43 protein-coding genes and 1 pseudogene are annotated in these 57,671 nt (G+C 63.7%); 26 read left to right on the top strand and 18 right to left on the bottom strand.

The features are described 5' to 3' along the window. Positions 1-26 precede the first annotated feature (26 nt). Together ACFOKF_RS21055 and ACFOKF_RS21050 are read right to left on the bottom strand one after the other, a co-directional pair. Positions 27-1,442 (bottom strand): amino acid permease, encoded by a 1,416-nt coding sequence (locus tag ACFOKF_RS21055; protein WP_380798488.1) that lies wholly within the window; start codon positions 1,440-1,442, stop codon positions 27-29. A gap of 21 nt (positions 1,443-1,463) precedes the next feature. Beyond that, complete coding sequence (locus ACFOKF_RS21050) at positions 1,464-2,120, bottom strand: GntR family transcriptional regulator (RefSeq protein ID WP_380798486.1); 657 nt, start codon at positions 2,118-2,120, stop codon at positions 1,464-1,466. 268 nt (positions 2,121-2,388) lie between these two features. On the opposite strand from ACFOKF_RS21050, the gene ACFOKF_RS21045 reads away from it, so the two are divergent. Together ACFOKF_RS21045 and ACFOKF_RS21040 are read left to right on the top strand one after the other, a co-directional pair. Continuing rightward, complete coding sequence (locus ACFOKF_RS21045; protein WP_380798485.1) at positions 2,389-3,609, top strand: NAD(P)/FAD-dependent oxidoreductase; 1,221 nt, start codon at positions 2,389-2,391, stop codon at positions 3,607-3,609. Positions 3,610-3,619: 10 nt separating this feature from the next. Continuing rightward, on the top strand, positions 3,620-4,810 hold the full coding sequence (locus tag ACFOKF_RS21040; protein WP_380798484.1) for a M24 family metallopeptidase: 1,191 nt from the start codon (positions 3,620-3,622) through the stop codon (positions 4,808-4,810). A gap of 103 nt (positions 4,811-4,913) precedes the next feature. On the opposite strand, the gene ACFOKF_RS21035 is transcribed toward ACFOKF_RS21040, so the two are convergent. From ACFOKF_RS21035 to ACFOKF_RS21020, 4 genes are all read right to left on the bottom strand, one after another. Further along, complete coding sequence (locus tag ACFOKF_RS21035) at positions 4,914-6,407, bottom strand: peptide MFS transporter (RefSeq protein WP_380798483.1); 1,494 nt, start codon at positions 6,405-6,407, stop codon at positions 4,914-4,916. A 4-nt stretch (positions 6,408-6,411) separates the two neighbouring features. After that, on the bottom strand, positions 6,412-8,247 hold the full coding sequence (locus ACFOKF_RS21030) for an Svx/AvrXca family virulence/avirulence protein (protein WP_380798482.1): 1,836 nt from the start codon (positions 8,245-8,247) through the stop codon (positions 6,412-6,414). A gap of 128 nt (positions 8,248-8,375) precedes the next feature. Further along, positions 8,376-11,120, bottom strand: a complete 2,745-nt coding sequence (locus tag ACFOKF_RS21025; RefSeq protein WP_380798481.1) for a DUF5695 domain-containing protein — start codon at positions 11,118-11,120, stop codon at positions 8,376-8,378. 8 nt (positions 11,121-11,128) lie between these two features. After that, a complete protein-coding gene (locus ACFOKF_RS21020; RefSeq protein WP_380798480.1) occupies positions 11,129-13,480 on the bottom strand; it encodes a S9 family peptidase in 2,352 nt (783 codons plus the stop codon). A gap of 153 nt (positions 13,481-13,633) precedes the next feature. Between ACFOKF_RS21020 and ACFOKF_RS21015 the strand changes: the two genes are divergently transcribed. From ACFOKF_RS21015 to ACFOKF_RS20940, 16 genes are all read left to right on the top strand, one after another. Further along, entirely contained in the window at positions 13,634-14,374 is a 741-nt protein-coding gene (locus tag ACFOKF_RS21015) for a FadR/GntR family transcriptional regulator (RefSeq protein ID WP_380798478.1), read from the top strand. Between the two features lie 105 nt (positions 14,375-14,479). Beyond that, the gene (locus tag ACFOKF_RS21010; protein ID WP_380798477.1) at positions 14,480-16,849 is read left to right on the top strand and encodes a beta-L-arabinofuranosidase domain-containing protein; all 2,370 of its coding nucleotides are present in this window, start codon (positions 14,480-14,482) and stop codon (positions 16,847-16,849) included. Further along, entirely contained in the window at positions 16,846-17,871 is a 1,026-nt protein-coding gene (locus tag ACFOKF_RS21005) for an Ldh family oxidoreductase (RefSeq protein ID WP_380798475.1), read from the top strand. Before ACFOKF_RS21010 ends, ACFOKF_RS21005 begins: the two co-directional genes overlap by 4 nt. Next, positions 17,868-19,628, top strand: a complete 1,761-nt coding sequence (locus tag ACFOKF_RS21000) for a DUF885 domain-containing protein (RefSeq protein WP_380798474.1) — start codon at positions 17,868-17,870, stop codon at positions 19,626-19,628. Before ACFOKF_RS21005 ends, ACFOKF_RS21000 begins: the two co-directional genes overlap by 4 nt. Beyond that, positions 19,618-21,180 carry a family 43 glycosylhydrolase gene (locus tag ACFOKF_RS20995; protein WP_380798472.1) on the top strand — a complete coding sequence of 521 codons (1,563 nt, stop codon included), beginning with the start codon at positions 19,618-19,620 and terminating at the stop codon, positions 21,178-21,180. The genes ACFOKF_RS21000 and ACFOKF_RS20995 overlap by 11 nt, the downstream gene beginning before the upstream one ends. Positions 21,181-21,388: 208 nt before the next feature. Next, complete coding sequence (locus tag ACFOKF_RS20990; RefSeq protein ID WP_380798471.1) at positions 21,389-24,124, top strand: TonB-dependent receptor; 2,736 nt, start codon at positions 21,389-21,391, stop codon at positions 24,122-24,124. A gap of 81 nt (positions 24,125-24,205) precedes the next feature. Continuing rightward, a complete protein-coding gene (locus ACFOKF_RS20985; protein ID WP_380798470.1) occupies positions 24,206-24,775 on the top strand; it encodes a hypothetical protein in 570 nt (189 codons plus the stop codon). After that, the gene (locus ACFOKF_RS20980) at positions 24,772-25,311 is read left to right on the top strand and encodes a hypothetical protein (RefSeq protein ID WP_380798469.1); all 540 of its coding nucleotides are present in this window, start codon (positions 24,772-24,774) and stop codon (positions 25,309-25,311) included. Before ACFOKF_RS20985 ends, ACFOKF_RS20980 begins: the two co-directional genes overlap by 4 nt. 28 nt (positions 25,312-25,339) lie before the next feature. Further along, positions 25,340-25,738 carry a hypothetical protein gene (locus ACFOKF_RS20975; protein WP_380798468.1) on the top strand — a complete coding sequence of 133 codons (399 nt, stop codon included), beginning with the start codon at positions 25,340-25,342 and terminating at the stop codon, positions 25,736-25,738. Positions 25,739-25,826: 88 nt separating this feature from the next. Continuing rightward, positions 25,827-26,741 carry a dihydrodipicolinate synthase family protein gene (locus ACFOKF_RS20970; protein WP_380798466.1) on the top strand — a complete coding sequence of 305 codons (915 nt, stop codon included), beginning with the start codon at positions 25,827-25,829 and terminating at the stop codon, positions 26,739-26,741. Between the two features lie 12 nt (positions 26,742-26,753). Beyond that, positions 26,754-27,752 (top strand): 4-hydroxyproline epimerase, encoded by a 999-nt coding sequence (locus ACFOKF_RS20965; RefSeq protein ID WP_380798465.1) that lies wholly within the window; start codon positions 26,754-26,756, stop codon positions 27,750-27,752. A 148-nt stretch (positions 27,753-27,900) separates the two neighbouring features. Then, positions 27,901-28,704, top strand: a complete 804-nt coding sequence (locus ACFOKF_RS20960; protein WP_380798464.1) for a class II aldolase/adducin family protein — start codon at positions 27,901-27,903, stop codon at positions 28,702-28,704. Between the two features lie 31 nt (positions 28,705-28,735). Then, positions 28,736-30,085, top strand: a complete 1,350-nt coding sequence (locus ACFOKF_RS20955) for an LLM class flavin-dependent oxidoreductase (protein ID WP_380798463.1) — start codon at positions 28,736-28,738, stop codon at positions 30,083-30,085. A 93-nt stretch (positions 30,086-30,178) separates the two neighbouring features. Next, positions 30,179-30,841, top strand: coding sequence for a peroxiredoxin-like family protein (locus ACFOKF_RS20950; RefSeq protein ID WP_380799319.1), 663 nt, complete (start codon positions 30,179-30,181; stop codon positions 30,839-30,841). Positions 30,842-31,001: 160 nt separating this feature from the next. Further along, positions 31,002-31,277, top strand: coding sequence for a hypothetical protein (locus tag ACFOKF_RS20945; protein ID WP_380798461.1), 276 nt, complete (start codon positions 31,002-31,004; stop codon positions 31,275-31,277). Between the two features lie 143 nt (positions 31,278-31,420). Further along, positions 31,421-32,559, top strand: a protein-coding gene (locus ACFOKF_RS20940) for an IS3 family transposase (RefSeq protein WP_380798459.1) whose coding sequence is annotated in 2 segments (ribosomal slippage) — positions 31,421-31,687 and positions 31,690-32,559 — 1,137 coding nt in all. Because the reading frame shifts where the segments join, the coding sequence is not laid out codon by codon here. 234 nt (positions 32,560-32,793) lie between these two features. On the opposite strand, the gene ACFOKF_RS20935 is transcribed toward ACFOKF_RS20940, so the two are convergent. The 3 genes from ACFOKF_RS20935 to ACFOKF_RS20925 form a co-directional block, all read right to left on the bottom strand. After that, positions 32,794-34,401 (bottom strand): alpha-amylase family glycosyl hydrolase, encoded by a 1,608-nt coding sequence (locus ACFOKF_RS20935; protein WP_380798458.1) that lies wholly within the window; start codon positions 34,399-34,401, stop codon positions 32,794-32,796. 16 nt (positions 34,402-34,417) lie between these two features. After that, positions 34,418-36,247, bottom strand: coding sequence for an alpha-amylase family glycosyl hydrolase (locus ACFOKF_RS20930; RefSeq protein WP_380798457.1), 1,830 nt, complete (start codon positions 36,245-36,247; stop codon positions 34,418-34,420). Positions 36,248-36,314: 67 nt separating this feature from the next. Further along, positions 36,315-38,975, bottom strand: coding sequence for a TonB-dependent receptor (locus ACFOKF_RS20925; protein ID WP_449325403.1), 2,661 nt, complete (start codon positions 38,973-38,975; stop codon positions 36,315-36,317). Positions 38,976-39,280: 305 nt separating this feature from the next. Between ACFOKF_RS20925 and ACFOKF_RS20920 the strand changes: the two genes are divergently transcribed. Further along, positions 39,281-40,315, top strand: a complete 1,035-nt coding sequence (locus tag ACFOKF_RS20920; RefSeq protein WP_380798454.1) for a LacI family DNA-binding transcriptional regulator — start codon at positions 39,281-39,283, stop codon at positions 40,313-40,315. Positions 40,316-40,326: 11 nt separating this feature from the next. Here ACFOKF_RS20920 and ACFOKF_RS20915 read toward each other — a convergent pair whose 3' ends face one another. Beyond that, positions 40,327-40,773 carry a MarR family winged helix-turn-helix transcriptional regulator gene (locus ACFOKF_RS20915; RefSeq protein WP_380798452.1) on the bottom strand — a complete coding sequence of 149 codons (447 nt, stop codon included), beginning with the start codon at positions 40,771-40,773 and terminating at the stop codon, positions 40,327-40,329. 119 nt (positions 40,774-40,892) lie between these two features. Here ACFOKF_RS20915 and ACFOKF_RS20910 point away from each other — a divergent pair, with 119 nt between their 5' ends. Continuing rightward, positions 40,893-42,356 (top strand): carotenoid oxygenase family protein, encoded by a 1,464-nt coding sequence (locus ACFOKF_RS20910; RefSeq protein WP_380798451.1) that lies wholly within the window; start codon positions 40,893-40,895, stop codon positions 42,354-42,356. A gap of 99 nt (positions 42,357-42,455) precedes the next feature. On the opposite strand, the gene ACFOKF_RS20905 is transcribed toward ACFOKF_RS20910, so the two are convergent. The 5 genes from ACFOKF_RS20905 to ACFOKF_RS20885 are packed head-to-tail and all read right to left on the bottom strand — an operon-like array spanning position 42,456 to position 48,764. Next, the gene (locus ACFOKF_RS20905; protein ID WP_380798450.1) at positions 42,456-44,060 is read right to left on the bottom strand and encodes an MFS transporter; all 1,605 of its coding nucleotides are present in this window, start codon (positions 44,058-44,060) and stop codon (positions 42,456-42,458) included. Next, positions 44,057-45,112 carry an amidohydrolase family protein gene (locus ACFOKF_RS20900; RefSeq protein WP_380798448.1) on the bottom strand — a complete coding sequence of 352 codons (1,056 nt, stop codon included), beginning with the start codon at positions 45,110-45,112 and terminating at the stop codon, positions 44,057-44,059. The genes ACFOKF_RS20905 and ACFOKF_RS20900 overlap by 4 nt, the downstream gene beginning before the upstream one ends. A 3-nt stretch (positions 45,113-45,115) precedes the next feature. Continuing rightward, complete coding sequence (locus ACFOKF_RS20895) at positions 45,116-46,543, bottom strand: NAD-dependent succinate-semialdehyde dehydrogenase (RefSeq protein WP_380798447.1); 1,428 nt, start codon at positions 46,541-46,543, stop codon at positions 45,116-45,118. 4 nt (positions 46,544-46,547) lie between these two features. Beyond that, positions 46,548-47,306, bottom strand: a complete 759-nt coding sequence (locus ACFOKF_RS20890; RefSeq protein ID WP_380798446.1) for a nuclear transport factor 2 family protein — start codon at positions 47,304-47,306, stop codon at positions 46,548-46,550. A 33-nt stretch (positions 47,307-47,339) separates the two neighbouring features. Then, positions 47,340-48,764, bottom strand: a complete 1,425-nt coding sequence (locus ACFOKF_RS20885; protein WP_380798444.1) for an MFS transporter — start codon at positions 48,762-48,764, stop codon at positions 47,340-47,342. A 144-nt stretch (positions 48,765-48,908) separates the two neighbouring features. Between ACFOKF_RS20885 and ACFOKF_RS20880 the strand changes: the two genes are divergently transcribed. The 6 genes and pseudogenes from ACFOKF_RS20880 (at position 48,909) to ACFOKF_RS20855 (ending at position 54,863) form a co-directional block, all read left to right on the top strand. Beyond that, positions 48,909-49,811, top strand: a complete 903-nt coding sequence (locus tag ACFOKF_RS20880; RefSeq protein WP_380798443.1) for an SDR family NAD(P)-dependent oxidoreductase — start codon at positions 48,909-48,911, stop codon at positions 49,809-49,811. Positions 49,812-49,939: 128 nt separating this feature from the next. Further along, a complete protein-coding gene (locus ACFOKF_RS20875; RefSeq protein WP_380798442.1) occupies positions 49,940-52,411 on the top strand; it encodes a PepSY domain-containing protein in 2,472 nt (823 codons plus the stop codon). Between the two features lie 144 nt (positions 52,412-52,555). Next, the gene (locus tag ACFOKF_RS20870; protein ID WP_380798440.1) at positions 52,556-53,422 is read left to right on the top strand and encodes a LysR family transcriptional regulator; all 867 of its coding nucleotides are present in this window, start codon (positions 52,556-52,558) and stop codon (positions 53,420-53,422) included. A 79-nt stretch (positions 53,423-53,501) separates the two neighbouring features. Next, a pseudogene (locus tag ACFOKF_RS20865) lies at positions 53,502-54,209 on the top strand (amidohydrolase family protein); the annotation flags it as partial. Between the two features lie 20 nt (positions 54,210-54,229). After that, on the top strand, positions 54,230-54,337 hold the full coding sequence (locus ACFOKF_RS20860) for a glycosyl hydrolase (protein ID WP_380798439.1): 108 nt from the start codon (positions 54,230-54,232) through the stop codon (positions 54,335-54,337). Positions 54,338-54,380: 43 nt separating this feature from the next. Further along, positions 54,381-54,863, top strand: a complete 483-nt coding sequence (locus ACFOKF_RS20855; RefSeq protein ID WP_380798438.1) for a glycosylhydrolase-like jelly roll fold domain-containing protein — start codon at positions 54,381-54,383, stop codon at positions 54,861-54,863. 46 nt (positions 54,864-54,909) lie between these two features. Here the strand turns inward: ACFOKF_RS20855 and ACFOKF_RS20850 are convergent, their stop codons facing one another. From ACFOKF_RS20850 to alr, 3 genes are read right to left on the bottom strand one after another with little or no spacing between them, the layout of a single operon-like run. Beyond that, positions 54,910-55,260, bottom strand: a complete 351-nt coding sequence (locus ACFOKF_RS20850; RefSeq protein ID WP_380798437.1) for a RidA family protein — start codon at positions 55,258-55,260, stop codon at positions 54,910-54,912. Between the two features lie 16 nt (positions 55,261-55,276). Continuing rightward, the gene (locus ACFOKF_RS20845) at positions 55,277-56,530 is read right to left on the bottom strand and encodes a D-amino acid dehydrogenase (RefSeq protein WP_380798436.1); all 1,254 of its coding nucleotides are present in this window, start codon (positions 56,528-56,530) and stop codon (positions 55,277-55,279) included. Next, positions 56,527-57,657 (bottom strand): alanine racemase, encoded by a 1,131-nt coding sequence (gene alr, locus ACFOKF_RS20840; protein ID WP_380798435.1) that lies wholly within the window; start codon positions 57,655-57,657, stop codon positions 56,527-56,529. Before alr ends, ACFOKF_RS20845 begins: the two co-directional genes overlap by 4 nt. Positions 57,658-57,671 lie beyond the last annotated feature (14 nt).

Genomic DNA, 57,671 nt, shown 5'->3' with positions numbered 1-57,671 from the left:
CGGGAAAGGGGCCGGATGCGCCGCCGTCAGGCGGTGGCGGCATCCTGACGGGCGTCGCTGCGGCTGCGGCTGTAGAGACAGTAGAAGAGCAGGCCGATGACGTTCCAGGCGCCGAAGCGAACCAGGGTCGTGTCCGGCAGGCTGAAGAGCAGATAGGCGCAACCCAGGATCGTCAGCGTGCCCACGACATAGGGTTGGGGGCAGCGGAACAGGCGGGGCAGTTCGGGCGATCGACGGCGCAGGATCATGAGGCAGGCGCCCACCGCCATGAAGGCGATCAGCGTGCCGGCATTGGCCAGTTCGGCGATTTCGTCCAGCCGGAAGATGCCGGCGACCAGCGCGATCGACAGGCCGGTCATCAGCGTGATGCGCGTCGGCGCGCCGGTGCGCGGGCTGATCTTGGCCAGGCTGCGCGGCAGCAATCCGTCGCGCGCCATGACGAAGAAGACGCGGCTCTGGCCGTACATCATGACCAGAATGACCGAGGGCAAGGCGATGACGGCGGCCAGCGCGATCAGATGCGCGGCGGTCGGCTGGCCCAGCTGACGCAGGACGAGGGCGAGCGGCTCGGGCGAATTGGCGAGTTGCTGGAAGGGCAGGGCGCCGATCGCGGCGATGGCGACCGCCATGTAGATGAGCGTGCAGACCAGCATCGATCCGATGATGCCGATGGTGAGGTCGCGACCCGGATTTTTGGCTTCCTCCGCCGATGTGGCGACGGCGTCGAAACCATAGAAGGCGAAGAAGACGATGGCCGCAGCCGCCATCACGCCACGCTTCTGCCCCTCAATTTCCGTGCTGGCGAATCCATAGGGCATGAAGGGTTCCAGATGGCCCGACTGAAAAGCGGGCAGCGCCATGGCGACGAAGATCGACAGCGCGACGAGCTTGATGATGACGAGGATGATATTGAGCGTCGCGCTTTCGCGCGTGCCGGCGATCAGCATGCCCATCACGCCCAGCGCGACCAGCACGGCGGGCAGGTTGATGATGCCGCCGCCATGCGGCCCGACCAGCAGCATCGCGGGCAAATGGATGCCCGCCGATTGCAGCCAGCCCACCAGATAGCCCGACCAGCCGACCGCCACGGTCGAACAGGCGAGCGAATATTCTAGGATCAGGCTCCATCCCACGATCCAGGCGATGGTTTCGCCCATTGCGGCATAGCTGAACGTATAGGCGCTGCCCGCCGCCGGGATCAAAGTCGCCATTTCGGCATAGGCGAGCGCGGCGCAGGCGCAGACCGCGCCGGCGATGGCGAAGGCCAGGATCACGGCGGGGCCGGCCCGTTCGGCCCCCACGCCGGTCAGCGTATAGATGCCGGTGCCCACGATCGCGCCGACGCCCAGCGCGATCAGGTGCGGCCAGCTGAGGGTTTTGGCGAGGCTATGCCCGGACTCGCGCTGGGCGAGTTTTTCGATGGATTTGCGTGGTCCGAGCATGAAGTCCCCTTTTTTAGCGGATCACTGAGTATGGCTGGCGGCAAAATGCGCGCGCAGATCGTCTAGCGTGCTGGCGATATGCTGGGTCAGCAGCGCCTGAACGGCGTCCGACTGCCCCGCGAGCCATGCGTCGAGCAGCGCCTGATGCTCCAGATGGGCGCGATCGCCGCGTCCCGCCGGAGCCAGATGGGCCAGCACATAGCGTTCGGCCAACACTTCGAGGCGCTCGACCAACTGGGTGGTGAGCAGCCGGCCGCCCGGCCGCACCAGCGCAACATGGAATTCGCGGTTGCGCACGGCGACGGCGTTCAGATCATCATTGGCGGCGGCGTCGAGCAGTTTGAAAGCGTCGAGCGCGGCGACCTTGTCCGCGTCCGTGATGTGCTGGCAGGCGAAGGCGACGGCCGCCGGTTCGATCGCGAGGCGCAGCAGATAGATTTCCTCGGCCTGATCGGCCGACATGGGGCGCACGAACCAGCCGCGATTGGCCTGGCTGGTGAGCAGCCCTTCATGCTCCAGTCGGGCCAGCGCCTCGCGCAGCGGAATCTTGCTGACGCCCAGTTCCGCCGCCAGCGCATCCTGCCGCACCGGCTCACGCTCGGGCAGCTTGCCCTCGACGATCCGTTCCCGGATCACTTCGAAAATGCGTTCGGCAAGGGTGCGGACGACGATTGTCACCTGATTGTCTCCATATAGGGCGCTGCGGCGCGGGAAAGATGCGCTGCATGACGAACGTATATGGTAGATAATTGCCTATTGCACTGCAAAACAGCGTTTGTTGTATGTCTGTCCAACTTTGTCATAACGCCCACGCGCTGCGACCGGCATGCCGGTCGCTTTGGCGGGAAAGGGCGAAATTGAACCATCGTCGGGCAAAGCCTTGTCTGCTGATTGCTCTGTTGATATAACGTATACGATATTGAACGGGCGATGCAATGGAGTTTTTGTGGGGCGTATAGCGATCATCGGCGGCGGCGTGGTGGGCCTGTCCACGGGCATAGCCTTGCTGGACGCGGGACAGGCGGTCGTGCTGGTCGATGACGATGATGCGGGGCACGCCGCATCCTGGGGCAATGCCGGCCATATTGCGGTGGAGCAGGTTGCGCCGCTGGCGTCTCTTTCGTTGTTGCGCAGCGTGCCCCGCCGGCTGTTCGTGCGGGGCGGCGCGCTGGATTTTCCACTGTCGGCGATTGGCGCGTGGCTGCCCTTTGGTCTGCGATTGATGGCGGCGGCGCGGCCGGCGCGCTTCCGGCAGGGCAGCGATGCGTTGCGCGGACTATTGGCGCAGGCGATGCCCGCATGGGAGGCGCTGGTCGACCGGATCGGCGCACCCGACCTGCTGCGGCAGGATGGCCATTATGTGCAATGGGGGAATGCCGACGCAGCGGCAGGAGGGCGCGCCGCATGGGAAGCGGCCGATATCGGCACGGCGCAGGTGGAAAGCGCGAGCGCCGCCGATTTGTCCCGGCTGTCTGGCCTGACCAGTGAGCCGGTGGCGGGCGCGATCCGTTTTGCCGGCAGCGGTCAGATAACCGATCTTGGCGCGCTGCGTCATGCATTGCGGGCGGCTTTTGTCGCGCGGGGCGGTGAGATTGTCGCGCGCCGCGCCACGGCCATCCGTGACGGTGCGCGGGTCGCAGTGCCGGGCATCGATGCCGACCGGGTCATCATCTGCGCCGGCGTCCGGTCCGGTCCGCTGATGGAGGGGTTGGGCCATAAGGCGCCGATGATTGCCGAGCGCGGCTATCATGTTCGCGCCAGCGCCGCCGACTGGCCCGCCGATCTGCCGCCGGTCGTTTATGAGGATCGATCGATGATCGTCACCCGCTATGCCGATTGCGTGCAGGCGGCGAGCTTTGTGGAGCTGGGGCGGGTCGATGCGCCCGCCGATCCGCGCAAATGGGAGCGGCTGGAGCGGCATGTGGCGGAACTGGGCCTGCCGGTCCGGGGACCATTTACGCGCTGGATGGGGTGCCGGCCGACCCTGCCCGACTATCTGCCGGCGATCGGCCGGTCGGACAAGGCGGACAATCTCTTTTACGCCTTTGGCCACCAGCATCTGGGGCTTACATTGGCGCCGATCACGGCGCGACTGATGGCGGCAATCGTGACGGGGACGGAGCCGGCGCTGTCGGTCGCCCCCTTCGACATTGGGCGTTTCGCATAAGGATGACGATATGATTGGTGGATCGAGCGCGCAGGCCGAACTGGACCGGCTGCACCCATGGGCGGATCGCGCCGCGCCGATTGCGGCGGCGGAGCGGCTGGCCCGGATCGCGCGGGCGCAGGAGCTGGCCGACGGGATCGGCGCGCAGGCGCTGCTGGTCAATGCCGGGGCGTCGCTGCGCTATTTTTCGGCGGTGCCATGGGGGCAGAGCGAGCGGCTGGTGGCGATGCTGCTGGTGCCTGGCCGTACCCCGATCATCATCTGCCCGCATTTCGAGATCGGCACGCTGGAGGCGGATCTGGCGATCGATGCGGAGATCCGGTCCTGGCAGGAGGACGAAGATCCGGTGGCGCTGGTGATCGATGCGCTGGGGCAAGCGGGCGCGCGGACGGTGGCGGTGGACCCGGAGCTGCCCTTCCACTTTGCCGAACGGCTGCGGCAGGGGACGAGCGCCAAGCTGGTCGATGCGACGCCGGTCATCAGCGGATGCCGGATGGTGAAGTCCGCCGCCGAACTGGCGCTGATGCAGCAGGCCAAATCCATGACGTTGCAGGTGCATGCGGCCGCCGCGCGGATATTGCGCCCCGGCATAAGGGCGAGCGAAGTGACGCGCTTCATCAATGAGGCGCATCGCCGGCTGGGCGCCAAGGGTTCCAGCTTCTGCATCGTGCAATTTGGCGAGGCGACCGCCTATCCCCATGGCCTGCCGGGCGACCGCACGCTGGAGGAGGGGCAGCTGGTTCTGATCGACACGGGCTGCACGATCGAGGGCTATCATTCCGACATTACCCGCACCTATGCCTTTGGCGCGGTGGACGAACAGGCGCGCTCCATCTGGGCGCTGGAGAAGGAGGCGCAGCAGGCGGCGTTCGACGCGGTCATGCCCGGTGCGCCGTGCGAAAGCGTGGACGCGGCGGCGCGGGCGGTGCTGGAGAAGGCGGGGCTTGGTCCCGACTATCGCCTGCCCGGCCTGCCGCATCGCACCGGGCACGGCATCGGCCTGTCGATCCATGAACCCGCCTATCTGGTGCGGGGGGACAAGACGCCGCTGCAACCGGGCATGTGCTTTTCCAACGAACCGATGATCGTCGTGCCGCAGCGTTTCGGCATCCGGCTGGAGGATCATTTTCATGTGACCGAGACGGGCGCGCAGTGGTTTACGCAGCCGCAGGGGACGATCGACCGGCCTTTTGCCGACTAAATAACCTCCGTTCGGTTCGAGCTTGTCGAGAACGGCTGCGCGCCGACTTCTCGACAGGCGGTTCTCGACTTCGCTCGAACCTGCTCGAAGCGAACGGATAGGGTCAGGCGGTTCGTGACTGCAGCAGGCGTTGCGCTCCGACATTCAGCACCAGCACCAGTGCGCCGATCGCGGCGGCGACCAGGCCGATGCGCAGATAGGCGTCGAGGATGATGGCGCGGTCGCCGCCGTCCGCGCCGCCGCCCATCGCTTCGATCACCGATGCGATGACGCCTGCGCTGAAATTGCCCGCCGCCGTCGCCAGGAACCATGTGCCCATCAGGAAACTGAGCATATGGCGCGGCGCGAAGCGGGACATGGCGGAGAGGCCGACGGGCGACAGGCACATTTCACCGATCGCGTGGCAGAGGAAGAGCAGGAAGATGAAGGCGAGCGGCACCTTCTGATCCGCCGGCACCCACTGCGCCAGTGCCATCAGCACGAAGCCGCCGCCGACCATGATGATGCCGAAGGCGAAGCTGCTGATCGGCGTGGGCATCCGGTCCGCTTTCGCTAGGCGCAGCCAGAGCGCGGCAAAGGGCAAAGCGATCAGGCAGACGAAGAAAGGTGGGAGCGCCTGAAAGACCGAGGCGGGGACCTCATGGCCGAAAATCATGCGGTTGACATGATGGTCGATGAAGAGGCTGAGCGAGGAGCCGCTCTGTTCGTAGAGGCCCCAGAAGACGGGCTGAATGACGATGAGGGCGAGTGCGTAGAGCAGCTTGCGGCGCTCTTCGCCTTCGAGCCGGGCAAGGGCGATCCAGACTAGCAGCAGGCCGACGAGTATCCCGCCGACCGCCAACAGGGTGCCGGTCAATTTCGGTGATATAAGCAATACCCAACTGAGCAAGGTCAGCGGGATCGTGCTGGCGTAGATCAGCCATTCGCGTTTCAGGCCGAAGACGGGCTGCGCCAGCGCTGCCGGATCGGGGGCTTCGCCGCCGCCGAGCAGATGGCGCTTGCCGCGTGCGAAGACGATGACGCCTGCGATCATGCCGATGGCGGCTGCGCCGAAGCCGTAGCCCCAGCCCAAAGTCTCGCCCAGAACGCCGCAAATGACCGGGCCGATCGCGCCGCCCAGATTGATGCCCATATAGAAGAGCGTATAGGCGCTGTCCCGGCGCGGATCATGCGCGGCGTAGAGCTTGCCCACCAGCGCCGAGATATTGGCTTTGAGGAAGCCGGTGCCCACGACGATCAGCGACAGGCCGATCCAGAAGATGGCCTGCGCCGACGTGCCGAGAACATCCTCCAGCCCCAGCGTGATATGGCCGCTGGCGATGACCAGCCCGCCGAATAGCACTGCCTTGCGCTGACCCAGCCATCGGTCGGCGAGGTAACCGCCGATCATGGGGGACAGGAAGACCAGCGCCAGATAGGCGCCGTAGAGCAGGCCCGATTGCTCGCCCGAATAGAGGAAATGCCGCGTGAGATAGAAGATCAGCAGCGCGCGCATCCCGTAGAAGGAGAAACGCTCCCATAATTCGGTGAAGAAGAGGACGTAGAGGCCCTTGGGATGGCCCCAGAGCATTTCGGCTTCCGGCTGGATCATCGTCATATCGTCAGGGAATCCAGCGATAGTCGGGCTTGGCGGTGACTTCGGGCACCGGGGCGGTCAGCTCTGCGCCGCGTTTCGGGTCGGTGGCCGCGGCCTGATCGACGAAGCCGTAGGACACGCCCTTGTCGAACTGGCCGCCGCGATGTTCGACGTCGCCGATCGTCTGCGCTGTGCCGGACAGGATGATCCCCTTTTCATATTCGCCGATGCCGAGCATCGATGTTGCTGCGCGGGCGTGGCCGCGCAGGATCGTGTCGCCGCGCAGGACGGTGAGGCCCGCGATAACGGCATCGTCGCGAAGCTGCGCCCGGTCCGAAACGACGGCATGGTCCTCGACCCGCGCCCGGTCGGCGACCGTGCCGGAAAGGACGCGGGCATAGGGGCCGACATAAGCGGTGGCGGCGACTTGCGCCCGCGGACCGACCCAGCCGCCGCCATTGGCATGGCGATGGCCGCCGGGGATGGGGGCGGGCGCATCGGGCCGGGCGCCGTCCAGCTGCACCATCCAGGGATAGCGGTAGATGGAATAATAGGGCTGGTCCCAGCGGATTTTCTGCATCTGCGAGGGGGTGGCCATCACGACCAGATAAAGGCCCTTGTCGTCGGGGCGGATGGCGATTGCCGTCTGCGCGCGGGCGCCGCGCTGGAGGGGGCTGTAGCGGCTCTGGCCGTCGGCCCCGATCGCGACCACGCCCCAGCGCCAGTCGGAGGCGGGCGGCGGGATGGTTTCGGGTTCGTCGGGGAGGCCCGGCAGTTTTGTGGTGGCGGACGCCGGTTGCACGATGCCGCGGAAGGTGACGGTGACGCGGGTCTGGCCGGCATCGGGGTTCAGCCTGACGATATTATAGCCCCAGCGCTGGGGCGCCCAGAGGTCTGGCACGGCATAGCGGCGCTTGTCGGCATCGATCGGGTCCAGCACGGTCGCGGCCAAGATGTCGGGGCCGGTGGTCTGGTCGTAGCCGCCATAGTTTTTGCGATAGACGGCGCCATTGGCATAGTCCCAATTGGCGTTGCGGAGCGCCCAGTCGCCGAAGGCGTCGTTCAACTGCTCCTGCGTCCAGCCCATGTTGGACCGCAGCACAGAGAAGGGATCGGCGGTCAGGCGGCCGGGATCGTCCTTGCCCGGCGCGGTGCGCCAGAGGGCGTTGACGGCGTCATAGCCATAGCGATCCTTGAGATATTCGAACCATTGCCAGTTGCAGTAGCGCGACCGGGTCGAGCCATAATAGAGGTGGGGATATTGTTTGAGCAGCACCGAACAATGGGTGTTGTCGCGAAACTCGGGCAACTGGGTGGTCATCCAGTTGGCGTGGCTTTCGAACATCCAGCCGGTATAGGGCGAGTCCATCAGCCGGCCGGTCGCGGCCTGCAAGGCGTGGGTCAGTTCATGGGCGAGACCGAACCGGTCCTTCAATGCGCCGGGGCCAATCCACATGCCCATATGGCCTAGCGAATCCGTGCCGCCGGTCAGGCCATAATCGACGCCGATATAGGCGTTGACCTTGTACTTGGTGGCGTCGGCGCAATGGGGCATCGGGAAGCCCAGAGTGTCGATGAAGTAGGACCAGACATATTCCAGATGCGCCGCGGCCGCCTTTGCGTCGGCCGGATTGACAGTGCCGGGCTTCCAGTGGAAGGCGACATGGGCGCTTTCCATCTGGAGCGGCAGGGCGCCGTTGACGGCATCGCCCGGATCGGTCGCGGCGACCGTCCAGGGGGCAACGGCGCAGATAGGATTTCCGGCGCTTAACTTCGCATATTTCCCGCCAGTTTGGACATTTTGTTGCGCCGGGCTGATCCTATCGGAAAGTGCTGTCGCACAATCACTGGGCGCGAACATAACGCCCGGCCCGCCAATAGGACAGCGATCTGCCCCTGTGAAACTCTGCGGCCGGGGCAGGGCGGCCAGCGCCGCGCCCCCCATCGTCAGACCAACAGCCGAAGCGAGGAGGGCGCGGCGCATCGTCATCAGCGTGGCGTCAGCGTGATGCGGGTTGCGGTGCTGGTGAGCGGGATGGCATAGCCGCCCCGGTCGGCCGTACCGCCGCCAAACGCATAAGGCTTGCCATCCTTCGTCGTGGTTTCGAACAGCAGGCGCGCCTTGCTCGTAGCCGCGTCGGCGGGGTCGAGCGTCAGCACGACATTGCCGGATGCGGCGTCATAATCGGCGCTGGCGATGCGGCCGGCCTCCAGCGTGATCCAGAGGCCCGCGGGCGCGATGAACAGGCGGCGGCGGGCGCCATCCTGCGGCACGATATGAATTGTGTCGGCGTCGTCCGTGACTTTGCCGCCGAAACCGAGCCAGCCCAGATCCTTGTCCTTCACCGCATAGGTGGCGGACGCGATCGCATGACCATAAAAGCCCATGCCATAGTCGCCGGTCAGCACGTCCCATTTCATCATGTCGGGCCAGCTATGGAAGGCGGCGGACCCGAAACCCTGCTGGTCGATATTGGTGATGCCGCCCATCATGCCACCATAGGCGACGCGCAGCAGGTGGAGATCGTCCGGGTTCTGGCGATAGGCGTCGAACAGCGGCACGGCGTTGAGCGCCGAGCCATAATGGTGAATCTGCCGTTCGATCCGCGACACCTTGCCCCCATAGAGGAAGTCCCAATAGCGGCGGGCATTGCCATTATAGCCCCAGCTGGGGATGGTCGGATCATAACCAAGGATCACTTCCTTGGTCACATCGGCCTGCGGCTGATAGCCGAAATAGCGCATCCAGGCATAGACTTCGGGCTGGCCGGTGGAGTCCCACGCCATTTCGCTGCCGAAGGGATATTTGAGCGTGCGCCAGTGATCGGCGCGGCCCTTCATCAGCTTTTCCATCTCGGTTGCTTCGGCCGTCAGGCCTTCGCGCTTCAGGTCTTTCAATATGTCGAGGAAGACGTCGCCTTCCATCTGGCCGAATTGCGCATAATAGGGCGCGTCGCGCATCATCGCGACCGAGGTGCGGTACGCCCAGTCGAGATAGAAGCGCCAGTCATGCTGCTTCACGAGCCCCTGATTGTCACGGGCGAGGCGATAGAGCACCCAATGGCCGATCGCGACATGGGGATAATTGTAGGACCGGCCGAGATCGTCCGAATCCTTCTTCGACCAGGCGGTCCAGTTCTTCCAGTTGATCGCCGGATCATAATAGTCCGGAAATTCCTTCGGGTCGTAATAGAAGAGGCTCTTCTTGACCGCACCGGCCTGTGGCCCTTCGGCGACCTGAAGGTGGCCGAGCACGGTTTCATTGACCATGCGTTCGAGCTTCGCGACTTCCTCTGCATTGGGATTGTCGAGCTGCTTGATCGCGGCGGCGACCCAGCTGCCTGCGCCGCCCTCGTCGCTCATGCCCGCGACCCAGACGCGGCCGTCCTGCGTCAGGATCTTATTCGCTTCCCGGTCATAGGAGAGGATGGCGGGCGAGCGGTGGAAGGGATCGCCCTTGCCCTCGAACCACTGGTTCGTCGTGGTGAAATGGCCGATGTCGGCCATCACCTGCTCTAGCGGCTTGGTGATATAGTAGCTGACCGTCTGGGCCTGTCCGTCGGCATAGGTGATGGTGAGGCGCGCCTGACCCCAGCCCGACGCCTTTACGTCATAGCGCGCGGAGCCGGCGCTGCTGTCGACCGGGGTGGCGGTGAGCGCGCCGGCGGGGAAGCTCTCGATCTTTGCGACCGGGCTGGCGGATTTCAGGTAAAGGCTGGCCGACTGGTCGGTGGGCACGACATAGCCGGGGATGCCGACCGCGACGGGGCGCTTGTTGGCGACGAGCGTATCCTCGATCGCGCGGATGGAGGGCGATGTGACGAAGCGCAGGCCGATGGTGCGGCTCTGGCCGGGGGCGAGGGTGATGCTGGTCGCCTCATTCCATTGCGGGCCGGCCTTGGCCCATTCCTTGTCGACAAAGCCCTTGCTGGCGACGGTCCAGTCGTAAAAGCCTTCGGAGACCTGCGTGCGCGGGCTGCGGTCGGTGAAGATGTCGTCCTTGGGCGCGGCGCGGGCTTCGAGGACCGGACGATAGGCTTCGAGCGGGGTGTTTTTCTCCGGCAGGACCAGCAGCGCAGGCCCCTGACCATTGAGGCGCGTTACCTGCAAATAGCCGGCGTCGCGGCCGATATAGGGATCGACGAAGCTGGCCTGCGCATGCGCCTGATCCAGATCGCGGTCGAGGATGATATTGTCGAACACCATCGGCATGCCGAGCGCGCCGATTTCGACGGGTTCGCGACTGGTGTTGACCAGAGTGAAGCGTAGGGCGAGGACGCCATTGTCATTGACCCACTGGCGTTCGACACGCAGCGGGATGCCCGCGCCCATCGACGCGGTGATGTCGGCGGCGGCCAGCACATCGCCGCGCGCGACCAGCTTCACGATGGGCTTGCGGGCATGGGCGGAGGAATAATCCTGCCATGCGCCGGCGCCGCTCTTCAGGCGAAGATGGAGGTCGCCGATATGGACATAGCCGTCACCGGCCCGTTCCGCTTCGCGGGCGGCGGGGACATAGTCGAACGCCGCGTCGCCAGTGGGGGACAGATGCGCCAGTGTCTGGGTGTCGGTGCGCAGGGCGAGGTCGAAGGTCGGGGTCTTATACGCGGTCTTGGCGATTGGCGGGAAGACCTTCTTGGCGGGCGCGGCCTCGGCAAAGGCGGCGGTGGCGGGCATCAGCGCGGGCACGGACGCCAGCAGCAGCGCGATCAGGGGGAGCTTCTTGGTCATCATCTTCCTCGTCATTTCGCGGCGGGGGTGCGTGCGGTGAGCGCGGGCGGGGTTTCGCCCAGCAGGTTGAGCGTGAAATAGTCGCGCAGCTTCTTCCAGAAGAAGGGCTGATAGACACGGTGGGTGGTGTTGGGCAGGACGACCAGATCGACATCGCGCCCGGCGTCCATCAGCGCCTTGGCGAGGCGGAAGCTTTCCGTCACCGGCACATTATCGTCAATGTCGCCATGGATTAGCAGCAGCTTGCCCATCAGGTTGCCGGCGACCGACATGTTGCTGTTCCGCTCCCATGTGGCTTCGTCCGGGTTGCCCATGGAGACTTCGGGCCACCATGTCTTGTCGAGGCGCAGGTCGTGATTGCCGGAGGAGGAGACGCCGACGGTGAAGAAATTGGGGCGCCGCAGCAGGAAGCGGGCGGTGTCGTAACCGCCGGCCGATCCGCCGAACACGCCGACGCGGGTGGCGTCCATATAGGGATATTTGGCGGCCATCTGGCGGATGAGGCTGATATGATCGTCCAGCCCGACTTCGCCCAGATTTTGATAGGCGGGCAGGCGGAAGGCCTGGCCCCGGCGGGAGGTGCCGGTGCCGTCGATCATCACCACGATCGCGCCGATCTGGGCCACGGCATTGCCGGAGACGCGATGGGCGTCGTTCCAGGTGGCGGGAACGTCGGTCGTGGTCGGTCCGGTGTAGACATTGTCGATGATGGGATAGCTGCGCTTCGCATCGAAGTTCGCCGGGCGGAAGATCATGCCATAGATGGGGGTATGGCCGTCCGCCGCGACGCCCTGAAAGGGTTCGGGCGATGTATAGCCGGCGGCGCGCAGGCGGCTGTCGTCGGCGGTGGCAAGGTCCAGGACGATCCGGCCGGTCCGCCCGTCGCGTAGGACGGCATGGGTCGGGCTTGTCGGGCTGGACATCTGGTCCACGATCCATCGTCCGTCGTCGGACAGGGTGGCGTCATGGTCGAGCGGTTCGGGGGTCAGCTCAGTCGTGTCGCCGCCGTTCAGCGACACGCGATAGAGCGCGCGCCAATAGGGATTGCGGGCCTTTTCCCGGCCCACGCCGGTCACGATCAGAGAGGATTTGTCCCCGGCGACATGGTCGACCGACAGCACTTCCCAATCCCCCCGAGTAAGCGGTTTCCCGCCATCGGGCGCATCAGGGGTGACGAGATAGAGCTGCGCCCAGCCGGACCGTTCGGAGATGGAGAGTTCTCCGCCAAGGTCTGGCGCGGGCAGGATCATGCTGGACGTCACGGTGACGAGCGGCTTGACCGCTTCATGCGCGACGATGCGCGCGGCGCCCGTGTCCGGATCGGCCTGATAGACGGCCTGTTGCTTGTAGCCGCGTTCGGTCCAGAGGATGCGCGGTTTGCCGTTGATCCAGCCCATGTCGGGCGGGGAGGGGTAGAGGATGGATTCCGACGGGATCGCCAGCGGCACGATCTTCGCCTTGCCCGCTTTCATCGCCTGTTCGATGTCGATGACGAAGCGGGTCGCTTGCGGCAATTTCTCCGCGCCGGCGAGCGGATAGACATAGGAGAAGCTGCGCGGATAAAATTCGCCCGGCGGGTTCTGCTGGGTGATGGACAGCTTCTTCACGTCGCGCGTGTCGAGCCGCCAGCTCAGCAGATAGCGGCCGTCAGGCGACCATGCGCCCGATACGGGCATGTCGGGTTCTTCGGTGCCGGCGCGCAATATGTCGGCCAGTTGCGGGATGGAGCGGCCATAGGGCTGCTCGCGCGTGCCGTCGGTGGTGAGGGCGACCTCCTTGCCGCTCTTTATGTCCACCGCGATCAGGTTGAAATTGCGCGCGACGATGCGGAAGCGGCCGTCGGGCGAGGGGAGGGAGAGGTCTTCCTTCCGTGGTGCCTCGATGATCTTGTCGGCCTTGCCATTGGCGGCGAGAGTCCAGCGGCCATCGAGCGCGGCGAAGCGCAGGGCCTTGGTCGCCGGGTCATAATCGACTTCGGCGATATGGGCGGCGTCTGCATCGACGGTCTTGCCGGTTGCGGCGCTCAGGGCGGCGAGCAGTTGCGCGGTGGTGGCGATCTGCGTTTTCGCCAGTGTGGCGAGATCGACATAGATATAGTTTTGCGCGAGGCGGTTGCCGGTGCGGTAGAACAGGCCCTTGCCCTCGGCGACGAAGCGCGGGGCGACGTCCGCATTGTCGATCAGGTCGGACAGGCCCTGGCCATTAAACTTGTCGGACAGGGCGTAGCGGGCGCGGATGTCCGGCGCGGCGGCAGCCGTCGGTGCTGTGGTCCGCGCAGGGGCCGGGGCCGCCATGGCGATGGTCGCGCCGGCAAGGGCGAGGAGGCTGATCGACCGGGAAACAGAGGTGAGACGGGCACGCACGGGATCTGGCACCTGTGATTTTGGAAAAGATGGGGCCGTCATGACCGTGAACCATGGACAGGTCAAGAATAATATACGATATATGATCGGCCTTTTTCATGCTGGCGCGATGAAGGCGGCATGGCATAAGGCGCAAAAGGATTGGATGACGGCATGGATGATCAGCGGTTTCAGGCGGAAGGCAGGGGTATCGCGCCGCTGATGACGGGGCGGTTGCACCATGCCGTGGCGCAGCGCATCGCGGTCCAGATCGTCAGCGGCGCCCTGCCCGTGGACCATGTCTTTCCGGCCGAGGTGGACCATGCCGAAACATTGGGCATATCGCGATCGGTGTTGCGGGAGGCCTTCCGCATCCTGACCGCCAAGGGGCTGGTCAGCAGCAAGCCCAAGGCGGGGACCAGGATCAACGAGCGGCGCAAATGGAGCATGCTCGACCCCGATGTGCTGGCCTGGCAAATCCAGTCCGCGCCAACCGAGGAATTTCTGCGCGATCTGTTCGAACTGCGCATGATGGTGGAGCCGCAGGCGGCGGAAATGGCGGCTTTGCGGCGCAATGACGGGCAGTTGGTGGACATGGCCAATGCGCTGGACGCGATGGAACGCTATACGTTGGCGACGGAAAAGGGGCGAGCGGCGGACCAGCGATTCCACGGCTTGCTGATGGAGGCGGCGTGCAACGAGATGCTCTATGCCCTGTCCAGTTCGATCATGTCGGCGATCGCCTGGACCACGGCGACCAAGCAGCGGGTGCAGGAATCGCCGCGCGACCCGATGCCGGAGCATCGCGCGTTGTACAAGGAGATTGCCGCGCAGAATCCGCGCCAGGCGCAGAAGGCGATGCGGACGCTGATCGACCTGGCGCTGGCCGATATGCAGATTGCGCTGCGTCGCTAAGGCGCTGAAATCCTGCATCTTCCAATGAGAGTGGCAATTGGGGATTGACAGGGGAAGGGCACGGCCTATCGTATAGTATACGATATTCGGTAGGAGTGTTTAGGAATGAAAGCCAATCGCCGCGAGTGGCTGGCAGGGGTGGCCGCCCTTGCCGTCTGCGCTGTTCCCTTTTCGGGCATGGCCGCGATCGCGCCCAAAATTCCGTTGCGGGCAAAGCCGTTGCCGCTGACCGATGTGCGCCTGCGCCCGTCCGACTATGCGACCGCCGTAGAGGTGAACATCGCCTATCTCCTGTCGCTCAGCCCCGATCGTTTCCTGCATAATTTCCGCAAATATGCCGGGCTGGAACCCAAGGCGCCGATCTATGGCGGATGGGAATCCGACACGATCGCCGGCCATACGCTGGGCCATTATATCACCGCGTTGGTGCTGGGCTGGCAGCAGACCGGCAATGCCGAATGCCGCCGCCGGGCCGACTATATCGTCGATGAACTGGCGCTATGTCAGGCGCAGCGCAAGGACGGCTATATCGGCGCGCTGGGCCGCAAGACCAAGGACGGCCAGATCGTCGATGGCGAACAGATCTTCCCCGAAGTGATGAAGGGGCAGATCAAGTCGGGCGGCTTCGACCTGAACGGCAGCTGGTCGCCGCTCTACACCGTCCACAAATATTTCGCCGGCCTGCTCGACGTCCATGGCGCATGGGGCAATGCCAAGGCACTGGAGGTCGTGATTGGCCTTGGCGGTTATTTCGAGACGGTGTTCGCCGCGCTCAACGATGCGCAGATGCAGGAACTATTGGGCTGCGAATATGGCGGCCTGAACGAGAGCTATGCTGAACTCTACGCCCGCACCGCCGATCCGCGCTGGCTGGCGGTAGCGGAGCGCATCTATGACCGTCGAGTTCTCGATCCGCTGATGGCGCAGGAGGACAAGCTGTCCAACTTCCACGCCAATACACAGGTGCCCAAGCTGATTGGCCTGGCGCGTATCCATGAACTGACCGGCAACCAGGAGCCGGGCCGGGCCGCGCGCTTCTTCTTCGACCGGGTGACGCAGCATCACAGCTATGTCATTGGCGGCAATGCCGACCGCGAATATTTCTTCGAACCGGACACGGTGGCGCTGCACCTGACCGAGTCCACCTGCGAACATTGCAACAGCTATAATATGCTGAAGCTGACGCGGCATCTTTATGGCTGGCAGCCCGACGGCGCATTGTTCGACTATTATGAGCGGGCGCATCTGAACCATGTCATGTCGGCGCAGAACCCGGCCAATGCCGGCTTCACCTATATGACGCCGATGATGAGCGGCGCGCCGCGCGGCTATTCGCAGCCCGACGAAGACGCCTTCTGGTGCTGTGTCGGATCGGGCATGGAAAGCCACGCCAAGCATGGCGATTCCATCTATTGGGAAGGCGACGATACGCTGTTCGTCAACCTGTATATCCCGTCGGAAGCGCAGTGGAAGGCGAAAGGCGTCGGCCTGACGCTGGATACTGAATATCCGTTCAAGCCGGATATCAGGCTGACGATCGACGCGGTGAAGCAGGGCGCGTTTGCGCTGGCGCTGCGTATTCCCGGCTGGGCCAATGGGCGCTTTGGATTGACGGTGAATGGCGCGCCGGTGTCGGCCAAGCCCGCCAATGGTTATGCGGTCGTCACACGCCGCTGGAAGAAGGGCGATGTGGTGGCGCTGAGCCTGCCGCTCGACCTGCGGCTGGAAGCGGCGCCGGGATCGCCCGATGTGGTCGCGGTGGTGCGCGGGCCGATGGTGATGGCGGCGGACCTTGGCCCGTCGGAAATGGAATGGACCGGGGTGGAGCCGGCGATGGTGGGGGAAGACCCGCTGGCGGCCTTTGCGCCGATCGTGTCGGATCGTCCGCGTTATCGCACGCAGAATATCATCCGTCCGGCGAACCTCGCCTTCGTGCCTTTCTACAGTCAATATGAGCGGCGCAGCGCGGTTTACTTCAAGCGTTTCTCGGAATCTGCGTGGAAGACCGAGGAGGCCGCTTTCTTGGCGGAGCAGGCGCGGCAGAAGGATATTGCCGCCCGGTCGATCGACATCATGCATCTCGGCGAAATGCAGCCCGAGCGCGACCATGCGCTGACGTCGGAGCTGAGCTATCCGGCCTCCTATCGCGGGCGCAATGGCCGCGATGCGCGGTCGGGCGGCTATTTCGAGTTCACAATGAAGGTGAAGCCGGGGCCGTTGCTGTTGCAGGCGACCTATTGGGGCGGGGAGCGCAAGCGCAGCTTCGACATCATGGTCGACAATGTGAAGCTGGCGACGCAGAGCCTGGACAATGACAAGCCGGGCAAGTTCCTGGACATCGACTATCCGATCCCCGAGGCGCTGACCAAGGGGAAGAGCCAAGTCAAGGTGCGTTTCGTGCCGCATGATCGCAGTTCGGCCGGGCCGGTGTTCGGCGTGCGGCTGTTCACGGCAAAGCCGGCGACCTCTGCATGAGCGATAGCGTGGCGATGACCCTGGCGGAGGCCGATGCGCTGGCCCGCAAGGTGCTGGAAGGACGGGGGCTGGCGCCCGATCATGCCGCCGCCGTCGCCCGGACGATGGTGGCGGGGGAGCGGGATGGTTGCGCCTCGCATGGTCTCTATCGTCTGCTGGTCGCCGCCAATTCGATCGAGCGGGGCGTGGTCGTGCCCGACGCCGTGCCGGTGGTGAGCGAGCCGGCGGCGGCGCTGGTGCGGGTCGATGGCAAAGGCGGCTTTGCGCAATTGCCGTTCGAGCGGGGGCTGCCGCTGTTGATCGAGAAGGCACGCACGTTCGGCATCGCGGCGCTGGCGCTCAACAATGTCGTGCATTTCGCTGCGCTGTGGCCGGAGGTCGAGGCGCTGACGGACGCGGGGCTGGTGGGCCTCGCCTTCACGCCCAGCCATGCCTGGGTTGCGCCGGAGGGGGGCACGAAGCCGGTGTTCGGCACCAATCCGATCGCCTTTGGCTGGCCGCGTCCCGGTGGGCATCCCTTTGTGTTCGACTTCGCCACCAGCGCGGTGGCGCGGGGCGAGATCGAACTGCATCGCCGTGCGGGCAAGACGATCCCGCCGGAATGGGGCTATGATAGCGAGGGCCATCCCTCGATCGATCCCAAGGCGGTGCTGGACGGGGCGATGCGCACGTTCGGCGGGCATAAGGGATCGGCGCTGGCGGCGATGGTGGAACTGATCGCCGGGCCGCTGATCGGCGACATGACCAGCGCGGAATCGATGGCAGCCGATGAGGGCCGCATGGGATCGCCGATCGGTGGCGAACTGGTGATCGCGATCGACCCGGCGGGCTTTTTGGGCGCGAGTGTCGAAGATCATCTGGGCCGGGCCGAGGCGATGTTTGAAGCCATTACCGGACAGGGCGCGCGTTTGCCCGGCGCGCGGCGCTATGTCGCGCGGGCGCAGTCCGATGCGCAAGGCGTGCGCATTCCGGCGCAGCTTCACCGGGACATATTGGCATTGTTGGAAGGGGAAATGGCGTGACGATCTTTGGCGGCCGAGGCTGGCTGTTCGCAGGCGCGGCCTTCATCAGTCTGGCGGCGCCGGTGGTGCATGCCCAAAGCGCGGATCAGGCGTTCGAGGCGGTCTATTCTTCCGAATATGACTGGCGGCAGAAGCAGTTCGGGCCGAGCGAGGATGGACCGAAGGATCAGCCGCTGGTGCTGCCCGATGTGAGCGCGAAGGCGCAGGCGGCGCGGCTCGCGCGGTGGGAGCAGGTCGAGAAGCAGCTTGCCGCGATCAGGGTCGATCAACTGTCGCCGGCACAGAAGATCAATTTCGCCGTCTATAAGGGGCAGATCGATGCGCTGGCCGCCGAGCAGCGCTATCATGAATATGAGAAGCCGCTGAACGCCGACACCAGTTTCTGGGGCGATCTGGCCGGATGGGCGCGCGATCCGCTGCGCGATGAGGCCGGCGCGCGGCACTATATCGCGATGCTGCGCGACATTCCGCGCTATTATGGCGAGCAGATCGCGAATATGCGGGTCGGGCTGAAGCGGGGTTTCACCCCGGCGCAGATCACGTTGCAGGGGCGCGACATTGGTGTCGAGCAGGTAGCGAATGCGAAGAGCGTGGAGGAGAACCCCTTCTACGCGCCGTTCAAGGCCTTGCCCGCGACGATCCCCGTCGATGTGCAGGCCGCGTTGAAGAGCGAAGCGCAGGCCGCAATCGCGCAGGCGGTGGTGCCGGCGCACAAGACGCTGCTCACCTTCCTGCGGCAGGACTATATGCCGGGCGCGCGCAAGGATCTGGCGGCGTATAAGCTGCCCGACGGAAAAGCCTATTATCAGTCCAAGATCCGTGAGTTCGTGACGCTGGACAAAAGCCCGGAGCAGATTCACCAGATCGGCCTGACCGAGATGGCGCGCATTCGCAGCCAGATGGCGCAGGTGATGCAGCAGGTGGACTTCAAGGGCGACCTGCCGGCATTCCTGACCTTCCTGCGGACCGATCCGCAATTTTACCCCAAAACGCCGCAGGATTTGCTCAATCGCGCGGCCTGGATCGCCAAGACGTTTGACGGCAAGGCGTCCGAATATTTCGGGCGGATGCCGCGCATGCGCTTTGCGATCAAGCCGGTGCCCGATGACATCGCGCCTTTCTACACCGGCGGGCGGGGCGGTCCGGGCATCTATCTGGTCAACACCTATAATCTGCCCTCGCGGCCCTATTATTCGCAGATCGCGCTGACGCTGCACGAAAGCGCGCCGGGCCATGCGATGCAGATGCCGCTAGCGGCGGAGAATAAGGATCTGCCCGCTTTCCGCCGGGACACCTATCTGTCCGCTTATGGCGAGGGCTGGGCGCTCTATTGCGAGGCTCTGGGCGAGGATATGGGCATGTATGAAACGCCTTATGATCGTTTCGGCATGCTGAGCTATCAGGCGTGGCGCGCGTCGCGACTGGTGGTGGACACCGGCATCCATGCGATGGGCTGGACCCGCAAACAGGCGCAGGATTATCTGCACGACAATACGGCGCTGTCCGATCATGAGATCGAGACGGAGGTGGACCGCTATATCGCCTGGCCGGGGCAGGCCCTGTCCTATTATATGGGCGAGCTGGCTTTTGTGGATGCCCGCAAGAAGGCCGAGAAGGCGCTGGGGCCGAAATTCAATATCCGCGCTTTCCATGACGCGGTGCTGGCGCTGGGCGCGGTGCCGTTGCCGGTCATCGACCAGCGCGTTGACCAGTTGATCGCCGATGGCGGCAAGGGGCCTTATCCCGATGAAGAATGATCTTTTTGCCGGCATCGCGCTGGTTCTGGCCGTCGCGCCCGTCGGGGCGCAGGAGGCGCGCCAGATCAGCGTGCCGGGCAATCCGATTTTGGCGGAGGGCGATTATTATTCGACCGATCCCGCGCCTTTCGTGGCGGACGGGGCGTTGTGGATACTCGCGGGTCGGGATCAGGCGCCGCCGGACGTCAATGATTTCATCATGGGCGAATGGCAGCTGCTGAAGACCGATGATCCCAAATCGGGGAAATGGACGCATTATCCCGCCATCGCCAAGCCGGAGAATGTCTTCGCCTGGGCGGAGGAAGCGCGGGCCTATGCCGGACAGATCATCCAGGGACCGGACAAGCGCTATTATTTCTACGCGCCGGTGCTGGAGAAGGACAGCGATGCGCAGGATCGCTTCGCCATTGGCGTGGCGGTGGCGGACAGCCCGAGCGGGCCGTGGCGTGATGCGCATCCATCAGGGCCGATCATTTCGCAACGGGTGCCGGTGAAGAATGACATTCAGAATATCGACCCCACCATCCTGATCGACGATGACGGACGGGTCTATATTTATTGGGGGACGTTCGGCCAGTTGCGCGGCATGGAGCTGGAGCGCGACATGGTGACGCCCAAGGGGCCGGAACGCAACATTGAGGGGCTGACCGGGTTTTTCGAGGCGCCCTGGATCATGAAGCGCAAGGGCGTCTATTATATGCTCTATGCCGGGAACAGGGCCGGGCCGAAATCCGACTGTACTCCGGCGGTCTATCATGCCTGCATCGCCTATGGCACGGCGTCGTCGCCCATGGGGCCATGGACCTATCGCGGCGTGGCGCTGAAGCCGGTGTCGTCCACCACGTCCCATTCGGGTGCGGTGGAATATAAGGGCCAATGGTATCTGGCCTATCATACGGCCGATGCGAAGGGCGGCGGGCATTTCCGGCGCAGCGTGGCGATCGACAAGATCGAGTGGGATGACAGCGTGACGCCGGCGCGCATCCGGACGGTCGTGCCGACCCTGCGACCGCAGCCGCCCCTGGCCCCGACGCGCAACATAGCGCGGGCGGCGTCGGCCACGGCATCCAACGAGCCGCTGCCGGTGCAATATTGGATCAAGTCGCTGAACGACGGCATCACCAAGACCGCGCCCTTGCCGCCCGACATGTGGGGCAGCTGGTCGCCGAACAATCCGGCGAGCCAATGGATCGAGTATCGCTGGAACAAGCCGGTGACGATTGATGGATCGCGCATCTGGTTCTGGAACGATCAGCCAGCAGGATCGGGCGTGGGCGTCGCGCCGCCGGCGAGCTGGCGGCTGGAATATTGGGACAAGAAAGGCTGGAAGCCGGTGCCGGGGGCGAGCGCCTATGGCGCGGAGCCGGGGGCGTTTCAAAACGTGACCTTCCCGCCGATCCGCACCCGATGCCTGCGCGCGGTGATGACGGCGTCGGGCGATGGGAAGGGGCATGCGGGTCTGGCGGTACAGGAATGGGAAGTGCTGGCGCCCAAGGCCGCGCTGCCGGTGGTGCGGGACGCGGAGGCGAAGCCGGCGGCGAAGTGCGGCTGAGACAGCGAAGTAGACAGTTTAAGCGAAAATCGAGGGGCGTGGCCGGTGGCCATGCCCCTTTCTTGTTATATTTCATCATGTTGTGACATTTTCGATCGTCTGTGGCCGCTTTGTTGCGGGAAAATTGCAATCCCCTTGACTCCGACAAAATAATGTAGTTGGTATACGATATAAATTAAGGGCGTTAAGCTGAACAAGGGGAAGTCGGATGAAGTCACGTGCGGTATTGAACATAACGGCGGCCTGGTCCGTCCTTGCTCTCGCCTCCGCAGCGGGCGTTGCCCATGCGCAGGAAGCGGCCGAAACCCCGGCTGTGGCCGAGGGCGCGAAGCCCGATATTATCGTCACCGGCGTGCGCGGCAGCGTGCAGGCGGCGACTGCCAAGAAGAAGAACAGCAAGCAGATCGTCGATTCGGTCGTCGCCGAGGACGCGGGCAAGTTGCCGGACAATAATGTCCCCGAAGCGCTGTCCCGCGTGACCGGCGTGCAGATCAGTCGCGAACGCGGTCAGGGTCAGGGCATCAATATCCGCGGCCTCAGCCAGGTGCAGACCACCGTCAACGGCAACAACGTCAATCTGGGCACCGATCGTTCGATCAGCCTGGCCGATATTCCGGCTGAATTGCTGAAGTCGGTCGACGTGTACAAGACGCGCACCGCCGATCAGGTGGAAGGCGGCATCGCCGGCACCGTCAACGTCGAACTGCGCCGCCCGCTGGACCTGAAGAAGGGCCTGACCGTGGCGGGCAGCGTGCGTGGCGCCTATGACGAGTTTGCCGAGAAGACCAGCCCCTATGCCAGCCTGTTGCTGGGCGAACGGTTCGAAACCGGCATGGGCGAAATGGGCTTCCTGCTCAACGGCAGCTGGACCAAGACCTATTATCAGGAAAATTATGTCGAGAGCGAGTCGCCCGACACGGTTTGCTGCGAAGGCGATGCGAACAGCCCGCTCAACAATGTGCCGGCCCAATATCGCAATGTCGTGATCCCCTATCGCACCCAATATGGCACCGAAAGCGGCCATGTGACGCGCCCGTCGCTGAGCGGCGTGTTCCAGTGGAAGCCGTCCGACAAGCTGGAGTTCATTCTGGAAGGCAGCTATATCGGATCGAAGGAGCGCCGCTCGATCGACAAGATGTGGACGCTCAATCGCGAATGGAACACCCAGTTCAGCGGCATCGAACTGATGCCCGATGGTCAGACCATCAAGAAGCTGACCATTTCCAACCCGAACGGCGTGCCGGCCTATATCGAGGGGACGTACAACACGTTGAAGCGCGACCTGTACACCACCAATTTCGAAACCAACTGGCGTCCGAGCGACCGCGCGCTGCTGCATTTCAGCACGCAATATAGCTGGTCCAAGGACAGCTATTATTATGTGCAGCAAATCCTGCGGCCCTATAATCTGCAATCGGCGACGATCGATTTCGTGTCGGACGCCTATTCGCGCCCGATCCCGTCGATCAGCTTCAACGGCGTCGACCTGAACGACGTCACCCAATATGGCGTCAACCGCTTCCAGGATAATGCCGGCATTTCCAAGAATAAGGAATTTGCCAGCCAGGTCGACCTGACGCTGGAGCTGAGCGACAAGAGCCTGTTGCGCTCGTTCCAGACCGGCATTCGCTATAACCGGCGCGATGTCGATCGTTACTATGGCTATCGCGACGGCTTCCCCCGCGTGAACGGCGTCGATGCGCCGCTGACCGCCTTCCCCGGCGGCGATCAGGCGTCGCTGATCGGGCCGGACCTTGCCGGTTCGCCGCAATGGTATCGCATCCCCGGCAAGGCGCTGCTGGACAGCATCGACGCGGTGCGCGCCTATATTCAGGCAAACGATCCGGGCAATGCGGTCCGCTTCTCCAGCGAATTGCCGCCGAGCGATCAGGGCCAGACCTTCACCTCGGTCGAAAACACCTTCGCGGCCTATGCGCAGCTCAACTATGGCTTCGACGTCGGCTTCCCGGTCGACGGCGTGGTCGGCCTGCGTGCGGTCAACACCTGGGGCAGCTCGACCAGCTTCCAATATCGCATCGGTGCGGCATCGGCTGGCTATCCATTGATCATCGAAGAAAGCTCGGGCCGCGGCAACTTCATGGATTATCTGCCCAGCGTCACCGCGACGCTGCATTTCGATCCCAAGACGCAGTTGCGCCTGTCCTACACCACCAACGTGTCGCGCCCCAGCTTCTATGATCTGCGTCCCTTCTTCTTCGTCGATCCCAACGCGGCCAATCCGCGCGTCGATGCCGGCAACCCGGACCTGAAGGCGCAGCGCGAATGGTCGGTCAACGCGAGCCTGGAGCATTATTTCGGTCGCGCGGGTTCGGCGTCGGTCGCAGGCTATTATAAGAAGGCGACCAACTGGACCTATTATAGCAATGAGATCGTCGGCGATCTGGCGGAATATGGTCTGCCGGGCCGCAGCGGTTCGGTGGCGCAGCTGCGCAATGCGGGCGACGGCGAATTTTATGGCGTGGAAGCGCAGGTTCAGAGCTTCTTCGACTTCCTGCCGGGCTTCTGGAAGAATTTCGGCGCCAGCCTAAACGTGACCCGCATTTTGCAGGCGCGCGTCGAATATCCCTATCCCGAGGATTTCCCCGGTGCGTTCGATTCGGTCGATACGTCGAAATGGACCGCCAACGCGGCGCTCTATTATGACACGCCCAAGTTCAGCACGCGCGTCGCCTTCAACTATCGTTCGCCCTACCGCCTGTTCGTGTGGACCGACAATCCCGCCTATAGCTGGTATAACGACGCCACCTATCGTCTGGACGCGGCGGTCAACTATACCCCGGTCAAGTTCATGACGCTGTCGATCGAAGGCACCAACCTGACCGGAAACGACCCCTATCGTTACTTCGGCAAGGAAAATATCCTGCCGCTAGGCGTGCGCACGATGGCGCGCACGGTGCAGGCCAGCGTTCGCTTCCGCTTCTGATCGGGATGCGTAGCTAGACAGACAGAGCGGTCGTGGCGGGGTTTCGCCACGGCCGCTTTTTCTTTGAGGGGGGATAAGAGCGTGCGGATAGTCGCGATGGGAATGGCGTTGCTCGCGCTAACGGCGGGGCATGTGCAGGCGCGGGAAGTGACGGTTATTGTGCCCGCCACCGCCATGCCGTGGAATCCCGGCATCAATGGCAAAAAGAGTTTCGGGCGGCGCGACGGCAGTCGGCCGGTGATGATTGCGGGGCAGCATCTGTTCGAAGGGGGCAAGGTCCGCTTTGCGGCGTCGGGGGAAACCACGACGATTCCCGGCGGTATCGCGATCGGGCCGGATGGGCAGGCGGATTTCGTGGCCGATGACAATATCGGCAATTCGGGCCTGGTCTTTCCCGGCCATTATGTCGATCGGGCGACCCGGCCGGTGAAGCTGAATGCGCTGATCGGCGCGTTCATCGATGCGGATGGACGGGTCGTGGGTGCACCCTTTCTGGTCGGGCGCGAAGCAACGGTGCGGGTGCCGGCCGGCGCGATGGGCATAGCGCTGGGCATCAATGACGACATTTATGCCGACAATGGCGGCAGCCTGTCGGTGACGGTCGATATTCCCGAAGTCAGCGTGATCGTGGAAGAGAAGGAGGGGCAATGATGCGGAAAATTATGTGCGCCGCGATCCTGCTGGCGTCGGCCGCGCCGGCGATGGCGCGGGATATTCCTGTCAGCATCGATGCGCGGTCCGGCCCATGGCTGAACAAGGCTAACAAGAAGATGCGCTATGGCAAGGGGGATGAACAGCCGCCCGCCATGGTCAGCGGCTTCGTCAATGACACGGCCGAGAAGATTGCGATCATGGTCGAGGATGGCGCCGTGACGCAGGTCGATGGTCAGGCTGTCGGGCCGGAGGGACTGGAGGGCCAGGCGGTGGACGACCAGCCGGGCGATGGCGGCAAATATTATCCCAGCCTTTATGCGCCCAAGATATTGTACCCCAATAATCGCCACGCGCTGATCGCCGCCTTTGTCGACGCGAAGGGCGGGCTGATGGGGCGGCCCTTCGCGGTGGGCAAGGGCGCGCGGGTCACGATCCCGGATCAGGCGGCGGGGTTGGTAATGGGGTTTAATGATGTCAGCTTCGCCGGGAATAGCGGGGCGCTGAACGTCACCGTGACCGTGCCGGACGAATGATCGACCTGTTGCGCGAAAGGAGCATGTCATGATGCAGAGCAGAACCCTGACCGCCTTGCTGTTGCTGGCGGGAACGATGTCCGCCTCCGCCGTGATGGCGCGCAAGCCGGCGGCCGAGAAAAGCTGCGTGCTGCAAAGCCGGGTGGCTGCGCCCGTGGTGCGCGATGATGGGCGGCTCTATTTCCGGGGGCAGCCTGACCGCAAGCAATCCTATATCGCGGTCTTCAAGGGCGGAGCCTGTCCCGGCCTCAACCGTTTCGCGACCGCGATCGTGGAGACGACGGGAGCAGGCTATTGCGAGGGGGACAAGGTGCGCTCGCTCGCCACGCCCAGCCAGATTCCCGGCCCGCTCTGCGTCATCGATCATCTGATGCCTTTTGCTGGCGACGTCGATGATGTCGTGCCGGATGAGAGCGGTAACAAATGATTGCCGCACTGCAAAAAACTCGTTGCAGCGTCTAATTTAATATCGTATACGATATTTATATCAGCAGAAAAAGGCAGGAAGAACGAATATGGCAATTGGTTGGAAGGGCGTGTTCCCGGCAGTGACTACGCAGCTGCGTGAGGACCTGTCGATCGACCTCGCCGATACGCAGCGCGTCGTTGACGATCTGGTCAAGGACGGCGTGACCGGCGTCATTGCCCTGGGTACGGTGGGTGAGAATAACTCGCTGGACTATGACGAGAAGGTGTCGGTTCTCTCCGCGATCGTGGAAGTGGTGGACGGCCGCGTGCCGGTGATTACCGGCGTGTCGGAATATGACACCCGCCGCGCGGTGCGTTATGCGCAGGCCGCCGAAAAAGCCGGCGCCGATGGCCTGATGCTGTTGCCGCCGATGGTCTATGTGACCAAGGCCCATGAATTGGTGAACCATTTCAAGGGCGTGGCTGACCAGACCGGCCTGCCGATCATGCTGTACAACAACCCGCCGGCCTATCGCACGGTGATCGACCAGGAGGTTCTGACCGCCCTGATCGACGTCAAGAATATCGTCGCGGTCAAGGAATCGGCGCCCGACACCCGTCGCTTCACCGATTTCCGCAACGCCTTTGGCGATCGCTATACGCTGTTCGCCGGTCTGGACGATGTTGCGCTGGAGGGTCTGTATCTGGGCGCGCAGGGCTGGGTGTCTGGCCTGACCAATGCCTTCCCCAAGGAATCGGTCGAACTGGTGCGCGCATTCGAACGGGGCGACCATGCCAAGGCGATGGAAATCTATCGCTGGTTCATGCCGCTGCTGCATCTGGATGCCGAACATGATCTGGTCCAGTCGATCAAGCTGGCCGAGCAGGTGATGGGCCGCGGGTCCGAGCGGGTGCTGCCGCCGCGCTATGTGTTGCAGGGCGAACGCCGCGCCGAAGTGATCGCGATGGTCGAAAAGGCCGCTGCGACCCGTCCGGACCTGTCGGTCGCGGCTGCGGCCTGATACAAAGCGGCGATGCGTCACACTTTCTTTTGCATCGATGGCCATACGGCCGGAAACCCCGTCCGCCTTGTCGCGGGCGGGGCGCCGCTGCTCAAGGGCGCGTCCATGTCGGAACGGCGGCAGGATTTCCTGAACCGTTTCGACTGGATCCGCACGGGCCTGTGCTTCGAGCCGCGCGGGCATGACATGATGTCGGGCGGTTTCCTCTATCCGCCCTGCGATCCGCAAAATGACGTTGGCATCCTGTTCATCGAGACAAGCGGATGCCTGCCCATGTGCGGACATGGCACGATCGGCATGGTGACGTTCGGGCTGGAGCATGGGCTGATCCAGCCAGCGACGCCGGGGCGGTTGAAGGTCGAGGTGCCCGCCGGCGTCATCGACATCGCCTATGAGACGGAAGGGCAGAAGGTGACGGCGGTGCGCATCACCAATGTCCCGGCCTATGTCGCGGCGACGGGGATCGCAGTCGATGTCGAGGGCATTGGCCCGCTGTCGATCGACGTGTCCTATGGCGGCAACTATTATGCGATCGTAGAGCCGCAGGGCGCTTATACCGGGCTGGACGATCTGGGCGCGGCGCAGCTGATTGAACTGAGCGGTCGCATCCGCGAGGCGGTGCGGGCGCAATATGAGCCGGTCCATCCGCTTGATCCGACGATCCGGGGGGTCAGCCATATATTGTGGGCGGACAAGCCCAAGGGCGAGGACGCCGACGGACGCAACGCCGTCTTCTATGGCGACAAGGCGATCGACCGCAGCCCGTGCGGCACCGGCACATCGGCGCGGCTGGCGCATCTGGCGGCGAAGGGGCGGCTGAAGGTCGGCGAGCGGTTCGTGCATCAGAGCTATATTTGCAGCCGCTTCATCGGGCGGGTGGAAGAACAGGTGATGCTGGGCGATCAGCCTGCGATCATCCCGTCGATCGAGGGGTCGGCGGTGGCGACCGGCTTCAACACCATCTGGATCGATCGCGCCGATCCCTTCTGGGCGGGGTTCCAGGTTACGTGAACCCAGGGGCAGGGGCGGCCATTGCCGCCCCTGCCTGCTTCCGGCCGGGCGAGGCATCCGGCATAAGCAGCGCTTGTCCATCAATCAGACATTCTCATTGGGCGACGATCGGCCATGGCCCTACACATGCTCGCAAAGGAGCATCGCCATGGCCGCAGTGTCCAATATAATATTGAAAGATGATCGGTTTCGCGCATCAGGCATCAGCGAAGCGGAATGGAAGGTCCGCGTCGATCTGGCCGCTTTCTATCGTCTGTCCGCCCTCTATGGCTGGGATGATTTCATCTATACCCATATTTCCGCCCGCGTGCCGGGGCCGGACCATCATTTCCTGATCAATCCCTTTGGCCTGATGTTCGATGAGATTACGGCGTCCAGCCTGGTCAAGGTCGATCTGGACGGCAATGTGATTGGGGATAGCGATTATGGCATCAACTATGCCGGCTATGTGATCCATTCGGCGATCCATGGCGCGCGCAAAGACGCCCATTTTATCGCGCATTTTCATAGTGCGGACGGCATGGCGGTGTCCGCCCATGCCGAAGGTCTGCTGCCGCTCAACCAGCGTGCGCTGGCGCTGATCCCGCGCCTGTCCTATCATGATTATGAAGGCGTGGCGCTCAATCTGGACGAGCGCGAACGGCTGGTCGCGGATCTGGGCGACACCAAGGTCATGCTGCTGCGCAACCATGGCACGCTGGCGCTGGGGGCATCGCCGGGTGAGGCGTTCAGCGGCATCTATCATCTGGAGGAAGCCTGCAAGGCGCAGGTCCGCACCCTCAGCATCGGCCGCGACAGGGTGCTGATCGCGCCAGAGGAAGCGCAGGAAGAAGTGCGGCGGCAGATCAGCCGCGAGCGCAAGCCGGTAGAGGGGGCCAAATCCCACCATGACCTCGTCTGGGAGGCCGCGCTGCGCAAGGCGGAGCGCCAGTCGCCCGGCTTTGACGCCTGATTTTCCGGCCCCATTTTCAAAGGACAGCATCATGACCAAGCGTCAACTCAAACTCGGCCTCGTCCCCACCGGCGTCGGCGGGCCGGGCGATAGCAATCGCTGGCTCGACACCGACATTCCAGTCGACGCCAGCGTCAGTATCGACTGGTATATCGACGTCGTGCGGCAGGCGGAGGCGGCGAAGTTCGACCTCGTCTTCATCGTCGACAGCCAGTTCATCACCGCTAATTCGCCGCCCCATTATCTCAACCGGCTGGAGCCGCTGACGCTGTTGTCGGCGCTGGCGGTGGCGACGCAGCGGATCGGTTTGGTCGGGACGCTCACCACATCCTATAATGATCCGTTCAATCTGGCCCGCCGCTTCGCCTCGCTCGACCTGATCAGCAAGGGGCGCGCGGGATGGAATGTCGTGACCAGCGGAGACGCGGGCACGGCGGGCAATTTCAGCCAGCCCGAGCATCTCGACTATGACACGCGCTATCGCCGCGCGGTGGAGTTTCTGGATGTTGCGCGCGGCCTCTGGTCAAGCTGGGAAGAAGGCGCCCTGGTCCGCGACCGGGCGACGGGCCAGTTTCTGGATGCGGACAAGCTGCACCGGCTGGACCATGATGGCGAATTTTTCCAGGTCACGGGACCGCTCAACATCCAGCGTTCGCCGCAGGGCGAGCCGGTGATCTTCCAGGCGGGCGACAGCGATCAGGGGCGTGATCTGGGCGCGACGATCGCTGACGCCATTTTTACCCACGCCGCCACGATCGAACAGGGGCAGGCCTTCTATGCTGACCTGAAAGGTCGCGCCGCGCGGCAGGGGCGCGACCCCGACCAGATCGTGATCCTGCCCGGCTTTTCCGTCTATGTCGGGGATACGGATGCGGATGCGCGCGCGATCGAGCGCCAGTATCGCAGCCTGGACCAGAGTTTCGATCAGGCGCTGGCCGAATTCGGCCGCCCCTTTGGCTGGCATGATTTCCGCCAATATGATCCCGACGCGCCGTTCCCGGTGGCGGCGCTGGAGGCGGCGAAGAACAGTTTCTACACGCAAGCCAAGAAAATCACCGATCAGGCCGTCGCAGAGGGCTGGACGCTGCGGCAGGCGGTGGAGCGGGTGCGCGCCGGTCGTGGCAGCCCGTTCGTGGGATCGGCGCAGACCGTTGCCGACGAAATTCAGCGTTGGTTCGAAGGGCGGGCGCTGGATGGCCTCAACGTCCATTTGGGGCATCCGTCCCAGTTCCGCCGCTTCGTGGAGGAGGTGGTGCCGATCCTTCAGGAACGGGGGCTGTTCCGCACGGATTATGAAGCGGACACGTTGCGCGGCAATCTGGGCCTGACCATTCCCGCCAGCCGCCATCAGGTGTCGGCCGGTCAGCGGGATGCCGCCTAAAGCTATGATAATTCATTGATGCAGCGGCGCAAACTCTCATTGGCGTGGCGCCGCGCCCCTCGCCATCATGGTGCCAATCGCAAGGAGATCATGATGGCGACACTTCTCACCGCATCGCTCAAGGACCAATATGCCGCCCTGTTGGCGGAACGCGCGCGCAGCTGGTCGCCGGCGCAACTGGCCGGCAATGCGCGGCAGAGACAGGTGCTGGTCGATCGCTTTGATCCCGCAAAGGTGGCGCAGCCGGGCGCGCAATTGCCGGACAGCGACCTGATCGATGTCGAAGGCGGCGCCCTGTCGCTCGACGCGCTGACCGCCAATGGCCCGGCGGTGCTGATCTTCTTCCGCTTTGCCGGATGCCCGGCCTGCAACATTGCCCTGCCGCATTATGCCGAACATCTGTTCCCCGCGCTAGCGCAGCGCAATATCCCGCTGGTGGCGATCAGCCCGCAACAGCCGGAGGCGTTGCGGGAGATTGGCCGGCGTCATGACCTGCCCTTCATCGTCGCAACGGACCGGGATAATGGGCTGGCCCGGCATCTGGGCATCGCCTTTGCGCCCGACGATCAGCCATCGCCGCCGCCGGCCGGGTGGATCGGCGAAGTGACGGGCACGGGCAGTTGGGAATTGCCGCAGCCCGCCGTGGTTCTTGTGGCGCCGGGTCGGAAACTGCTGTGGCTGCATGTCAGCCCCGACTGGCTCGACCGCCCGGAGGCGGGCGAGATCGTGGAGGCTGTCGATCGGCTGACCGCCTGAAAGCCGGGCTCTGCCGCATCCTGGCCGGTCTTTTTCCTTCCGCAAGGATCAGGCCTTGTCAGGCGTTACAATTCGTCACATTTCTTCATGTTCGTCGCGACCGTCTGCGCGCCCGCCGTGGTAACCGGCAGCGTCTGCAACGAAAGAAGAGAGATTCAAGATGCGTCCGGTTATCATTGCCATGTCGCTATTGTCTGCATTTTCCGTTGGCGTCGCCTTGGCGCAGACACCCCCGGCCGCCGATGCCATGGCGCGCGCGAAAGAGGCATTCGACAAAGCCGATCAGGACAAGGATGGCGCGTTGAACCTGAAGGAGTGGAAAGCCATGGGGCGCCGCGAACGCGGATTCCAGATGATGGACGCCGATCATGATGGCAAGCTGACACCGGACGAAATCCGCTCCGCGATCGCCGCCTATCGAAAGCAGCAAGGATGAGCCATTGCTCCGACGCCTGGTTAGCCGCGACGGGCCAGGTGCCTGCCTGTTGAATGACAGAGGTGGCCTGGTAAAACTGGACAGAGGGTTAAGTGGATTTTTTGCCTGACGGCGGCCATGGTGGCCGCGTGACAGGAGTAGAAATGAGCAAACGACCCCGCCGGAATCACAGCCCGGCATTCAAGGCGAAGGTAGCGTTGGCAGCGGTGAAGGGCGAGAAGACGCTGGCGGAGTTGGCGCAGCAATTTGACGTTCACCCGAACCAGAACACGACCTGGCGCTCTCAGCTTCTTGAAAGGGCTGCCGGTGTGTTTGGCAGCGAGATGCGGACCGAGGCTGCTGAGCCGGCTATCGATGTAAAGACGTTGCACGCCAAGATCGGCGAGTTGACGCTGGCGAACGATTTTTTAGTCGGCGCGCTCGGCAAGGCGGGACTGTTGCCGAGCGCAAAGCGATGATTGACCGTTCGCACAGATTGCCGCTGGCGCGGCAGGCGCGCGAACTGGGGATCAGCCGGGGTAGCGTCTATTACCTGCCCAAGCCGGTCTCGGCGGCCGATCTCGCGATCATGCGGCGCATGGACGAGTTGCACCTGGAGTTTCCGTTCGCGGGTAGTCGTATGCTGCGCGATCTCCTGCGGCAGGAAGGCATCGCGATCGGCCGGCAGCATGTTGGCACGCTGATGAAGAAGATGGCGATCGAGGCGATTTACCGCCGCCCGAACACGTCGAAGCCGGCGCCGGGGCACAAGGTCTACCCCTATCTGCTGCGCAGGCTGCCGATCGTGCGGCCCAACCAGGTCTGGGCAACGGACATCAGCTATATCCCCATGGCGAAGGGGTTCGTCTATCTCGTGGCCATCGTCGACTGGTTCAGCCGCAAGGTCCTGGCCTGGCGGGTGTCGATCACGATGGAGGCCGACTTCTGCGTCGAGGCGCTGGAGGAAGCGCTGGCGCGCTTTGGCAAGCCGGAGATTTTCAACACCGACCAAGGCAGTCAGTTCACCAGCATGGCCTTCACCAGCGTGTTGCTGCGCGAAGAAATCGCCATCAGCATGGATGGCCGGGGCGCATGGCGCGACAACGTCGTGGTCGAGCGCCTGTGGCGCTCGGTCAAATATGAGGAGGTCTACCTCCGCGCCTACGCCGCGGTCAGCGAGGCACGGGGCTCGATCGGCCGGTATCTGAGCTTCTATAATAGCAGGAGACCGCATTCGAGCCTTGCCGCCAAGACGCCGGATCAAGCGTATTTTGACAACCTGCCACTGGCGATCGCAGCATGAACTTGGCCGCCGATATGGGGCGTCATGCAGGGAGGGCGTAGCCCGACCGGAGTGACGCCCCATATCGGCAGTTCGAGGAAACAACCGGCAGACGATCCACTTAGCCGTCGCCGATCCCTGTTCAGACCAACCCGGCCACCTCTGCACAGCGGGTCGCGCGGCAATGGCAAAAGCGACATAAGGCGACAATTTCCCGCGCATTTTGCGGTGCTTTTGTCGCTTTATCGCCCGCTTCTATTCCTCGATCATCAGCGCACCAAAGGGGGGCAGCAGGCCCGGCGCGGCGCCATTGACGGCGCTGAGCAGTGTGTTGGTCGGCGCGATCTCTTCGGGCCATGCGGCCGGTTCGCCCGACAGGTTGAACAGGCAGAGCAGGGACTGACCGTCAGCCTGACGGCGGAAGAGCAGGCGCTGGTCGTCCGCGACCAATATCTCCAGACTGCCATGGCGCAGCGCCGGATGCGCCTTGCGCAGGGCCAGCATGGCGCGGGTGTGATGGAGCAGCGAGGCGGCGTCACCCTCCTGCGCGTCCACGGCGCGGACGACATTCTCGTCCCCGACCGGCAGCCAGGGTTCGGCGGTGCTGAAGCCCGCCTGCGCTGCATCGGCAGCCCAGGGCAGGGGCGTGCGCGCGCCGTCGCGCGACAGGGTGAGCGGCCAGTTGGCGATCGCCTCCGGGTCTTGCAGTCGCTCATAGGGAATATCGACCTGCGTGATGCCCAGTTCCTCGCCTTGATAGAGGATGGCGTTGCCGCGCAGCGCGACCAGCAGCATCGCCTTCAACCGGCCAAAGGCGGGGCGATCGGCGGGTGAACACCAGCGCGACACGGCGCGGGGGGCGTCATGATTTTCGAACGCCCAGCTTGGCCAGCCAAGGCCCGGCTCATCGGGCCAGCGTTCGACCGTCTCGGCGACCAGCGCGGGCGTCAGAGCATCGGCATAGAGAAAGTTGAAGCCATAGGCGCTGTTGAGGTGGCTTTCGCCCGCCGTATAGGCCTTCATTTCCGTCTCGGAGAGATCGCCGCCGACTTCGGCCACGGTGAAGATTGCGCCATATTCGTCGCACAGGCTGCGGATGCGCTTGATGAAGTCGACCACGCCGGGATGCGACTGGCTGTACTTCTTGATCTGATAGTCGAAGGACCGGGTGCGCGGCTTGCCGGTGTCGGGCGCGGGCGGATTGTCGCGCAGCAGCGGGTCGTGCATCGAATGGTTGAGCGCATCGAGCCGGAAGCCGTCGACGCCGCGATCCAGCCAGAAGCGCATGGCCCCCAGCAACGCATCCTGCACCTCATGGTTATGCACGTTGAGCTGCGGCTGGCTGCTCAGAAACTGATGCATATAATATTGGCCGCGCCGTCCATCCCAGGTCCAGGCCGGGCCGCCGAAGACAGACTGCCAGTTATTCGGCGGGGTGCCGTCTTCCTTCGGATCGACCCAGACGAACCAGTCCGCCTTGTCGCCGGTGCGGCTGGCGCGGCTCTGCGCGAACCAGTCGTGCATGTCCGATGTATGGGCATAGACCTGATCGATCGTGACTTTCAGGCCAAGATCATGGGCGCGGGCGACCAGCGCGTCGAAATCGGCCAGCGTGCCGAAGATCGGATCGACATCGCAATAATCGGCAATATCATAGCCGAAATCGCGCATCGGGGAGGTGAAGAATGGCGAGATCCAGATGGCGTCCGCGCCGAGCCGGGCGACATGGTCCAGCCGCTGCGTGATGCCGTTCAGGTCGCCGATGCCGTCGCCATTGCTGTCCTGAAAGCTGCGCGGATAGATTTGATAGATCACCGCGCCTTTCCACCAGGGGAGGTCGGTCGATGTCGTCGCAAGCGTCATGGGGGCGTTCCGGCGGTTAGGGGTGAGCGGCGCAGACGGCATAGCCGAAGGCGGGGAGGGAGAGGGCAAGGCTGCCCGGCGCGGAGGGCGCGGCCGGGCAGGCGCCGGCCAGCGACGTGAAAGCGCCGCTGGCTGGATCGACCGCGATATTGCCCGACAGCGGAGCGGCCGATGTATTGAAGGCGACCAGAACCTCCCGCCCCGTGTCGGGATCGATGCGGGAAACGGCGAAGAGGCCGGGCTTGTCCGAACTGGTGCGCAGGATGGTTGCGCCGCGCGACAAGGCGGGGGTGTCGTGGCGGACTTTCGCCAATGTTGCGATCGCGCGGTAGAGCGGGTGGCTGGGGTTGAAACTATCGGTCGCCGTGGTTGCGCCCGTGCCGACTAGCCGATCCGCATTATATTCGGCCACTTTCGACGCGAACATGTCCTGCCGCGCCTGCTGGTCGTTGCCGGTGCCGGCAAAGCCCTGTTCATCGCCATAATAGAGCGTCGGCACGCCGCGTAGCGTCAGCAGCATCGCATGGCCGAGAATATTGCGGGCGAGTTCTTCGTCGGCGTTCATGCCGGGCTTCGCCTGCCGGAGAAAATAAGCAAAGCGGCCGGCATCATGATTGCCAAGGAAGGTCGGCAGTTGCAGCGCCGCCGCCTTGCCGCCTTCATACAGGGCATCATCCTCGCCAAGCCGCGCAAGCGTCTCTGTCCCGGTCTTGCCGCTGGCCGCGTCGACGGCCGCGCGCATGAAGGCGAAGTCCAGCACGGCGGGAAAGGCGGCGTTGCGGGTCCAGCTTGCCAGCAGCGCCGGATCATAGTCGCCGGTCGCGACCTCGCCGAAGATGTGGAAGTTCGGGATGCGCTTTGCTGCTGCGTGGGCGCGGATGGCGAGGATGAAAGCGCGCCAGAATTCCGCATTCACATGTTTGGCGGTGTCGATGCGATAGCCGTCGATGCCGAAACGGTCGATCCAGCCCTTATAGATGTCGATGAAGCCGGCGACGACGCGCGGGTCTTCCGTGGCGAGATCGTCCAGGCCGACGAAATCGCCATATTGCGCGCTCTCCCCCTTCCAGTCGGTGTCGCCGCGATTGTGATAATATATGGGGTCGTTGAGCCAGGCGGGGGTCTTGGCCTTTTCCTCGCCTTTCGGAATGACGGGCGTGTAGGCGAAGGCGGGGTCGGTCAGCTTCGCCCAGTTGGCGGCGCTGCCGTCATGATCGCCGGCAAAGCCGTCATTGATCGGCTTGCCCGATGCGCCGCCTTGTCGCGACCAGGGATAGTTGGCCTTGCTGCGATAGGGCGCGGCGCTGGTGGGGCTTTCGCGATACTGGATCACATCGGCCGTATGGTTGGCGATGATGTCCATATAGACTTTCATGCCGCGCTGGTGCGCCGCATCGACCAGCGCCCTGAAATCCGCGTCCGTGCCGAAATGGGGATCGACTTTGGTGAAGTCCGTCACCCAATAGCCATGATAGCCCGCGCTTTCCTGCCCCTTCGCGCCCTGCACCGGTTTGTTCCTGAAGATCGGCGCCAGCCAGATGGCGGTCGCGCCAAGGCCCTGAATATAGTCGAGCTTCGCGGTCAGCCCCTTGAGGTCACCGCCATGATAGAAGGCGCGCGAGGTCGGATCATAGCCGGTCTGGAGGGGACCGCCCTTCAAGCCGCCACGGTCATTCTTCGGGTCGCCATTGGCGAAGCGGTCGGGCAGGACGAAATAGACGATTTCCTGTTCCGGCGTGCGGGCGCGCAGATCGGACAGCGTATCCGCCTGCGCCTGTGTCACGCCGATCAGGGCCGCAGCCATCCCGGCGGCCGTCACGAGGAAAGTCGTGGCCGTTCGACCCATGGAGGGCACCCCTTTTCTTGAACCCGGAAGGGCCGGCGACGCAGCGGCCGCCGGGCCAGTCTACACATCAGAAGCGGTAGTTGAAGCCCGCCATGAAGCGGCGGCCATAGGTTTGATAGTTGCGGATCTGGATCGACGCGCCGGTATCCACCGATACGAAGGGTTCGTCGGTCAGATTCTGGCCCTGGAGGAAGAGCGACAGCCCCTCCAGCGCGCTGCCCTTCTGGAAATCATAGCCGATCTGTCCGTCGACGATGGTTTCGCTGAGCGCACGGCGCAATTCCCGCTCGCCGCCAAAGCCGACGAACTGCCCGACGAAGGATGAGCGGTAGCGCACCGAACCACGGGCGGAGAAGCCCCATTTTTCAAAGAACAGCGTGCCGTTGGCGACCCAGCGCGAATAATCGGGCAGGTCTTCGGACGATGCGCCGATACCCGGCTTGATGCTGGTCTTGGTATAGCCAAGGCCGCCCGTCAGGCCAAAGCCCTCCAGCGCCGGCGTCACCACTTCGAACGGTACGGTGCCGGCAAGTTCGAAACCGTAGAGCTTGCCGCCCTTGCCATTGACCGGGCGGGTCAGCGTGCCTTGCGGATCGGTGACGCCCGGCGGCAGCAGTATGGGCAGGCCGGTATAATCATAGTCCGCCGTTTCGCGATAGACATAGCTTTGCAGTTTCTTGGCGAAGAGCTGGAGGCCCAGATACCCCTTGGTGCCGAAATATTTTTCGAAATTGAGGTCCGCGGCCCAGGCGCGATAGGGGCGCAGCGTGGGATTGCCGCCGGTGCCGGTGATGACCCCGCTGGCGGTGTTATAGCCATAGTCGAGGCTCACCTTCATATCCTCAAAGCGCGGGCGCTGGATTTCGCGCGCCGCCGACAGGCGGATCACGAAGTCGCTGGGCATGCGCAGCGACAGGTTCATGCTCGGCAGCACATCCCAATAATTGGCGCCGCGCGTCGTCGGCACCAGATCGGCGGCGGCCAGATTGACGAAGCCGCGCGACTTTTGTTCGGTATTCTGGGCGAGCACGCCGATATTGCCGGTCAGTTCGGACGATCCGACCGACTGTTTGATATTGGCCATCAGATAGGCGGACATGACCCGTTCCGTCACCGAATAGGCCTTGGCCGGCACATCCTTGCTGGGGTTCAATATCTTCTGATAGACGCCATCCTCCAGCAGCTTGAAGGGATCATAGCTCAGCACCGGGCCAAGGCCGATGAAGCTCAGGTCCGTGGCGGCCAGTCGATATTGATCCGGAAGCACCAGCGACGTCGCGCCGTTCGCCAGGTTCAGCACATATTCTTCCGGCGTCTTCGCCTTGGTGCGATCGGTGTAGCCAAGGCCGACCGTGATCTTCGACAGGAAGCTGTCCTCAATCTCCTTGCCGAATTCGATCTGATAGCTTTTGATCTCATCGTCGATGATGCGGTTGTTATAATAGCCTTCCTGATGGCCGAGCGGCGCGCCGCCGCCCCAGCCGAGTGGATCGGTCAGCATCATCAGATTGGGATCGCTATAGTCCAGCAAATGGCTGGTGAAATGGGTGCCCTTGCGGTCGCTGACGAAATCCAGCGTGTCGGTCGCGCCATTGCCCGCGCCCGGCCCGGTGCCGGCATTGGATTCCAGCGAAAGTTCGCTGCGGTCGGTGCGCGAATAGCCGAAGTCGAAGCTGGCCGACCAGCCATCGTCGCCGGTATATTTGGCGTTGAAACCGCCGGAGAAAATGGTCGATTTACGCTCATAGCCATGGTTGTTGACCACGGCTTCGACATTGGTGAAGGCGCCGCTGTTGATGAAATTGCCGTCGGTCGTTTCGCTGCCGGCGACGGGCGTGGCCGCGCTCCAGAACAGCGGCACTTCCACGCCGCGCTTGATCTGCTTGTCCTTGAAGTCGCCATAGAAGCCGTCGAAGGTCAGCAGCAAGGTGTCGGTCGCCTGCATCTGCACGCTGCCCTGAATGCCAAGGCGCTTGAGTTGCGTCGACACGCCGAACGGCTTCACCCCGCCAATGACCTTGCGTCCGTCGCTGGTGTCGGCATAGCCCCAGGCTTCAAACTCCTTCGACTGATAGGGTTCATCGCTATAGGCGACCGACAGGGCGACGCCGATGCGGTCGCCGGCAAACTGGTCGACATAGGTGCCGGTCAGGCGATAGCCCTTGTCCTTGCTGTCGGCGTTCACCTTGCCAAGGTCGGCATAGACGCCGCGCGCGCCCACGGCGATCATCTGCTTGCCATAATCGAGTGGACGGATGGTGCGGATGTCGACGGTGCCGACCAGACCCTGATGAATGAGGTTGGCCTGCGGCGTCTTGTAGACATCGACGCGATTGACGACTTCGGCAGGATATTGATCGAATTCGACATTGCGCTGTTCGCCGGTCGACGTCTGCGGCCGGCCGTTGAGCGTGGTCGAGGACAGGTCGGCGCTGGCGCCGCGGATCGCGATCGAATTGGCGCGGCCGAACAAACGCTGGGAGGTGAGGCCGGGCAGGCGGGCGATGGATTCGCCGATCGATGCGTCGGGCAGCTTGCCAATATCCTCGGCCGACACCGATTCCACGATCGTCTGCGCGTTCTTCTTGACGTTGACGGCGCTTTGCAGCGCGGCGCGGAAGCCGGTGACGATGATGGTGTCGCTGGCTTCGCCCTGCGGCGCATCCTGCGCCAGCACGGGCATCGCGCTGCTGGCGATCATGATCGCAACGACGGAAGCGCCCAGCATGCGGGCGCGGTCAAACTGGTTGGCCACTCATCCTCTCCCCTATGTCACCGGACGGACCCTGATCGCCGGCGCAAAACCCTTTTCGTGCCGCAGGCGTGGTCGTGCAGCGCCACGATCCTGCGGTCATGCTGTCTTACGCCGCGTCTGGGCTGGGGGACCAGAAGGCATACGTATACGCATATTATGCGAGCACCGTGACTGTGTCCGTCCCGCAACGCCTCGCCCCATGGTTGAGGGACGCAATTGCGTTGCTTTCCCTGCCCTTCTAATATGGGTGTGGCGCAGGCATCGCGCGGGAGAGACAGATGGGCCGCCAGCCGAGCAGCAAGCCAACCAGCTTCGATATCGCTTATCTGGCGGGCGTATCGCAGCCGACGGTCAGCCGCGCGTTGCGTGGATCGCGCTCCGTCAGTCTCGCCACACGGCAACGGATCGAGGCGATCGCGCGCGAACTCAACTATTCCGTCGACAAAAATGCGTCATCCCTGCGATCGCAACGATCGAACACCATCGCCCTGCTGTTTTTCGAGGATCCGACACCGGACGAATCCAACATCAACCCCTTCTTCCTGTCGATGCTGGGGTCGATCACGCGGCAATGCGCCGCGCGTGGGCTGGACCTGTTGATTTCCTTCCAGAAGATGGAGGATGACTGGCATGTCCGCTATCAGGACAGCCATCGCGCCGACGGACTGATCCTGCTCGGCTATGGCGACTATACGCTCTATACCCAGCGGCTGGAGCAACTGGTCGGGCATGGCACGCATTTCGTGCGCTGGGGATCAGTGAGCGACGCGAATATCGGCGCCACGGTAGGATCGGACAATGTCGGCGCAGGGCGGCTTGCGGGCGAGCATCTGCTGGGGCTGGGCCGACGACATATCGCCTTTCTGGGGCATGCCGATGAACATTATCCCGAATTTGCCGATCGGTATCGTGGTCTGTGCCATGCGATGGCCGCGCAGGGTATTGCGTCCGACCCTGTCCTTCAGGTCGATGCCCTGACCGCTGAAGATGCCGGCCATGCTGCTGCACGGATATTGATCGCGCGCGACGTCGCCTTCGATGCGATCTTTGCCGCCAGTGACCTGATTGCGATCGGCGCAATGCGTGCGCTGGCGGAGGCGGGACTGCGGGTGCCGCAGGACGTGGCGATCGTTGGTTTTGATGACATTCCGGCCGCCAGCCTGACCAGTCCGCCGCTCACCACAATCATGCAGGATATGAAGGGCGCAGGCGAATTGCTGGTGGACACCGTCATGGCGCAGGTGGAGGAACGGCCTGCCCCGCCCGCCATGTTGCCCGCGCGCCTGGTCGTGCGGCGCAGCACAGCGGCCTGAACGACGGCCAGCTATAAATAAACGCGTCGCAGCAATTCCACCAGCATTCCAGTCTCAGCGGCGCTGAAGCGATTTTTGAGCCATCTTTCATGCTCGGCGATGCAGATGCGGGCTTCAGCGAGGGCTACATGCCCAGCCTCGGTCAGGCTGAGCGTCTGACGCCTGCGATCCTGCAAAGAGGCGCCACGACGGACGAAACCGCGGTCCTGCATGCGGTTGACGATCGCCATGACGCTGGCCCGGTCCATCTTCAGCCGGCGGCCGATGTCAGCCTGAGCGATGTCGGGCTGGTCCTCGATCAGCCAGAGCACCGCCACCTGCTTTTGGGTCAGGCCCAGGTCGCTGAAGGTCTCGGTAAAATGCTGGTAGACCGCTGCGCTGGCCAGCCGGATATGGAAACCAAGCAGCCCGTCAATGCCGCTGAGACGAGGGTCGGGGAACAGGCCAAGCGGCTCCATATCGTCCATATTAGTCATGATAACAGTGTGCGGACTAAAGGCGTGAACGTCAATCATCGGCTTGAAAAAATGTTAGCATCACATACAATCTATCCTGCATAACAGGAGAGGATCAGGCCTTGGCGCATTTCCCGGACACGCCCGCTTTCACGGGATTCAACACGCCCTCCCGGATCGAGGCGGACATTGCCGATCTGGATGTGAGGGGGACAATTCCGGTTGAACTCGATGGTGCTTTCTATCGTGTGCAGCCCGACCCGCAATTTCCGCCCCTGCTGGGTGACGATATCGCGTTCAACGGTGACGGCATGATCGCCATGTTCCGTTTCAGGGATGGCAAGGTCAGCCTGCGCCAGCGTTGGGCAAAGACGGACAAGTGGAAGCTGGAGCATGCGGCGGGTCGCGCGCTGTTCGGGGCCTATCGCAATCCGTTGACGGATGATCCCGCGGTTAAGGGCAAGATCCGCGGAACAGCCAACACCACCGCCTTCATCCATAGCGGGCGGCTTTATGCCCTGAAGGAGGATAGCCCGGCGCTGGTGATGGATCCGGCCACGTTGGAGACGGACGGCTATACCCGGTTCGATGGCGCGATGACCGGCCAGACCTTCACCGCCCATCCCAAGATTGATCCGGCAACCGGCGACATGATCGCATTCGGCTATGCGGCCAAAGGCGTGCTGACGCGCGACATGACCTATTATGAAATTGCGCCGGGCGGCATGCTGAAGCGCGAACTTTGGTTCGAACTGCCCTATTATGCGATGATGCATGATTTCGCGATCACGCCGGATTATGCGCTGTTCCATGTCGTGCCCAGCACATCCAGTTGGGAACGGCTGGAGCAGGGCTTGCCGCATTTCGGCTTCGACACGACATTGCCCGTCTATCTGGGGGTGTTGCCGCGCCGGGCGGATGCGACCGGCGCCGATGTGCGCTGGTTCCGGCGCGACAATTGCTTCGCCAGCCATGTCATGAACGCCTTTCAGGACGGTACGAAAATCCATTTCGACACGCCCGAGGCGAAGAACAACATGTTCCCCTTCTTCCCCGACATCCATGGCGCTCCGTTCAATGGGCAGGAGGCTGCGAGTTTTCTCACCCGCTGGACCGTAGACATGGCGTCCAACGCCCAGGATTTCGCCAGCGTGCGGCGACTGACCGACATGATGGGGGAATTTCCGCGCATCGATGATCGCTTCACCGGCTTGCCCTATCGTTATGGCTGGTTGCTGGTGATGGATCAGACCAAGCCGGTAGAGTTGAAGGGCGGCAGCCCATCGGGGATGCTGATGAACACGCTGGGCCTGATCGACCATCGGACCGGGCAAGAGCAACGCTGGTGGTGCGGGCCAGTATCGTCCCTACAGGAACCCTGCTTCATCCCGCGCAGCCCGGATGCGCCGGAAGGCGATGGCTGGATCATTCAGGTCTGCAACCGGCTGGAGGAGCATCGCAGCGATTTGCTGCTGTTCGATGCGACCGACATCGGCAAGGGGCCGATTGCCGAGATACAGGTGCCGATCCGCCTGCGCTTTGGCCTGCACGGCAATTGGGCGGACGCTGATCAGATTGGACTTTAGAGCATTTTCGAAGCAGATGGCATCATCTGCTGGATCGGAAAATGCGGAAAACAAAAGAGAAATAGAGCGTGATCCGGTTCAGAATGAACGGATTATGCTCTATACCGCTTCACCCGCCGATCGCGCGCGGTGCAGCAGGCTGGCATGGTCGCGCTCCACGCGCCGGAGCAAGGCCAGCAGGAGCAGCACCAGAAGCGGTGCGACCCAGTTGATCGACAGGATCGCTCCGCCAAGATCGCCGCCCCGCGCATCGCTGATCATCCCCACCGCATAAGGGCCGATGCCAAGGCCGAAGATGGTCGACACGACGATATAGAGGCTGACCGTCAGCCCGCGCATCCGCGGCAGCACCTGTTCGAACAGCACCGCATAGAGCGGCGGCATCCACATGGTCAGGATCAGGCTGTAGAGGGTGAAGCGCAGGTAGAAACCAGCTGCGTCGCCCGCGCGATAGACCCAGAGCGCAATCAGCGGCGACAGGCCCATGGCGAACAGCGCGACCCACACCCGGCGCGACAGGCGATGCGCGCCGATCCGATCGGACAATGGCCCGGCGATCAGCGGTCCGATCACGCCCAGCGCGGCGGACAGCAGGCCGAATTGCATGCCCGTTTCCGCTGGCGAAAGGCCATAGCTTTGCATCAGAAAGGACGGCGTGAAGCCCATCACCCCATAGTTGATCACGCCCTGCAATGATCCGGCCGCAATGCAGAGCAACAGCGAGGGATTATGGATGATGAGCGCGCAGGCGACGGGATCGCGCCGCTTGAGGCTCTGAATCAGATTGAGGATCACGATCGCGCCGAAGCCGATCACGCTCCATTGAACGACATGGGGCCTGATGGCGATGCCGCCCAGCAGCAGGGGCGGGCGGGGCGAAAGCGCTTCCGCCCAGCGGGCGGCCAGCGCTGCGGCAAGGATGATCAGGGCGATCAGGCCGATATTGCGCAACCATGCGCGCCCGCTCGCGCGCGCCTGAGCGAAGCCGAGCCAGTGAAAGCCCGGCGTCACCGATCCCAGCAGCGTGACGCTGGCGCGGAAGGGATGCGGATCGGGCGGCGTCGATATGCCGTCGATCGCGCCGCGTTCCGGTTCGGCAAGGCGGCTCATCAGGAAAGCGATCAGGAAGCCGGGCAGGGCGGCCATGGCGAAGGCGAATTGCCAGCCTTTCAGGCCCAATGGCGCAATGCCGGTCGCGTAGCGCGCATCCCACCATTGCGCCGCCACCCCGCCGATGATCAGCGATCCGCCAAGGCCGATGGCGATCGCGGCGGCCATCACCGCCATCACCATGCCGCGTTTCTCGCGCGGGAAATAGTCATAGGCCAGGCTCGTGCCCGCCGGTTGCGACGCGGCTTCGCCGATGCCGACGCACAGGCGCGACAGCATCAGCGTGAAGAATCCGGTCGCCAGCGCCGCGCCGCCGGTCGCCAGTGACCAGAAACCGATGGTGATCGCCAGCAATTTCGTGCGTATCCACCCGTCCGCCAGACGTCCCAGCGGCAGCGAGAAGAGCGCGTAGAACAGTGCGAAGACGGTGCCGTAGAGAAGCCCCATTTCCGCGTCGCCAATCTCCAGGTCCGCCTTGATCGCCGGCGCCAATATGGCGAGGATATTGCGATCGAGCAGGCTGACGAGGTTGGTGCCGGCGATCAGCGCCAGCGCATAATAAGCGGTCGACCGCGCCGGGACCGGGCTTCTCACAGGCGAAACACGCGCTGCGCGTTGCTCTGCATCAGCTTGCGCCTGGCGTCGTCCGATATGTCCAGCAGGTCGTGGGTGCGCACCTCATCCGCGACATATTGATAGGGATAGTCCATCGCATACATCACCCGATCCTCCCCCAGCACCGACTGCGCGAATTTTATGGCTGGTTCCCACGCCATGCCACTGGTGGTCACGCAGACATTGGACCGCATATAATCATATATGCTCTTCCTGAGCGGCTTCATCCGCTCATAGCGTTGCGACCGCACGCCGGCCTGATGCATATAATCCAGCCGATAGAGCCAGTAGGGCAACGCCTCCCCCATATGGCCGACGATGATCTGCAAATCGGGATAGCGATCGAAAATGCCGATGGTGATGAGCCGCAGCAGGTGCATCCCCGTTTCTACGCCAAAGCCGAAGATCGCGCCGTCCAGCCCCGCATCCAGCATCGGCCCGATCATGCTGTCGGGCGGCGTGGACGGGTGAATATAAAGCGGCTGGCCCGTGTCGGCGAGCGCGCGAAAGATCGGATCGAACTTCGCATCGTCCAGATATTCGCCCTGCGTATGGCTGTTGACCATCACCCCTTTGAAACCCAGTTCGCCCGCCCCACGCCGTATCTCGACGGCGGACCAGTCCGGGTCTTGCGGCGCAATGGAGGTCATGCCGACGAAGCGGCTGGGATGGGCGGCGCAGCGTTCGGCCAGAAGATCATTGGCGCGGCGCACCATGGTCTTCGCCTCGTCCGTATCGAGCAGAGGCTGCACGCCCGGCGACGTCAGCGACAGGATCGCCACATCGATGCCGGCCGCGTCCATGTCCGCCAGCCGCCGGTCGCCCAGATCCAGCAATCGGTCGATGATCTGCGTCGCCCGCTCCGATGGCGATTGCGCGTAAAAGCCCCAGAGGGACACCATGCCCCGATCCGCCGTCCCGTCGCGCACCATGCGCAGATAGGCGTCGATCTGTTCGCGCGTGGCGAACGCCTCTTCGGTGGCGATGCGCAAATAACCGCGATCGCCGCCGGTCTTCAATATATGCGTCATGGATTATCCTTCATGCACGGCCTTGGTGACGAGGCAGGCGTCGATCCCTTCCGGCCCGTCCTCCGCGCCGTGGCCCGACCATCTCACCCCGCCAAAGGGCGAATCCGATCCGCCGATCATCGCTGTGTTGATGCCGACCATCCCGGCCTCGATCGTGCGCGCGACCCGGCGCTGCCGCGCGGCGTCGCTGGTCCAGACATAGGCAGCCAGGCCATAGGGCAGGCGATTGGCCTCCGCGATCATCGCCGCTTCATCCGCATAGCTGTTGATCAGCGCGACCGGACCAAACGGCTCTTCATTCATGATCGCAGCATCCGTGGGGACAGCCGCCAACACCGTTGGCGTGAAGAAGAACCCTGCATTGCCAATGCGTTCTCCGCCAGTTTGCAGACGCGCGCCTTTCGCCACGGCGTCCCCGATCAGCCGGTCCATGGCGTCCAGCCGCCGGGCATTCGCCATCGGACCCATGACGCTGTCGGTCGCGGCGCCATCTCCCACGCGCACCGCCTTTGCCCGTTCGATAAATCCTGTCAGGAAACGATCATAAGCCGCTGATTCTATGATGAATCGTGTCGGCGAAACGCAGACTTGCCCGGCATTGCGATATTTCCCCGCGACCAGCGTATCGAGCGCCTTGTCCATGTCCGCATCGGCAAAGACCAGCACCGGGCCATGCCCGCCCAATTCCATCGTCGTGCGCTTGCAATCCTCCGCCGCCAATTTGGCAAGATGCTTGCCGACGCTGGTGGAGCCGGTGAAGCTCATCTTGCGGATGACGGGCGACGCCAGCAGATGGCGCGACACTTCATCGGGCACGCCGAACACCGCCTGCGCGACATCGCCGGGCAGGCCGGCGTCGATCAGGCATTGCACTATGGCAAGCGCGCTGGCCGGGGTCTCCTCCGCCGCTTTCAGGATCACCGAACAGCCCGCCGCGATCGGCGCGCCCAGCTTGCGGCCGGGATTGCCCAACGGAAAGTTCCAGGGCGCAAAGGCCGCAACCGGCCCGACCGGCTCCTTCGTGACCGTCGATCGCTGGCCCGCCGGGCGGACCAGCGCGCGGCCATAAAGCCGAAACACCTCCCCGGCGTAGAAGTTGAACAGGCCGACATTCATCATCACTTCGATGCGCGCTTCGGCCAGCGTCTTGCCCTGCTCCAATGTGGCGATGCGGGCCAGTTCCTCCTGCCTCTCGACCATTAATCGCGCTGCCCCTTGCAGCACCGTCGCCCGCTCGTGCGGCGTGGACTCGCGCCAGCGATCGAAGCCCCGCTGCGCCGCCGCTAGCGCCGCGTCCAGATCCGCCGCATCCGCCAGCGGCAGGTCTGCCAGCGCCGCGCCGGTGGCGGGATTGACGACCTTGTGGGTTCGCCGCCCGCCACCCGACAGCCGTTGGCCGTCGATCAGCAGATAGAGATCGGGATAGGCCATGGGATCAGGCGCTCACCGCTTCGCGCGCCGCGCGTTCCCGTTCAATATCCCCCTGCCAGCGTTCGGCGACGATCGGCTTTCCCGTCACCGGATGGGGCATGTGGAACGGCACCAGCCTGTGCGTCGGCCACAGCCAATGATCCTCGATCAGCGCATCCGGCCCGGTCGGATCCTGCGGATAGGTGATCTTGGGGAAGGGCACATATTGCGCCGGCGTATTGGCCCAGCCCGTGTCGAAATCGGCATGCCATTGCGGCATATAATTCAATATCTGAATGCGCCACACGCCATCGACCTTGCGGTAGGTGTTTTCATAAATGCCGCCTTCCCACCATTGGCGCGCGCCCAGCATGGGGTTGGCCGGATCGGCATAATCCTTGTGCCGGCCCGCCTGCATCATCGACCGGGCGCGGGCATGGGCGGTTACGCCATCGGGATCGATGTCGACAATGTCCTGCAATTGCGGATGGTCGAGCAGGAAGCCGTCGATCGGGCCATTGGTGCCATGGGTGAAGCGCTTCTGGAACCGTTCGACATAGAGGCGGCGAATGCCTTCCTTGCCGCGCCAGATGCCGCCGAAGAAGCGGACTTCGCCATCCTCGGTGAACAGGTCGACGGTTTCATTATAGAGGCATTTGTCGATCAGATAGCCGTAGAGATGCTGGAGCTTGCGCACATCCAGTTCATCCTCGCGCCGTTGCAGGCGACTGGCGAGTTTCGATACGGTCTGCTCCAGCTTGGCGATACGATCAGCGTCGGACATATTTCTCTCTCCCATTATGATGTGATTTGCCGGTCAGGCGGTCTCGGCGACCAGTCGCTCCACTTCCTCGCGATAGGGGCGGATGGCGCGGATCATGCACAGCGTCGCGACCGGCAGCAGCAGGCTGGCCGTCAACACCAGCGTCTTCCACAATTGCGCCGGATCGCCGACGATATAGTCCTGCACCAAACCGACCAGAAAACTGCCCATCGCCCCGAAGAAGGTGAACATGAACAGATAGATGGCCGTCACCTGTCCGCGCATCGCATTGGGGGCGACGCGCTGGATCGCGGCATTTTGCGGCACCGCGCCGGCAATGCCGAACATCGCGCCGACGCTGGCGACGCCCAGCGAGGCATAGCCATTTGGCATCATCGGCGCGGCGATGGCGCAGATGGTGACGCAGCCAAAGAAGATGGCGGCGGCGCGGACATTGGCGTCGGCATGGCGTTTGGCCAGCCACTCCACAAATATTCCGCCCAGCAGCAATCCGGTCAGCGACGCCACCAGCGTCAGCGATCCCATCACCGCGCCGATCTGCGCCTCGCTCCAGCCATAGGTGCGGATCATGAAGGGCACGCGCCAGAATTGCAGGCCGAACGTCTCGATCGCGCTGAGCGCCAGCCCCGCGAACAGCGGATAATAGACGCGCCGCTTGGCATGGATCGCCCTGGCCGCATCCAGCCCCGTGAACGTCAGGATGCGCCGGCCGATGGAGGCATTTTGCGGCAGCGTCGCGGGCGCGCTGGCCAGCGTCTGACGCGGCGGCTCCTTGATCGTCAGAAACAACAGGGCGATAAGCAGCGCCGGCATTCCCAGCCAGATCATTAGCCATTGCCAGCCCAATATGGTCAGCCCGCCATGCTGGGTCGGCACCCATCCCGCCGCCGTCGCAATCAGCATCCCGCCGATCGCCGGTCCCAGCGTCATGCCGCCGATGAAACCGAATTGCAGCAGCGCAAAGGCGCGGGTCAGGATGCGCGGCGGAAAGGCGTCCGCCAGCAGCGAGTAGGAGGAGGGGGCATGGGCCGACCCTCCCGCCGCCAGAAACACGCGCGTTCCCACGAACTGGCCGAAATTTTGCGCGATCCCGCCCAGCGACGTGATGACGCCAATCGCCGCGACCCCGCCAGCCAGCACATATTTGCGTGGGAATATATCGGCCAGCCGCGCCAGCGGAATGCCCACAAACAGATAGCAGATGATGCTGGCAGGCCCCGCCAGAAAGCCCAGTTGCGAATCGGACAGGCCAAAGTCCGCCTTGATCCGTTCCGCCAGCATGGCGAACACCACCTGTTCGAAAAAGGTGATGAAGGTCGCCAATATGATGACGAACAACGCCCAATAGGCCGCCGCCATCGAATAAGTCTGCGCAACCGGGCGGGCGGGGTCTGGCGGCGGCGCGCCATCCGCTTCCCACAGGCTGTCGGTCGCAATCGGCGCGGGCGCCAGGGCCATGACCTTCTCCTCTCCATTCCTCCCTTTGTTCACAGGGATGAAATTTCGGCTTGGCGAATTTGTAAGTGATCTATACGAATATGGCGAGCGAAAAATGCACGACCGTTACAAAGGTCGGCAACAGGATCGATCAAGGAGATGAGGATGCTGGAATTTGCCGGAAGAACCGCTTTCGTCACCGGCGGGGCCAATGGGATTGGCCTTGGCGTCGTGCGCGCCTTGCTGGCGCAAGGGTGCAAGGTGGCGATCGCGGACATTCGCGAAGAGGCGATCGCCGACGCGCTCAAGACGCTGGACAATCAGCATGTGATGGGCGTGCCGCTGGACGTCGCGTCGCGCAGCGGCTTTGCCGACGCGGCCGACCGCGCGGAGGCGGCGCTTGGCCCGGTCAGCCTGCTGTTCAACAATGCCGGGATCAACCTGTTCCAGACGATCGACGAATCCAGCTATGACGACTGGGACTGGGTGATGGGCGTCAATCTGCACGGCGTCATCAACGGCGTGATGACCTTCGCGCCGCGGATGAAGGCGGCGGGGCAGGGCGGCCATATCGTCAACACCGCATCGATGGCCAGTTTCCTCTGCGGCCCGGCGCCGGGCATCTACAACACCACGAAATTTGCGGTGCGCGGCATGAGCGAGTCGCTGCGCTACAGCCTGGCCCCGCACGGCATCGGCGTGTCGGTGCTTTGCCCCGGTCTGGTGAAGAGCCACATCTACGCCAGTGATGCAATCCGGCCCGAAGCATTGAGCGCAACGGCGCGCCCGGTGGACAGCGCGGCCGTCGACCGACTGGCGCAAATCCATCAGTTCGGCATGGAGCCGGACGTGATCGCCGCCCGCACGCTCGATGCGATCCGGGAGAACCGTTTCCACATATTTTCCCATCCCGAATTTCGCGACGAACTGGAAACGCTTTTTGGCGAGATATTGGCCGACTTTCGCGACTATCCGTCAGACAGCGGTTTCGCCGAACGCACCGGGTTCGAGAAAATTCGCCGGTCCAGCTATGAAAATGCCCGCCGCTCCGCCCGCGCTCGTGGGTAAATCAGCTATTGCAAATCGATTGCAGCATCACTAGCCGACAGCCGGGGATGGGCAAACCGTATCGATGTTAATCGGCGCGGTTCCGTCTCCGGGTCGTTTGCCGGCCCTTCAATCAGGGCAGGACCATCGTGACGCGTCGCATCTTCTTCCAGATTCATTGGTTCCTCGGGATCACCGCCGGCCTCGTGCTCGCGGTGATGGGCGTCACTGGCGCCATGCTGAGTTTCGAAGACGAAATCATGGCGGCGATCAGCCCTGGCATCGTCACCCTGACGCCCGGAACCGGCGCGCCGCTTGCTCCCGATGCGATCATCGTCCGCGCCTCTGCCCAGCGCGACGGGCTGCGCGTCGCATCGCTCACGGTGGAGGATGATCCTGCCCTTGCCTGGCGCGTCCAGTTCGATCCGGTGAAGGGCAAGGGTCGGCGCGGCGAGCGCAGCTATGTCGATCCGCGCGACGGCCGCCTGCTGGGCGCGGCGAACGGAACGGGCTTTTTCCGCACGATCACGGACCTGCATCGTTGGCTCGCATTGCCGGGCGGGGGCAATGGCATTGGCCGTCAGATCACCGCCTTTTCCGCCATTGCGCTGATCTTCTTCGCCCTGTCGGGCCTCTATCTGCGCTGGCCGCGCCGTGCGCTCGACTGGCGCGCCTGGCTGGTGCTGGATCTGCGCAAGAGCGGTCGCAACCTCTATCGTGCGCTTCATGCCGTGATCGGCGGCTGGATCGTGCTGTTCTACCTGCTTAGCGCGACGACCGGCCTGTGGTGGTCCTATGACTGGTATCGCCAGGGCGTGCTGTATACGCTTACCGGCAAGACCAGCCGGGGAGAAGAGCCGCGCGGCGATCGTGGCGAGAAAATGAAGGTTGAAACGCCGTCTCTGGCGCTTGCCTGGCCGGCGCTGGAACAGGCGACCGGCGGCCATTTCGAATCCGTCACCATCACCCTGCCCAAGGCGCAGGGGCCGGTCGGCTTCCGTGTGCTGTTGCCCGACGCCCGGCATGAACGGATGACCGACATGGTCGAAATCGACCCGGCGAACGGCCGCGTGCTCAAGGTCGCGCGCTATGCCGACAAGAGTGTCGGCGAAGTCATCACCACCAGCATGCTCGAAGTGCATCGCGGCGCGATTTTCGGCATGCCCGGCCGCCTGTTCCTCTTTGTCACCAGCCTGACGATGCCGCTGTTCACCATCACCGGCTTTCTCCTCTATTTCGCCCGTCGTCGGCGCAAGCGGCCGATCGATGATCTGCCCGTGGAAACCCCGGCGGCGGCGGGCGCATCCGACCTTCTGGTCGCCTATGCCAGCCAGACCGGCGGGGCGGAGCGTCTGGCGCGGCAAACAGCTGCTGCGCTGGGGACCAGCCATATTGTGCCGCTGGCGTCGGTCGATGCCGATCAACTGGCGCAGGTCGATCGCGCGCTCTTCGTGATCAGCACCTATGGCGAGGGCGAGCCGCCAGACCGGGTGCGGCGCTTCGCGCGGCAGGATATGGCCGAGCCGCCCGCGGCCGGGCATCTCCATTATGCCGTGCTGGCTCTGGGCGACCGGGAATATGCCGATTTCTGCGCCTTCGGTCATCAGGTCGACCGCTGGCTCCACGCCGGCGGCGGACAGCGCCTGTTCGACATGATCGAGGTGGATGGCGAGGATGCCGACGCCCATCGTCAGTGGCAGCAGCAACTGGCCGCGCTCGGCGCGCGCGCCGATGCGCCCGACTGGGCACCCGCCGACTATGCCAAATGGCGACTGATGGATCGCCGCCTGCTCAATCCCGGCAGCGCCGGCGGCCCGGCCTATCTGATCGCGCTGAAGCCATGTGATGGCGTGACGCCGGACTGGGAAGCGGGCGACATTGCCGAAATCCTGCCGCGCAACGATCCGCAGCGCGTCGCCGCCCTGCGCGCGCGCCATGGCGAGGTAGTCGATGCGGAGCAGCTGGCGACATCCATCCTGCCTGCGGATGAAGATGCGCCGCTCACGGATCTGCGCCCGCTGCCGCATCGCGAATATTCGGTCGCCTCGATCGCGTCGGACGGACGCATCGAATTGCTGGTGCGTCAGGTGCGGCGGGATGATGGCTGGCTGGGTCTGGGATCGGGCTGGCTGACGCGTCATGCGCCGGTCGGTAGTGAGATTGACCTGCGCGTGCATGCCAATCCCGGGTTTCACGCGCCGGCGGACGGCAGGCGCCTGATCCTGATCGGCAACGGGACGGGACTGGCCGGGCTGCGCGGTCATCTGCGACAGGCTGCCGCGCGCGGGGTGGGCGGCCACTGGCTGTTCCTGGGAGAACGCAGCGCCGCCCATGACGCCTTCCTTGGCGAAGAACTGGAACAGATGCTGGCCGATGGCACGCTCAGCCGTCTCGACCGCGCTTTTTCGCGCGATCCTGCCTGCGGCCGCTATGTCCAGCATCTGGTCGAGGCGCAGGCGGAAGCGCTGCGGCTCTGGGTGGAGCAAGGGGCCGCCATCCTTGTCTGCGGCAGTCTGGAAGGGATGGCTCCGGCCGTCGACGCTGCTCTGCGCGCTGCCTTGGGGGACGACAGGTTGGAGGCGATGGCCGAAACGGGACTGTACCGCCGCGACATCTATTGACCTCAGGGCCGCCACTCTCCTCTCCGGGCGAACGCCATATTCTCTGTCAAAATCGCGGTCGCCGGGGCGGGCCTATCTGTTGCGCCTGAACCGGACCGGGCTATGCAGGGGACATGATTGATCCCCGGCTGTTGTAAAACCTTCTTGGCTGTTTGCCGCGCCAATTCGATCAGCGGCGGCGCGCGGCTGCTCAACATTTCCCAGCCCTCCGTTTCCAATGCGATTGTCCAGTTGGAACAATCCGTCGGCACGGCGCTGTTCGGCCGGTCGCGCACCGGCTTCAGCCTGACGCCGGAGGGACAGGTGCTGCTGCGCCGGGCCGAAGCGATGAACAATCTGATCCGCGATGCCGAAGAGGAGTTGCGGCTGGCCCGCATTGGCGTGGCCGGGCCGCTGCGGATCGGCGGAACCCCCGGCGCGCTCGTCAGCCTTCTGTCCGAAGCGGTGCGCCGGCTGGAGGACAGGATGGGTCATTTCGCGCTGTATGCGGTGGAGCGGCCTGACCAGGATCTGGCCGACATGCTGTATCGTGGCGAGATCGAACTGGCTTTCGTCACCACCGGACTGGAGGAGCCGCCCGAGGGGATTGAGGAAATCACCTTTGCGCAGGATCCGTTCGCGCTGGTCGTGGGGCGACGCAATGATCATCTGCCCGCCGAGTTGTCGCTGCGCGACATGATGGCCAAACGCTGGGTGTTGCCGGAAGCGCGCGGCGCCTTCCGTCGGCAGATCGACGCCCTGTTCATGGCGGCGGGCGTGCCAGTGCCGCAGGATGTGATCCGATGCGATTCGTTGCTGACGACCAAGGCGATGGTCCGCGGCAGCAACCGGCTGACCATTTTGCCGATGAGGGTGGCGGCGGCGGAACTGTCGATCGGCGTATTGCGGGCGATCGGCATCCGCGAAGCAACATTCCAGCGCAGCATCGGCATCCGCAAATTGAAGGACGCACGCTTGTCTTTGTTGGGAAAATCGCTGCTGGACATGCTTATCCATGGTTCAGGACTATGATGATCAAAAAAGTCATTATTATTCATATGGATAAAAGCATCGCGCAAGGAGGCTAACAAGAGACTTCGGAAGAGCCCTCGTGCGGCAGCTGATCCGCAATATCGTGATTTTCGACGGCACCGGCAGTCCGCCTTTCGCTGGCGCCGTGCTGATCGAGGGTGATCGGATCGCGCAGATCCTGTGTCAGGACGACGCGATCGACGCGGTTGAGGGCGATGAAGTGATCGACGGTCATGGGGCCACGCTCATGCCCGGCATGGTGGATGCGCACACCCATCTGACCTGGGGCAGCTCGGTCGCGAAAATCTATCATCAGTTCATCCTGCCCCCCGAAGAGCTGAAGGTCGCCGCCTGGCGCAATGCGGGGGTGCTGCTCGACCATGGCTATACCAGCCTTTATTCGGCGGGGGCTCTGGGCGATCAGATTGAACCTGAACTGGCCCGTGCGATCGCAGCGGGCGAAACGCCAGGCCCGCGTCTGGTGCCCTCCACGCTGGAACGCAGTCCGGAAGGGGAGGAAGGGGTCGAAACCGGCGATGTGTTCAACGGGCGGGGGCCTGAAGCGATGCGCGCGTTCGTCGCCTACTGCACGGCGCAGGGCGTCCAGTCGCTCAAGCTGGTCATTTCCGGCGAGGATGCGCTCAAGCCGGGATCGTCGCAGGATATTCTCTACACCGATGCAGAGATGATTGCAGCCGGGGAGGCGGCGAAAGAGGCGGGCCAGTGGATCGCCACCCATGCCTATACCCCGCGCGCCATCCATCTTGCGCTCGAAGCGGGTGCGCGCCGCGCGTCTGGTGGCACTGGATGAACGGCAAGGTGACGAAGGAGGGGATGGACAGGGATCTCGACCGGATGGCGCGGATGGGCATTGGCGGCGTGCAGAATTTCGACGCCAGCCTGATGACGCCGTAGATCGTCAAGGAATGCCTGCCCTATATGTCGCACGGCTGGAAGGATGCATTTCGCCATCGCAGCCTCGCCGGGCTGGAGCGAAACGGGCGGTCCCTGGGTCAATGCGCCTGCGGAAATCGCGATGAAATCCATGGCGCCGCCCGACAGCAACAGCGATCCGCGCGTGCGCTATTTCTCTGGCGAGGCGATCTATAGCAGCAGTTTCGCCCTGCCCGGCAGCGCGAAGCCAGGCGCACCGCTCTGGCTGGATCTGGGCAGGATCGGCGATGTCGCGGACGTGCGGGTCAACGGGCATCTGGCGGGCGCCAACTGGTTCGCGCCCTATCGGATCGATGTGGGCAAGCTGGTGAAGCCGGGCCGCAACGCGATCGAGGTGAAGATTGCCAATCTATGGGTCAATCGCCTGATCGGCGATCAGCAAGCCGGCGCGGAAAGGGTGACGTTCACCGCTGTCCCGACCTATCGCCCCGATGCGCCGTTGCGCCCGTCGGGGCTGATCGGCGCGGTAACGCTGCTGGCGAACTGAAGGATGCGCTGAAAGGCGGGCGCCGGATAAGATCGCCCGCCTTGCGTTAGGCCGCCTTGGCTGCCGTGACGATGATTTCGACCTTATAGTCCGGGCTGGCGAGTTTCGCTTCGCCGGTCGCGCGAGCGGGGGCTTCGCAATCGGCGATCCACGCGTCCCAGACGACGTTCATTTCGGCGAAGTCCGCCATGTCGGCGAGCCAGATCTGAGCCATCAGCATATGGTTCTTGCTGCTGCCGGTCCGTTCGAGCAGCGCCTCGATTTCCGCCAGCACGGCCTTGGTCTGCTCGGTCACGCTTTCGCCGGGCGCGCCAATCTGGCCTGCCAGATAGATGGTGTCGCCATGAATGACGGCTTCGCTCATGCGCGGGCCGCGATCTATACGGGTAATGCTCATATCTTGCTCCTTTTTGTCAGTGGTAACGGCTGATGGCGAGGTCGGCGCTTTCGATAGCGGGCTGGCGGCCGCTGACAATATCGGCAATCACATGTCCTGATCCGCAGGCCATGGTCCATCCCAATGTGCCGTGGCCGCTGTTGATGAACAGGTTGGGAATGGCCGTCGGGCCGATGACCGGCGTGCTGTCGGGCGTCATCGGGCGCAAACCGGACCAGAAACTCGCCTTGCCGACATCCCCGGCGCCGGGAAACAGGGAACTGACGGAATATTCCAGCGTATCCCGCCGCGCCTGGGGCAGGCCTTTGGAATAGCCTGACAGTTCGGCCATGCCGCCAACCCGGATGCGATCGCCCAGTCGGGTGATCGCGACCTTGTAGCTTTCATCGAGCAGCGTGGATACCGGCGCCCTCATTTCCTCCACGATCGGCACCGTGATGGAATATCCCTTGACCGGATAGACCGGCAACCGGATGCCCAGCGGCGCAAGCAAAAGCGGCGAATAGCTGCCCAGCGCGACGATGAAGGCATCCGCCTGCATGACGCCGGCATCGGTGACGACGGAGGCGATCCGACCGCCTTCGACAGTCAGGCGCTGAATGCTAGTCCCGTTCAGAAAGCGGATGCCCCTGGTCTTGCACATGTCGGCCAGCGCGTTGGTGAATTTGAAGCAATCGCCCGTTTCGTCATTGGGCAGGCGCAGGCCGCCGACGATCGGCACATCGCTTTGCGCCAGTCCCGGCTCGGCGGCCATGCAGCCCGCAGCATCGAGCAGTTCGAAAGGAACGCCGTCGGCCTTGAGCACGGCGACATCCTTGGCCACGCCATCCATCTGCTTTTGTTCGCGGAACAATTGCAACGTGCCCTGGCTGCGTTCGTCATAGGCAATGCCGGTCTCCTGTCGCAGATCGATCAGCCGGTCACGGCTGAATTCCGCCAGCCGCACCATCCGGCTCTTGTTGATCGCATAGGATCGGGCATTGCAATTGCCCAGCATCGCGCCGATCCAGCGCAGCATTGCGCCGTCCACCTGCGGGCGCAGGATCAGCGGCGCATGTTTCATGAACAGCCATCGCAACGCTTTCATCGGGATGCCCGGCGCCGCCCAGGGGGATGCATAGCCGGGCGAAATCTCCCCGGCGTTGGCGAAGCTGGTTTCGAGCGCAGGCCCGGACTGCCGATCGATCACGGTCACGTCATGGCCGCTCTGGGCCAGATACCAAGCGGATGTGACGCCGATCACGCCGCTGCCCAATATCACCACTTTCATGCCGTCATGCTCCGCTTGATCGCTGTTGGCTGCGCCGGCTTGACCATGCGGAAATAGCGGCCGCCCAATTGTGTCAGAATTTCATAGGCAATCGTTCCTGCGTCCGCGGCGACCGCATCGATGCTCTGATGCGGACCGATCAGTTCGACCGGCGCACCGGGATAGAGCAGGCTGTCCGGAACATGGGTGACGTCCAGCGTCATGCTGTCCATCGACACGCGGCCGATGATCGGAACGCGCATATCCCTGATGAAGGCACTGCCCCGATTGCCCAGACAGCGGGGCCAGCCGTCGGCATAGCCCACCGGGATCGTGGCGATGTGGGACGGCTCCTGGCAATGATGCGACAGCTCATAGCCCACGCCGGTGCCGGCCGGGACGGTCCGTAACTGCGTGATCCGGGCTTCCAGCGATACGACCGGACGCATCGGATTGGAACCGCGGCCGGGGTTGCCGCCATATAGCGCAATGCCGGCGCGGACGAGGTCGAAATGCGCGCGCGGCAGGAAGCTGCCGGCACTATTGTCAAGCGACCTGGGCACATCGGGGAAATGCTGCGTCAAAGTCTGGAAAGTGCCCAGTTGCTGCACGTTGATGCCCGCGTCGGGGTCGTCGGCGCTGGCCAGATGGCTCATGATCAGCAGCAGCCTTATCCCTTTCAGGCGGTCGGGTTGCGCAATCAGGGTAGCGATTTCGGAAGCTGGAAATCCCAGCCGCGACATGCCGGTGTCGACCTGAAGGGCGGCCGGCAGATGGCGGCCCAGCCTGCTCGCCATGGTCGCCCAACGATCCAGCTGGCTAAGCGAATTCAGCACGGGGATGGCGCCGATGTCCGCACATTCCTGCTCGGCGCCGGGTTGCAGGCCGTTGAGGATGAAGATGTCGGCGTTATCGGGCAGGGCGGGGCGCAACGATGCCGCCTCCGCCAGCAAGGCGACGAAAAAGCGCCGGCATCCCTGCGCCAGCAGCGTTTCCGCCACCAGCTTCGCCCCCAGGCCATAGCCATCGGCCTTGATCACGCCGGCCACCTGTGCCGGGCCAGCCTGCCGGCTTATGATCCGGTAGTTTTCAGCCAGAGCATCGAGATCAATCTCAAGCACCGCGCCGGCAGTATCACGCAAGGACATGGCATTTCTCCTGA

The sequence above is a fragment of the Sphingobium rhizovicinum genome, from assembly GCF_042647625.1.
Classification (GTDB): domain Bacteria; phylum Pseudomonadota; class Alphaproteobacteria; order Sphingomonadales; family Sphingomonadaceae; genus Sphingobium; species Sphingobium rhizovicinum.
This window is presented reverse-complemented; position numbering and strand designations above follow the sequence as displayed.

Bases quoted from the DNA above. Each gene is read 5' to 3' on its own strand.
- ACFOKF_RS21055 (WP_380798488.1), bottom strand. From the start codon at position 1,442: ATGCTCGGACCACGCAAATCCATCGAAAAACTCGCCCAGCGCGAGTCC.
- ACFOKF_RS21040 (WP_380798484.1), top strand. From the start codon at position 3,620: ATGATTGGTGGATCGAGCGCGCAGGCCGAACTGGACCGGCTGCACCCA.
- ACFOKF_RS21035 (WP_380798483.1), bottom strand. From the start codon at position 6,407: ATGACGATGATCCAGCCGGAAGCCGAAATGCTCTGGGGCCATCCCAAG.
- ACFOKF_RS21030 (WP_380798482.1), bottom strand. From the start codon at position 8,247: ATGTTCGCGCCCAGTGATTGTGCGACAGCACTTTCCGATAGGATCAGC.
- ACFOKF_RS21025 (WP_380798481.1), bottom strand. From the start codon at position 11,120: ATGATGACCAAGAAGCTCCCCCTGATCGCGCTGCTGCTGGCGTCCGTG.
- ACFOKF_RS21015 (WP_380798478.1), top strand. From the start codon at position 13,634: ATGGATGATCAGCGGTTTCAGGCGGAAGGCAGGGGTATCGCGCCGCTG.
- ACFOKF_RS21010 (WP_380798477.1), top strand. From the start codon at position 14,480: ATGAAAGCCAATCGCCGCGAGTGGCTGGCAGGGGTGGCCGCCCTTGCC.
- ACFOKF_RS21005 (WP_380798475.1), top strand. From the start codon at position 16,846: ATGAGCGATAGCGTGGCGATGACCCTGGCGGAGGCCGATGCGCTGGCC.
- ACFOKF_RS20995 (WP_380798472.1), top strand. From the start codon at position 19,618: ATGAAGAATGATCTTTTTGCCGGCATCGCGCTGGTTCTGGCCGTCGCG.
- ACFOKF_RS20990 (WP_380798471.1), top strand. From the start codon at position 21,389: ATGAAGTCACGTGCGGTATTGAACATAACGGCGGCCTGGTCCGTCCTT.
- ACFOKF_RS20980 (WP_380798469.1), top strand. From the start codon at position 24,772: ATGATGCGGAAAATTATGTGCGCCGCGATCCTGCTGGCGTCGGCCGCG.
- ACFOKF_RS20975 (WP_380798468.1), top strand. From the start codon at position 25,340: ATGATGCAGAGCAGAACCCTGACCGCCTTGCTGTTGCTGGCGGGAACG.
- ACFOKF_RS20970 (WP_380798466.1), top strand. From the start codon at position 25,827: ATGGCAATTGGTTGGAAGGGCGTGTTCCCGGCAGTGACTACGCAGCTG.
- ACFOKF_RS20965 (WP_380798465.1), top strand. From the start codon at position 26,754: ATGCGTCACACTTTCTTTTGCATCGATGGCCATACGGCCGGAAACCCC.
- ACFOKF_RS20960 (WP_380798464.1), top strand. From the start codon at position 27,901: ATGGCCGCAGTGTCCAATATAATATTGAAAGATGATCGGTTTCGCGCA.
- ACFOKF_RS20955 (WP_380798463.1), top strand. From the start codon at position 28,736: ATGACCAAGCGTCAACTCAAACTCGGCCTCGTCCCCACCGGCGTCGGC.
- ACFOKF_RS20950 (WP_380799319.1), top strand. From the start codon at position 30,179: ATGGCGACACTTCTCACCGCATCGCTCAAGGACCAATATGCCGCCCTG.
- ACFOKF_RS20945 (WP_380798461.1), top strand. From the start codon at position 31,002: ATGCGTCCGGTTATCATTGCCATGTCGCTATTGTCTGCATTTTCCGTT.
- ACFOKF_RS20935 (WP_380798458.1), bottom strand. From the start codon at position 34,401: ATGACGCTTGCGACGACATCGACCGACCTCCCCTGGTGGAAAGGCGCG.
- ACFOKF_RS20930 (WP_380798457.1), bottom strand. From the start codon at position 36,247: ATGGGTCGAACGGCCACGACTTTCCTCGTGACGGCCGCCGGGATGGCT.
- ACFOKF_RS20925 (WP_449325403.1), bottom strand. From the start codon at position 38,975: ATGCTGGGCGCTTCCGTCGTTGCGATCATGATCGCCAGCAGCGCGATG.
- ACFOKF_RS20920 (WP_380798454.1), top strand. From the start codon at position 39,281: ATGGGCCGCCAGCCGAGCAGCAAGCCAACCAGCTTCGATATCGCTTAT.
- ACFOKF_RS20915 (WP_380798452.1), bottom strand. From the start codon at position 40,773: ATGGAGCCGCTTGGCCTGTTCCCCGACCCTCGTCTCAGCGGCATTGAC.
- ACFOKF_RS20900 (WP_380798448.1), bottom strand. From the start codon at position 45,112: ATGACGCATATATTGAAGACCGGCGGCGATCGCGGTTATTTGCGCATC.
- ACFOKF_RS20895 (WP_380798447.1), bottom strand. From the start codon at position 46,543: ATGGCCTATCCCGATCTCTATCTGCTGATCGACGGCCAACGGCTGTCG.
- ACFOKF_RS20890 (WP_380798446.1), bottom strand. From the start codon at position 47,306: ATGTCCGACGCTGATCGTATCGCCAAGCTGGAGCAGACCGTATCGAAA.
- ACFOKF_RS20885 (WP_380798444.1), bottom strand. From the start codon at position 48,764: ATGGCCCTGGCGCCCGCGCCGATTGCGACCGACAGCCTGTGGGAAGCG.
- ACFOKF_RS20880 (WP_380798443.1), top strand. From the start codon at position 48,909: ATGCTGGAATTTGCCGGAAGAACCGCTTTCGTCACCGGCGGGGCCAAT.
- ACFOKF_RS20860 (WP_380798439.1), top strand. From the start codon at position 54,230: ATGAACGGCAAGGTGACGAAGGAGGGGATGGACAGGGATCTCGACCGG.
- ACFOKF_RS20855 (WP_380798438.1), top strand. From the start codon at position 54,381: ATGCATTTCGCCATCGCAGCCTCGCCGGGCTGGAGCGAAACGGGCGGT.
- ACFOKF_RS20850 (WP_380798437.1), bottom strand. From the start codon at position 55,260: ATGAGCATTACCCGTATAGATCGCGGCCCGCGCATGAGCGAAGCCGTC.
- ACFOKF_RS20845 (WP_380798436.1), bottom strand. From the start codon at position 56,530: ATGAAAGTGGTGATATTGGGCAGCGGCGTGATCGGCGTCACATCCGCT.
- alr (WP_380798435.1), bottom strand. From the start codon at position 57,657: ATGTCCTTGCGTGATACTGCCGGCGCGGTGCTTGAGATTGATCTCGAT.